This is a genomic window from Chromobacterium indicum, from assembly GCF_039708975.1.
Lineage (GTDB): Bacteria > Pseudomonadota > Gammaproteobacteria > Burkholderiales > Chromobacteriaceae > Chromobacterium > Chromobacterium piscinae.
Genome location: NZ_JAYFSJ010000004.1, coordinates 223,981 through 278,907 on the forward strand (window position 1 = coordinate 223,981; position 54,927 = coordinate 278,907).

A 54,927-nucleotide genomic window follows, 5' to 3' on the forward strand; every position below is an offset into this window, starting at 1 on the left:
ACGCCGTCGATCCGGCGCAGCTCCTCGACGATGTTGCGCGCCATGTAGTTGTTGAGCTCGGCCTCGTCAAAGCGGCCGTTGTCGGAGCGCAGGCCGATCAGCATCAGAAAGCCGGACGACGCCGACTCCACCATCACGCCGTTCTGGCGCACGGCGGCGGGCAGGCGCGGCTCCACCGTCTTCAGCTTGTTCTGCACGTCAACCTGGGCCATCGCCGGGTCCGTGCCCGGCTTGAAGGTGACGGTGATCTGCGCCGCGCCGGAGGTATCGGCTGATGATTCGAAATACAGCAGGTCCTTTACGCCGGAGAGCTCCCGCTCGATAAGGCTCAACACGCCGTCGCTCATGGTCTGCGGCGTGGCGCCGGGATAGACCGCGGTGATGGTGACCGTCGGCGGCGCGACCGACGGATAGCGGGAGATCGGCAGCTGGGGGATGGCGATCACCCCCAGCAGAATGATGAACAGGGCGATGACCCAGGCGAAGACCGGGCGGCGGATGAAGAATTGGGACATGATGGTTTCCCCTTGCTCAGCGCCGCGCCGGCGCGGCGGCGACCAGCGCGCCCTCGGACAGGCGCTCCATGCCCTCGACCACCACCTTTTGTCCGGCTTTGAGGCCGGCCTGGATGCGGTAGCGGCGCTCGGCCAGTTCGCCCAACTCCACGGCGGCGAGGCGCGCGTGGCACTTGGCGTCCACGGTCCATACCTGCGGCTTGCCGCCGATGCGCACCACGGCCTGCTGCGGCACGGTCAGCGCGTTGGCGTAGCTCGCGCGCGGCACGCGGGCGCGGAGGAACATGCCCGGCAGCAGTTGCCGTTTCGGATTGTCCACCAGCACGCGCAGCAGCACGTCGCCGGTGCCGGCGTCGACATTGACGCCGGAGAACAGGATGCGGCCGGTCTCGTCGTAAGGCTTGCCGTCGTTGCGCAGCAGCGCCACCGGCAGGCCGCGGCCAGCCGCCTCCGGCTGGGCCGCCAGCGTCTGCCGCACGGCCTCCAGCGCCGCCGCCGGCTGGCGCACGTCCACGTAAACCTGGTCTATCTGCTGGATGCGCGCCATCGGGGAGGCGTCGCTGGAAGCCGCCAGCGCGCCCTCGGTGACCAGCGCCTGGTCGATGCGGCCGCTGATCGGCGCCTCCACCGTGGCGAATTTCAGATCCAGCCGGCGGCGGGCTAGCGCGGCGCGGGCCTGGGCCACGTCGGCGGCGGCCTGGTCGCGCAGCGACACCGCGTCGTCGAACACCTGGCGGCTGACGGCGTCGGTTTCGACCAGCGGCTGCAGTCGGGCGGTTTGCGCGCGGGCGCGGGCCAGCGCGGCTTCGGCTCGCTGCAAGGCCGCCGCCGCGGTATCGGCGTCCGCCTTGAGCGGGGCCGGGTTGATCTGGAACAGCGGCTGGCCGGCCTTGACCTCGCTGCCTTGCTCGAACAGCCGGCGCAGCACGATGCCGCCGACCTGCGGGCGGATTTCCGCGACGCGCACCGCGGCCACGCGGCCGGGCAGATCGTCGCTCAATTGCAGCGGGGCGGGGGCCAGCGTGGCGGCAGCCACCGGAATCGCCGCCGGGGCGTCTTGCGGCGCGGGCTGGGTGCAGCCGGCCAGTATCGAAACGGCCAGCGCGCAGGCGCCGCCGTAGCGGCAGGCTTGCAGGTAATTCATGGGGACTCCATAGCGTTCAAACTCGGGATGGCGGCAGTGTGCCTGGGCAGAATGGGGATTGCCGTGTGGTAGCATGGAGATTCGATGGAGATGCGCAATGAACGCGAAACCGGCAGCATGAGCGACACAATCCGACCCGCGGCCCAGGCGGCGCAAGCCCTGGTGCTGATAGCTGAAGACGAACCCGAAATCGCCGAGATCCTGGCGGCCTATCTGGCGCGCGGCGGCCTGCGCAGCGCGCACGCCGCCGACGGCAGGAAGGCGCTGGAGATGCATCTGGCGCTGAAGCCGGACCTAGTGCTGCTGGACGTGCAGATGCCGCATATCGACGGCTGGCAGGCGCTGGCCGAGATCCGCCATCGCGGCGACACCCCGGTGATCATGCTGACGGCGCTGGACCAGGACATCGACAAGCTGATGGGCTTGCGCATCGGCGCCGATGACTACGTGGTCAAGCCGTTCAACCCGGCGGAAGTGGTGGCGCGCGCGCAGGCGGTGCTGCGCCGCTCCATGGCCGCCCCGCGCCAGGCGGCGCAACGCGTGCTGCGCGCCGACCCGTTCGAAATCGACCTGGAGCAGCACGAAGCCGCCGTGCTGGTGGGCCAGCAGCACCACGCGCTGAGCCTGACGCTGACCGAGTTCAAGCTGCTGGCGCAGCTGGCGCGCGCGCCCAGGCGGGTGTTCTCCCGCGCCGAGCTGCTGGCAGCCTGCCTGCCGGAAGGCGACACGCTGGAGCGCACGGTGGACAGCCATATCAGCAAGCTGCGCAAGAAGCTGGAAGAGCGGGGCGTGGAGGGGATGCCGGCCGGCGTCCGCGGCGTGGGCTACAGATTGTGGAGCGGCGAATGAGGCTGGAGGGGCTGAGCCGCCAGATCGCGCTGTCGATGGCGACGATGGCTTTCTGCGTGACCGTGTTGGTGGTGGTGACCGGCTTCACTTTCTACTACGTGGCGATGACCTATTGGCCGGTGCAGTTCGACGCGCCGGGCTGGAAGATGACCGCGCCGGAGTGGGTGTGGCTGATTTCCAGCACCGTGGCGGGCCTGGCGCTGTCGGTGGTGATGGGCCTGCGCCTGGCGCGCCGCATCCTGGTGCCGCTCAACTCCGTGGCGGCGGGCATACGCCGCGTCGCCCAGGGCGATCTGGACGCGCGCGCGGCGGCCGGCGACCGCTCCTTGCGCGAGGCCGCCGCGCTGGCCGACGATTTCAACGCGCTGGCGGACCAGCTGCAGCGCATGACGAAGGAGCAGGCGTTCTGGAACGCCGCCATCGCCCACGAGCTGCGCACGCCGGTCACTGTGCTGCGCGGCCGGCTGCAGGGCTTGGCGGAAGGGGTGTTCACCCCGGACGAAAGCCAATTCCGCCGGCTGCTGGCCCAGGTGGAGGGCCTGGCCCACCTGATCGAAGATTTGCGCGTGATCAGCCTGGCGGAAAGCGGGCACTTGGACATCGAGATGCGGAATACCGATCTAGCCGCCGAAGTGCGCGCGGTGGTGGAGGTGTTCGACGACGCGCTGCAGGCGGCCGGGCTGCAGGCGGCGCTGGATCTGGACGAACGGCCGGCGCAGTGCGATCCGGTGCGCATCCGCCAGGCGCTGTTGGCTTTGCTGGACAATGCCCGCCGCTACGCGCAGCCCGGCCTAGTGCGGGTGCAGCTGCGGGTGGAGGGCGGCCAGTGCCGCCTGTGGGTGGAAGACGAGGGGCCGGGCATTCCCGGCGACTTCGCGACGCATGTGTTCGAGGCCTTCCGCCGTTCCGACGCGGCGCGCCAAAGCGGCAAGGGAGGCAGCGGCCTGGGGCTGGCGGTGGTGGCCGCCATCGCCCGCGCCCATGGCGGCGAGGCCAGCTGCACCCCGGCGGGCGGCGGCAGCCGGTTCGAACTGAGCTGGCCGCAGCCGGCGCGCTAGCCGGTCCGGCGTTCGGCCAGCTTCATGAACACGAGCTCAGGGTCGCCGTCGTCCAGGTTTTCGATGCGGCCGCTTTCCCTATAGCCCAGTTTGCGCAGCAAGCGGCGCATCGGCGCGTTCGATTCATTGGCGGAGGTAAACAGCTTGCCGCCCGCGCATTGCGCTTCCAACGCAAGCATCAGCGAGCTGGCGACACCGCGGCCCCGGGTGGTTTCCGCGACCATCAGCAGCGGAATGAAATGCTGCTGAAAGAAGGAGCGGTTCAGAATGCCGTAGCCCAATGCCTCCGCGCTGCCGCTGGCTTCGGCAAGCCAGCAGCTTTGCGCGGCGATCGCGTCGCCCAGCGTTTGGCATCGGCCGGGTTCTCGCCTGGCGATGGGATCTAAATCGATGAGGGCCGGTAGGTCCGCGGTTTGGGCGGACTGTATCGTGAAAGGCGTATGCATCGTCCTGGCTTGCGAAATGGTCCGTTGCTCAATCTAGCGGTTGGCTGCAGGGCGGGCAAGGTTGCCGCTGAAGCATGGGATGTAAAAAGCCGCGCCATTTTTTGGGTGCGGCTTTTGCATTTTTGATTCTAACTGCTTTGGGATCGAAGACCCGACAGGGATTGAATTGTTATTTCAACTTATTGATTTTTTATGTGTTTGTTTCATATGAAATGTAACACTGCCCCCAGTGATGCCCCCAGTGCTGAATCCTTACCATCATTGAATGGCAACTTTCGACCCCAAGCAGTCACTAGTAGCTTGTGAAAGCGGACGTTAACGTTTGAATTCAGCGGACCGTTTTAGTGGGACAACTGGATTGAGTTGTTAGTCTTCATCGTTACTGACGGCTTGGTCAACACCACGTCGCTTGGCTTTTGTCTTCAACTCCAGCAGCTCTTTCATTATGGGAGTAATGGCTGCACTCATAACGAGTGCAATCACCGCTACAAAGAGAGGTAAGAAGACACTGGTGCGTTCAAATGTATCCGATAGTCGAGAGAAGATGGTGCTCTCTTTGGTGAACGTAAGAATTGTAAATACGGTAGACATGAGGGCAGTGAAAACACCCATTACTACACCCATTCGCTCAACAGTGCGCTCGCGCCTTCCCTGCGTAACGATGCGAAGTTCGATGGGGTTGAGCTGATCAGGCGTGAGGGGATCGGTAGTTCGCTTAGGAACTACAGTTAGAAGTCTTTCACAGTACTCCTGCTTGATTTGAGATGATATGAAGCTACTGTCCATTACCTCCTTTGTGAGTTCTTGAGCAATCTCCGAAGGGCCGAACACGTCGTTGCGGCTAACAGTGTATTTTCGAGCAGTTGCTACGATTAGCGCTTCAACAGTTTCCGGCTTCGGAATGACTCCCTCGGAAATGCCAGGGCGTATCGAGTAAATGACCTCTCGATTTGCCGAAAAAACCTTTTGCAAGTATTCTCGATTCTCACGCTTGGATAAGAAAATACGTGACAAATAGTTGACGATAAATCCACTAAAGACACCGCCAAGTATTCCCACCACCCATGTGTTATTAAACCAGTCTGGAAGTGTTTGCATAGGAGACCTAACGAAAAATATGCACCAATTCATGTGCGCATTCTAGTTGTTCATGTGTATATTCAAGGTTAAAACTGAATATTTCTGTTTATTTATATCTGCATGCGCAGCCGTGGTGTATGACTTTGGAAGTCAGAGGGAATATCTGCTTCTGGTTGTTAGCGGCCTTTTTAATAATGGTACTTTTAGTTGTAGTGGCAATATAATTTTTTATGGTCGAGTTGCCAGCTTTTCATATCCAATAAGGGCGCTTGGACTCCACCCTCGATAGCTCAGCCTAGGTAATTGTCGAGAGCCATCCTTATAGCTATTTAGTAGTGGCTCTAAATCTTCTACTGATTCAATATTTAATAATATTTTTGATTTTTCAAAGTAGGATTTTGATGTAGATCGGGAGAAGATTTCAAATGGGTTGTTGAATGGGCCTAAGTAAGCAAGAGTTTCTGGCAGCCAGTAATAATAATCATCATTTGGTTCGATTTCAAATCGCATAAACGCAACAAAGTCAGCTTGCATTAAATGGATAAAGTCTATGCCGGTGCTTGCGCTGCGTTCTTTTAAAAGGTCGGCTCTTAATGATATTCTGTTTAATTGTAATCGGGAGTTTCGATAGTCAAGAGATCGTACGTCTTTCCAAAATATAGAGAAGTTGGCCATAGAGGCTTTTCCGCCATCATTTGTAGGAATATAGTATTGATTCTGTAATAAGTAATTTGCTTGTGTTATTCTGTCATTTTTCAAAAAAATAGCTATTGAATATAGAAATAGCTCATGTATGATAAATCTAAAATTGTCATAATCCCATTCCATGTATTGGTTGACATTTTTAGGCCTGTCCATGTAAGGAATTAGGCTTTCAAAAAATCTATGGAGGTGATGAGTTAGGTTCTCATTTTGAGCATATTTCGATATGGTAGTGAAAAGCTGAATCGCTTGATTTCTATATGGTAGAAATGCATCAATACTTCCCATGACGTCGTCATCGAATGCTTCTGCAGTCTTTTCTATGCGAAATTGTTCTAAGCCCTCTGTGAACTTGGAGAAATATTCATCCACAGTGCCAATTGCATGTGGTTTGTCATTTTTTATTGCATCAATGCATCTGTTAAATAGTGCAGTTGTGCCTAATGATTTTTGTGGATTTTCAGAAAGAAAGGAAGGCGTGTTTCCAATTTTTGGCTTGATATAAAGTGGTTTGTCGTAAATCCAACGCAGTAATTGATCGAAGTTGTCTGAGTATTTGTCTTCCACGCTTAGATCAATATAAATTCTAGATTTATAATATGTTGGTAAGTATGCTTTCCCATGTTCATCTTTTTCAAACACTACAGCAACAAATTTATCTTGCCCCTGATTGTCATAGACTTCTTTAGATATTATTTGAGTTTCTGTCCCTACGCCCCCTGCTCTTCCATCCGCCTTGCTTGCATATTTTTCATCGCAAATAATTGCAACTTTCTTAAGTTCAGGGTCGGTGACCATTTTTTCCATGAAGGTGATTGCATCATTTCCTTCTTTTAGATCCCACTTGTCCAAAATTACATCAACACCTGACTCACGCAGTTCTGTAGCAATATCAACGACCTTCTTCTCATGATCAGGATTGGACCAACTATATGAAATGAAAAGTTTAGGTGGATTCATTTTCCTATTCTCGCAAATTTATATTCTGTTGATTAACGTGTAAATGCTAATATGAGATAGTGTGCTAGTTAGAATTTAGTGAGTATATCGAATTCATATACGCTTTGGCCTATAACTTGTGTTGTATTGCTATGGATTTTGGTAATAACTTGAGCCTGTACGAATATACAATTTATTTGGGGGTGGGTACTGGTCAAGCATTGCCCGCGCAACATCGTCCCCGAAGTGGGCGTAGGCCAGTTCTGGCGCAGAATGCAGATAGTGGACGGTGTATTCGGCCAGTCCGGGATGACACAGGAAGCCCAGCGGTTGTTTGTGGTCGAGTCCATCCCACACCGAACGGGCGTAGTGCATGGCAATGACGCGCTGTGCGGCTTGAGTTCGCTCGGCCAGCGGCAAGCTGGCGTCTTGTAGTTGCGCCCTGGCGGCGGTCTTCTCGGCTTCGCGTTCGGGGTAGGTGGGCAGGCTGATGCCTGGGTGCAGCGCTTCGAACAGCATTCGTTGCAGCGATAGGCCCTTGACCAAGGTTTGGTCGGCCTGGCGCTTGGGGTCGTAGTCGATGCCGGTCATCGGGTCCGGCGTCTCGCCGCTTAAGGTCAGATTCTTGGCCTTGCACTTGACGGTGTTTGCCAGCAGCTCTTGTAGCTTCTCGTCGCTCAAGTTGTTGGGCCATTCTTCACCAATCAGCGCTTTGGCGTGGTCCAGTTGTTCGCGGGTGTAACGTAGCTTTGCCATGCGATGTCCTTTGTCTAGGCTGACGCAATGCGCCTTAAATGATATGCCGTTTGATTTTAAACCGCGCTTCTTTTTTCTTACGTATGTAGCAAAAACCACTGCCAACGCTGCCAACACTGCCAACTCGTCTGTAAGTTACTGATTGGTATGGGTTTAGTTGTTGGCAGTGGCGGCTAAAGCACTGCCAACAGGCAGGGGCAAACTGCCAACTGGGCGGGATGGGGCGGATGAACTGCCAATTGACTGCCAACACTGCCAACTCACTGCCAACAGATAAAGCTATATAAATCAGTCTATTGGATAGGTGTTGGCAGAGTTGGCAGTGTTGGCAGTGGGTTTGGCCTCACGTGAGAAATTTTTCGCTTACTCTTCCGCTTCGCCGTCGTGCGGATGCAACTGCATGCGGTAGACCTGGCCCACCCCTTTGCCGCCATGCACGGTCCAACCGGAGCGGCCCTTTGGCCGTTGCAGCATCCCCGCCCGGTACAGCACTTCGCAGGCATGCCGCACTTCGTAGCCGGCGATGACTTCGCCCTTGAACGCGCCCGGCGTCACCAGAAACACCGCTTCGCCGTCCAGCGTATAGCGCTTATAGCCCATCAGATTGGGGACCAGCGGGTCGCTGTCGTTCATCGGCAGCAGCACGAAGCGGGCGTACTGGCTGGCCTGCAATACAGCGGCGGCCTGGTCGATCAAGCGCGCGTCGTCGCGGTCTTCGATGCCGAAGGCTTGCATCCAGCGCTGCCAGGTGGTTTCCACGCCTTGAATCGCCTGTTCCACCGCCCAGCCGGTCAAGCCGGCATGGCTGGCCATCTCGGCCGCCGCCGACAGGATGGCGAATTTGCGGGTGGCGCGGCGGACGGTGGGGGCGGCGCCCTCCGGCACGGCCGCCAGCATGCGCTGTTGCGAGCGCTCCACCCATTGCACCGCCGCCGCCCGGTTGTCCTGCAGCCAGGCGACGAAGGCGCGGCCGACGGTGCCGTAATGGCTGCGGGCATGGCGGGTCAGCTCGTCGGCGAACACTTCGCCATTGCTGCGGCCGTGGATGTGATCGAAAGCGCGATAAGGGCCGGTGTCGGCCGGGATGTCGAGCAAGCGGATTTCCTGGCCGCCGCGCGGAGTCTGGCCGCCTTCGGTCAGATACTGACTCATCGCCACTTCGCCGGTCGAGATCATGGTCAGCTTCCACGAACGCGCGGCGCGGTTGCCGCCTTCCTTCGCGCCTTGCAGCTTGGAGACGCCATTGAGCATGCTGTAAATGGCCGGGCCGATCTTGCGCGCGTCGCCGGAACCGACTTCATCCAGATAGATCATCATGTCGTTGCTGGCTTCGGCCTCGTTGGTCAGGCCCAAGGCGGTGCCGGACCAAGTATGCAAGGTGCGCTGCGGGTCGCCCCAGATGCTGGCGGCGGTGTCGGCGCAGGTGCTCTTGCCGGAGGAGGAATTGGTGTACAGATGCAGGCCGATGCCATCGCGCGCCCCGCACAGGGCCAGCAGCGGGCCGGCCAGGGCGCACGCGATGGTCGTCATCGCCAAGGGGTTGCCCAGCGCCAGCGCGCCGACCGTGCCTTGCCAGTCTGTCAGGCTGCCGGCCGGATGGTAGGCGCTGGCATCCTTGGGGCGGCCGTTGAAATGCATCTTGCGGTTGGGGCGGCCGATGATGTCGCCGTTGGGCAGCACAAACGCCCCATGCTGCCAGCCGGACATATTGACGATGTCGTGCCACTCGGTGGAGCCTTCGCGCTGCAGCCAGTGCGCCAGCCGCGCCTGGCCGCCACGGTCGGTGGTCAGCGTCAGGCCGCCTTTGCGCAATAGCGCCCAGCCGGCGCGCTCGCCGATGTCGGCGCTGGGCAAGGCGGTGGTCATCACTTCGCCATTGCCCTGGCGCTGCCATTTGACGATGCGGTGATGGTTGCCGTCCGCATCCGTTCCGCAGCCCAACAGTTCCATCTTATCGCTGAGCCATTCCGGCGGTTGTTCCAACAGCTCGCCGGTATCGCGGTCGCGTTTGACGGCGATGTAATGCACGCCGTCGCGGTTCACGTCATAACGCGGGCCGATGGCCAGCGCCGGGGCCTTCGCGGCCATCTCCAAAGCCTTCTTGTCAGCGCTGCCCATTCGGTTCTCCTTGTTCGTTCAATACATCCAGCCAATCGCTATCCGGTCGCTCGGGAATCAGCAGATGAACGGGCCGGCCGTCCTCCTGCATCCGCCGCGCCAGCCGCCGGGCGGCATTCTGGCCGGCCTGGTTGGCGTCGTTGTCGGCCATCACAAACAGCGCGCTGACCTCATCCGGCAACACCGCATGCGACAGCCCCCACGCCGACAGCGCCGCCCAGCACGGCAGCCCGCTACCCTCGCGCACCGCCAGCGCGGTTTCGATGCCCTCGGCCAGCGCCAGCCGGCCGTCTGCGGGCGGATATAGCCGGACCGCCGCGCCGGACAGATCGCCGGAACGGCCCAAGGCCAGTTTCTTGGCCGGCAGCGCTTCGCCGCTGACAGGGTGGATCAAGGCGGCCTTGTGGCCGTCAAAGGTCAGCCAGGTGCGATGCAAGCCCACATTGATGCCGTGCGGCGACGTCACCAGCGCCAGCATCGCCGGGAAGTGGCCCAGCAGCTGCGGCCGGCCGTGCAGGGTGATCCAGTAGGCCAAGGCCGGGTGATAGCGCAGCGCGCGGGGATAGTCGATCAGCGCCAGGCCACGGCGAGCCAGATAGCAGCCCACCGGATCATCAGCCTTCACCGGCCGCGCCGCGCGCCACAGCTGCGCCAGGCGCTGGCGTTGGTCGCGTTGCGGGTGGGGTGTCGGTGCGGCCGCCACGCGCGCCGGCTCCCCCTTCGCCCCGTTCAAGACCTGAGCCACCGCCTGCGCCGCGTGGAAGAAGTCACCACCTAGCCAATGCTGCGCCAGCACGAAGCCGTCGCCGCCCTGGTTGTCCAGGGCGCGGCAGACAAAGCGGCCGCGGCCCTTGTCGATCCACTCGAAACGGTCGCTGCCGCCGCAAGCCGGGCACGGCTGATTGCGGCGCGTGGTAAAGACTTCGGCGGGGATGCCCAAGGCCATCAGGATGTCCGGCCAGCGGTCGCGGGCCTGCTGCCGGAGTTGCGCGAGATCCAGCCTCATCGTTGGACCTCCTGATGCTGGACGCCAGACAAGCCGGGGGCGTCTCGCCCGGTGCGCGGGAGAGGGGTTTTAGCATTCATGGCGGTGCCTTAGAGGATTTGGCCGATTTCGGAGCAGGCGTGGACCACCTGCTGTTGCAGCGGGGCCAGCAAGCCGGCGACGCGATTGGCCGGCAACGGCCGGTCCTCGGCATGGCGCAGCAGATCGAGCAGCCCTTGCAGCGTCTCGCTGGTGCCGGATAGGCGGCAGATGCCGCCGGACACCACGTCTTCCACCGATTCGCACAGGCCGGTCAGTTGGGCCACCGGCTCGCGCAAGGCGGCATGTTCCGGCTGGGTGGTCAGCTGCTGCAGGAGGATCAGTTCGCGTTGGATGGCGGCCAGGGCCAGCGGGGCGATCAGCGGTAGGGCGCTCATGCGATCACCTCCACGGCGAAACCGGCGGCGGTGCGATGAATCAAGGCGCGTTGACCCTGGGCGACCAGCAAAGCGGCGAGCGCGCGAGCTTGGGCCTCGTTGGGCAATGTGGAAACGGGAATTGCAGTAGCGGGGAATAGGGCGCGGAAAGCGTGCAGGATGATGCCAGGCATGGGAGCCTCCTTCGTAAGCGTTACGCTTGCCATCCCGACGCCAATCGGGGGTGGCAGGCACATGGCAGGATTGGCGTACCGGTACGAAGGAACCGGCGCGTGCATGCACGCTCCCACCAAGGCCCGCCATAGAAGAAGACGCACCTGCGGTGTGTAACGGACGTAAAAAATGCCGTAAAAGACGGCTATCCGCCTTCGTAATCAGGACGCCAATCCCGGTCGCGCTATTGAACACGACGGGGTAATGGTGCGGGAATCGTACGGGGCTGTCAAGCATGTGATTCACATATTGCGTTTGAGCGGTGAATTTCATCGGGATATAATGGCGCTGGATAGTTGGATTTGGTTTTGTCGTACCCAAGGCCCTGGCAGGGGCCTTTTTATTTGTATTTTGGCAATGAGCTACATATTGCTTTGTCTATTTCCCTGGGGGAATGGTTTGAAAAAAGATGAATATGCCCGATATCTCTCTGATAAATTAATGAAAACGGCAAAAACTAAGAAGCGCTTTTTGACGGGAGAAATTCGGCCATTATTTTTCTGCACTAACTGCAATGAGAAGTTAAATATAAGAACAAGTCGCATGGTGGGCGAGAATCACAAAGAGTACTTCGTGTATTGTATTGATTGTGGGTTTAAAGGTGTTGAATTGGTTAGGTTGTTTGATCATCGCCACCTTTTTTTGGAAACCAGCTCGCTGGAAGATGTTGAGAAATACATCTCTGAGAGCGATATTATTGATAATATTCATGACTTAATGGATCGATATAATAACGCGCTAAATTACCTTGAGTGGCAAGCTCAAGAAGGCGCGCGAATAATACAAAAAGCTGAAGAGGACGAGGCTCTTTTGAGTAAGAAATTAAGGTGGATTCTCGAAACCTTGGAAAAAGGAGCTGGAAATTAAAAAGTGGCCCGCCCTCCAGCGGGCCATTTTCATTACTTCAAGACTCTGTGCTGAATCCGGCCGGGTGTAACGGTCAGCGCCGGCGGCGGCGAGGGTTTGGCCAAGCTAGACAGTGTGCGCAGCCGCTCCGGCGGAATCTGCGCGCCGCCCTTGATCGGCTGGGCTACGGTGCGCGGCTCGCATTCCATCGTCTTGTACTGGTGGCAGCAGTCGTCGTTGCTGCAGTTGTAGTAAATCTCCTTGGCGGTGGCGGTCAGCATGCGGCTGGTCCGCACTCTGGACACCGCGCCGCACAGCGGGCAGGGAAAGGCCATCTTCGGTCTCCTTCAGTCCACGATTTCGACGTCTTCAATCAGCGCGCAAGCGGCCAGGTTCTCGACTACATAGGCGTCTTCGCTGGAGTGGTAGAACAGCACGCTGTTGATGGCGGGGTCTTCCTGATAGCGGTAGCGCACGGCGTTTTGGTTGAAGTACAGCGACAGGTTGTCGAGTCGGGTAATCAGGATGCTGTCACCGGGAAAGAAGGCGGCCGTCGCGGCTTGCAGGCCGCCCAGGCGCTGCTTGTGGAACACCAGATCGTCTCCCGGCTCGTTTGACTCGCACACCGCATCCGGCAGCAGGTCCGCTCCCACCAGCGCCACCAACTGCGGATCATCGCGCCAGGCCGGCGCAAGCAGGTGGTTGACCGCATGCCGCACCAGGCGGTGCAGGCTGGGGAAACGCTGGCCTTCGCCGACGCGCACGCGCTCCAGGCAGGCTTGCGGCGCTTGCTCGCGGATCTGCTGCAGCCAGCCGATATTGACGTCTTGCAGCTGCGGATATTGGGCCCGGTCGGAGTCTGCGGCGCGCATCAGGCCGCGGAAACCGATCATCACCCGATCCAGCAAGATGCGGCGCTCCAGCGTCAGCCGCGCGCGGGTCTCGAACAAGGTTTGGTCTTGCGTCTCGCTCATCCAGGCGTCCAGCGTCTCGTAATCAAAGGCGGCGTCGAAGTTGGTTTGCCGGCAGAAGTATTGCGCCGGCTGCCAGGTCTTTTGCGCCGGTTGGCGGGGATGGCGGTTGGTGTCCACCGTGGCGGCCAGCGTGCCGGCGATATCGAAGTTTTGGGAGCGGCCGGTGATCTCGGCGACGCCCAGCACATTGATGGCGGATAGCAGCCGGCTCTTCGTTTTCAGCGTGTTGATGTGGGCCTGCGCGGCTTTGGGGTCCGGTGCCGCATGGCAGGTATCTGAGGTTTGATGCGCGTCCATATTGCTGAAGTAGCGGCCGATGAAGTGGTCCAGGGCTTGGCGGGTCGTGTTTTGCATGATGGCGGTCTCGCTTAACGGTTGATCAGGGCTTGGTACTGCTCGTCGCGTTCGGCCTGATACCGTATGCGGGCAAGGGGGTTGTACTGCAGCGAGGCCGGCTCGGCCAGCGCCGGCAGCGGCCGGCTGAGCAGGGCCAGCAATTCATCCGGTTCTGCTTGTTGGGCAGATTGCAGCGCCTGTTGCAGCTCGCCGGGCAGCTGCGCGGCATAGAATTCCTCGTGCTGTCTGCGCAGCTCTGCGCGGCCGAACAGCCGCTCGATGCAGGCCTTTGGCGCTTGCTCCAGCAGCAGCGCCAGTACCGGCAGCTGTTGCCCCCATTGCGCGATCTGGTCGTCCAGCACTGCGTCCCAATACTGGCGGCTCAGCGCATCGCGCTCTTTGACCAGGGTTTGGCGCTGCTCGAACAGCGTTTCCTGCTGCTTTTCGGCCTGAATCTTTTCTTCCTCGGCGATCTTCAGCGTTTCCTCGGCCAATTCCAGGTTGGCCATTTCCTTGCTCTTCAGCTCGCGCACTGCCTTGGTGGGAATGCCCAAGCTCGCGCGCATCGCTTGGCGGCAGTCCTTGCGCGCCTGCTCGGCTTCGCTGCGTAGCGCCTCGGTGGTTTGCACGCGGCGCGCGGCGTTGTCAGCCAGGGTCTGCCAGGCGTTGAGGTCTTGTTCGAAGGCGGCCAGGCGCTCGGTCAGGCCGGCTACGGCGAAAGCGACGGTTTCTTGGGTATGGGGGTTCTGGATATGCATGTTCTGAGTCCGGGTGCAGGGTTATGGGTTTTAGGCTTGGCGGGCGGCGATGCGTCCAGCCATCCAGACATCGATTTCAGACGACAGCCAGGCCACGCTCTTGCCGCCCAGCGGCACCGGCGCCGGAAAGCTGCCGCGCTTGATGGCGTCGTACACCGACGAGCGAGACAGGCCGCAAGTGGAGATGACTTCCGGCAAGCGAATAAAGCGCAGCGGCTGGGCGGTGAGCGAAGGGGCAATAGCGGTCATGGAGTTGTCCTTATCGTTTTGGCTGAATAACTGTGGATGCAATCGGACACGCCGATCAGCGAACGCAGTATTTCAGAAATTTCAAATCGAGTTTGGGGGTGGTGTTGTGTGGCTTCACCACACAACAACGAAACTTGAAAAGCCGAAAAAACGCGGATTTGGCTATTGACGGCGGGGCAGAAAAACGAAACTGACAACGGGAAATGTGAATCACTGAACCGTATCGGACGAATACGGACGCTATCGGACATACTCGGTGGCAGATTTAAGCGGGAGAGGAGAGGGAAGGGCGGAAACGTTAGTCAGCCAAAACGGCGACTGCATGCATAGCGTGCATGAAAACGCATGAATCAGGGCAGGAGGAATTCTACGCGCCAGGCCATACGGCAAGGGCCTGGCGCGGGTTCATGCAGGTGCATGATTAGCGGCACATGAAGCGCGGGGGCGAGGCGGGGCTTCGATGGCGCGCGCTGGGGTATAGGTTCGAATGTAGAAGTATCCTCCTGTCCTATATCAGGACTTTCGTAGAGTGTGATTGTTATCTACGATTGAGAATGGAGGAATGAGTACAGTGTTCCATTTGCACCAAGATAGGCGAGAGTTAACAAAAGAAACAGAAGTAATATTGTGCTAGCTTTGCTAAAACGTGCAGTTGAAATGGCTAGCCATCCCCAGGGTGATTCTTCGGCGCCTGTAGCATTGGTAAGAGCAATGTAATGAGTGGTTTGCATAAATGCGATTAAAGAAGAGCATGCAACTAATATAATGGCCATTAAATCGAACATGATATATTGCACATAATCTGCTCGAATATTTTGCATGAATTTTATAGCCCCGGAAATAACTAAACCAATATTGAGGCTTTGCTCGCCGAGCAAATCTTGTGCGTATTTTATAACGTCTGGGCTTATGGCACTCTCAGCGCAAATGGTAATATAGAAACAAGCTATAGAGGCAAGTGCTGGAATGATGGTGTGTAACCACCAGGCTTTGGTGTTAAAACGACCGCCAAAATAAGAAAGGATTGACGCCGTGAAAGAGAATGATGCGGCGGCGGTGCTGAAGGTGTATAAGGCATGGGAGATTTGATGGAGGTATGCAACTCCAAGGAACATTAGACATGCGCCAGCTATGGCTATTGGTATTATGGCTCCGCTATCATCGCTTGCTGCATTTTTTTCCTTTATAATAATTTTGGTAGACTGCTGAATAATAATTCTTCGTTCTTCTTTGAGTTTCTCTAGTAATTTTGGGGGTGAATCTATTTTGTCAGAGTTGCTAGGTGGTTTTTTTAATTTCTCATAAATTGCCGCAAAAATAACTCCCATTAAAGGCCCACCCCAATACGCTTCGAAGTGGGAGTTGCCAAGCACATTTTCAATTTGTTCTATCATGAATATCTTTCTGTTGATACGCGTAGAGATGATAGGTTGATTTGTTATGATGATGGCATTTGCGTGTAAATGCAAGAAAATGGCGGGGGCATTGGTTTAGGCGGGACGTTGCATTTTTATGTAGTCAGCCCACCACTGCATCATTTTTCTACGTTCCTCCATGTACTCGGCACGATTGTAAGCAGACCGTACCTTGTTTGTTTCGATATGGGATAGCTGGCGCTCGATAGCGTCCGGGTTGAAGCCTTCTTCATTCAAGATCGTGGATGCAGTGGAGCGGAAACCGTGGACATCGGCTTTGCCCCTGAAACCCATGCTGTGAAGGGCACGGCGTAGGGTTTCCGGCGACATGGGGCGGCGCGGGCTGTTGCGGTTGGGGAAGATGTGTTCCCGGCCGCCGCTGATGGCGTGGAGCTGGCGCAGCACTTCCAGAGATTGCTTGGATAGCGGGACGAGATGGGGAGGCGCGGTTTTCTTGGATTTCTCCGGCAACTTGCGATGCTCTGGCGGAATGGTCCACAGCGCCTTGTCGAAGTCGATCTCTTCCCACCTGGCCATGGCCATTTCTCCGACGCGGGTGAAGGTCAGCAGCATCAGCTTCATCATCAGCTTGGTTTGCAAGTTGCCATCGTACTTCTCTAGCGCGTCGAGGAAGGCGGGGATGTCCTCGCGCATCAGCGCCTTGCGTGGGGTGGATTGCTGGCTCTTGAGAGCGTCAGTCAGCGGAGCGGCCGGGTCGCTGTCGCAGCGGCCGGTCAGGATAGCCAGGCGGAACACGGCTGAGCAGCGTTGCCGCAGGCGCTTGGTGGTGTCGATGTTTCCGGCGCTCTCCACCTTGCGCAGCACTTCCAGCAGCTCCAGCGGGCGAATCTCGTGGATTGGCCTGTCCCCGATGTAGGGGAATATGTGGGTCTGCATGGCCGATAGGACGCGCTCGCTGTGGGCGGCGGACCATTCGTGGCTTTCCCTTGCATGCCACTCTAGCGCGATGGCTTCAAACTTGTTGGCCGTCGCGACCTGCTTCAGCATTTTTTCCAGCTTGCGCTGTTCGCCTGGGTCTTCGCCATTGGCCAGCCGTCGGCGGGCGTCGTCTCGCTTCTGACGGGCTTCCTTCAGCGTGGTCTCGGGGTAGACGCCCAGGGCTAGGCGTTTTTCCTTGGCATTGAAGCGGTACTTCAGTCGCCAGTATTTGGAGCCATTGGGCATGACTTCTAGGTACATGCCTTTTTCGTCGGACAGGCGAAGCGGCTTGCCGTCCTCTCTTGGTTTGGCCGTTTTGCAGGCGGTATCGGTCAGGGGCATGGGTGGGGTCTCGGGTGCATTTGGGGGCATCGAAATGTGCCACCTTTAGTGATTCCCCTAAGTATGCCCCCATGTGCCCCTGGCTTTCAATGGACCTATTTGGACGACTTTGGACGTAAAAAAACCCGCAAATCCTTATTTGGCGCGGGTTTGTGGACTTTCTCGGACTGCTCTGGAAGTGCTGGTGGTGCCCCCGACAGGAATCGAACCTGTAACTGCCCCTTAGGAGGGGGCCGTTATATCCATTTAACTACGGAGACGCTACTGAAAACTGGGGCGCGGTCAGGCGCTGCGGTCCACCGATAGGCGGGCCAGTTCGATCAGGGCCTGGCGGACTTCCGAATCGGGAATGTTCTGCAAGGAGGCAATGGCTTGTTCGGCCATTTTTACGGCTTCATTCTTGGCGTATTCCAGCGCGCCGCAGGATTGTACCGCATTCAATACATCGTGGAAACGGTCGCGGTTGGCGTTTTCCAGCGCGTCGCGCACCAGCGCGGAGGCTTCCGGGCTGCCGTTGCGCATGGTGTAGATCAGCGGCAGGGTGGGTTTGCCTTCAGCCAGGTCGTCGCCCAGGCTCTTGCCTATGGCGTCGGCGTCGCCGCTGTAGTCCAGCACGTCGTCGATGATCTGGAAGGCGGTGCCCAGGTACATGCCGTAGTTAGCCATCGCCTGCACCTGCTCGGCGGAGGCGTCGGCGATCAGCGCGCCGACACGGGCGGCGGCTTCGAACAGCTTGGCGGTTTTGTACTGGATGACCTTCAGGTATTCGTCTTCGCTGACGTCGGTGTTGCCGATGTTCAGCAGCTGCAGTACCTCGCCCTCGGCGATGATGTTGGTCGCCTCGGCCATCACTTCCAGGATGGTCATGTTGCGGGTGGTGACCATCATCTGGAAGGCGCGGGTGTAGAGGAAGTCGCCCACCAGCACGCTGGCGGCGTTGCCGAACAGCGCGTTGGCGGTCTTGCGGCCGCGGCGCAGGTCGGACTCGTCCACCACGTCGTCGTGCAGCAGGGTGGCGGTGTGGATGAACTCTATCATCGCGGCGAGTTCGAACAGGTGCTCGCCCCGGTAGCCCAGCGCGCGCCCCGACAGCAGGGTCAGGATCGGACGCAGGCGTTTGCCCCCGGCGGAGATGATGTATTCCGCCACCTGGCGGATCAGGACGACGTCGGAGTGCAGGCGGGCGCGTATCACGCTGTCTACCGTCTGCATGTCGTCGGCTATCAGGGTTCGGAAAAGCGGGGTGGACACGTTTTCAACCAGTTATCGTTCGAGGGCTACGCCAAAGCTCTGGATGTTACCAGAAAAGCCCATTCCCCCGCCATGCCGCCGTGCTCGCCGCTTAAGTCGATGAAATCATTGACAAGTTGACAGGCTGCCCGTATAGTCTCGCGTTCCCTGCGCATCAGGCGTGGGGGGATTCATTTATCAGGAGCTCATGCGAATGTATGCGGTCATAAAAACCGGCGGCAAGCAGTACAAAGTTGCCATCGGTGAAAAACTCAAAGTAGAACAGATACCTGCAGACGTCGACAGCCAGATCGTACTTGAAGAAGTGCTGATGATTGCTGACGGTGAACAGGTTGTGGTTGGCGCGCCGATGATTGCTGGCGCCACTGTTAAGGCTACCGTTGTTTCCCACGGTCGTGGCGACAAGATCCGCATCTTCAAGATGCGTCGTCGTAAGCACTACCAGAAACACCAGGGTCATCGTCAGAACTACACCGAAATCCGCATCGACGCGATTTCGAAGTAAGGATAAACAGTCATGGCACACAAAAAAGCAGGCGGTAGCTCCCGCAACGGTCGTGACTCCGAAGCCAAACGCCTGGGCGTTAAGGTTTACGGTAGCGAACTGATTCCGGCTGGTTCCATCATCGTGCGTCAGCGCGGCACCCGCTTCCACGCTGGTGAAAACGTTGGTCAGGGCAAGGATCACACCCTGTTCGCCAAGGTTGATGGCTACGTTGAATTCACCGTTAAGGGCGCGCAACAGCGCAAGACCGTTAACGTGATTCCGTACACCGGTGTTGACGGCGAATAATTCGCTTTCCAGCATCCGAGAAAGCCCTATCCTTCGATAGGGCTTTTTTCATACCGAGGGGCAAGGCGTGAGGGCTGGAGCCAGTCCTGACCCCTGACTCCTCGCAGAACAGAGGTTGTAGACATGAAGTTTATCGATGAAGCCCGCATTGAAGTGATGGCCGGACGCGGCGGCAATGGCGTGGCCAGTTTCCGCCGTGAAAAATATATCCCGTTCGGCGGCCCGGATGGCGGCGACGGCGGCAAGGGCGGCAGCGTGTTCGCGGTGGCCGACGAAAACGTCAACACTCTGGTTGAGTTCCGCTTCGTCAAGAAATACCTGGCTGAACACGGCGAACGCGGCCGCGGCGCCGATTGCTACGGCAAGGGCGGTGACGACATCGAACTGAAAATGCCGGTGGGCACGGTGATTACCGACCACGACACCGGCGAGCTGGTGGCCGACCTGACCCATCACGGCCAGCGCATCATGATCGCCAAGGGCGGCAAGGGCGGCCTCGGCAACATCCATTTCAAATCGTCCACCAATCGTTCGCCGCGCCAATGCACGCCGGGCGAGCAGGGCGAGCAGCGCACTTTCAAGCTGGAGCTGAAGGTATTGGCCGACGTCGGCCTGCTGGGCATGCCCAACGCCGGCAAATCCACCTTCATCCGCTCGGTGTCCGCCGCGCGCCCCAAGGTGGCCGATTATCCGTTCACCACGCTGCATCCGAACCTGGGCGTGGTGCGGATGGACGACACCCGCAGCTTCGTGATCGCCGACATTCCGGGCCTGATTGAAGGCGCGGCGGAAGGCGCGGGCCTGGGCCATCGTTTCCTGAAGCACCTGCAGCGCACCGGCCTGCTGCTGCACGTGGTGGACATCGCCCCGTTCGATCCGGACGTCGATCCGGTGCGCGAGGCGCGGGCCATCGTGGAAGAGCTGAAGAAGTACGATGAAGAGCTGCACGGCAAGCCGCGCTGGCTGGTGCTGAACAAGGTGGACATGCTGCCGCCGGACGAGCGCGAGCTGACGGTGTCCGCCTTCCTCAACGCTTACGGCTGGCCTACGGAGAAGCCGGACGACAGCCTGGGCTTCGACATCAAGGCGCCGCGCGTGTTCTCCATCTCCGCGTTGAATCATGAAGGCACCCGCGAGCTGACTTTCGCCATCATGGCTTACCTGGACGTGGTGCGCGCCGCCGCCCGCCAGGAGGCTGAAGAGCAGAAGCAGCAGGCCGCCGCGGCCAAGCAGAAGGTGATTGCGCCGGAAGCGCCGGCGGTAAGCGAAGGTGACGACGCGTAACGAAATCGCAGTATTTAACTGCTATGAGAAGCGGGCTGGATGCATATCCAGCCCGCTTTTTTATTCCACTTGGGCAAAGTGCGGGGTTTTGGCCGATTTTCGGCAATTAACGTCGCTTTGCTGTACACCGATCCTTTCACGCGTCGTTACTTCCCAAGTCGATTGGATGTTGTATTTTGTCCTCAGGCGATTGCGAGTGAGGCAAGCGCCTCCGGATGGCCGTGGCATGAATTCTGCTTGTCGAAGCCGAAGCCGGGAAGAGCCGCCGACAAAGCCGCCGGCGCCGTGCCGCGCCTTCCTGTCCAGCCGTTTCAACGGCTCGGGCGGGAGGAGCCGGTCCGGGACCAGGCGCCAGGTTTTGTCATCCGCCAGCCGGGGGCCCGGCCGGCGGAGCGGCGAAATCCGGCTTGCTAGACGAAATACTCTAACTATATAACTGGTGCAGCCGCCGTTTGGGCCGGGGCCGCACCGGGCGGCGCGGGCCAGGCGGGATCGGCCCGGAGAGAAAGTCCGGCATCGTCCGGATACCAACAAGGCAGTACGATTGATGAGGAGAAGGAAATGAAGAAAGCACTTGCTGCGCTGGCCGTGGGTCTGATGGCCGCATCCCTGGGGGCTTACGCCAAAGACTGGAAGGAAATCCGCTTCGGCGTCGACGCCAGCTACGCGCCGTTCGAGTACAAGGCGCCGAATGGCCAGGTGGTGGGTTTCGACGTCGATCTGGGCAACGAGATCTGCAAACGCATGAAAGCCAAGTGCGTGTGGGTGGAAAACGATTTCGACGGCATGATCCCGGCGCTGAAGGCCAAGAAGTTCGACGGCGTGCTGTCGTCGATGTCGATGACCGAAGCCCGGATGAAGGAAATCGCCTTCTCCGCCAAGCTGTTCAACACCCCGACCCGCATGGTCGCCAAGTCCGGCTCCGGCCTGATGCCGACCCCGGCCTCGCTGAAGGGCAAGCGCGTGGGCGTGGAGCAGGGCACCATCCAGGAAGCCTACGCCAAGAAGCACTGGGCGCCGGCCGGCGTGGAAGTGGTTCCCTACCAGAACCAGACCCTGGTGCTGGCCGACCTGGCCGCGGGCCGCCTGGACGCCTCGCTGCAGGACGCGGTGCAGGCCGACATCGGCTTCCTGAAGAAGCCTGAAGGCAAGGGCTTCGCCTTCGCCGGCAAGGACCTGGTCGATCCGCAGACCCTGGGCGAAGGCGCCGGCATCGGCCTGCGCAAGGAAGACAAGGATCTGAAAGCCGGCATCGACAAGGCGATCGCCGACATGCTGAAGGACGGCACCTACAAGAAGATCGAGAAGAAGTACTTCTCCTTCGACGTATACGGCGGCTGATGCCGTTCCGGGCGCGCGGCCCGTCCGCCCGCCCGCGCTGTGATGCGCCCCGCCTTGCGGGGCGTATTGATCTGGAGCGTCCGTCGCCATTCAGCGCCATAAGCTGAAAGCGGCGGCCACTCGACAAGGGGAACATATGTTTCTGGATGGATTCGGTCCCATTATCTGGCAGGGGACCCTGGTGACGCTGGAGCTGTCGGTGCTGTCGCTGCTTCTGGCTTTCGTCATCGGTCTCGTCGGCGCCGGCGCCAAGCTGTCGCACAATCCGCTGCTGGGCAGCGTGTCCACGCTGTACACCACCCTGGTGCGCGGCGTGCCCGACCTGGTGCTGATGCTGCTGATCTTCTACAGCCTGCAGATCGGCATGAACAAAATCACCGAGGCGATGCACATCGACCAGATCGACCTCGATCCCTTCGTGTCCGGCATCGTCACGCTGGGCTTCATCTACGGCGCCTATTTCACCGAGACGCTGCGCGGCGCCTTCCTGTCGGTGCCCAAGGGACAGATCGAGGCCGGCATCGCTTACGGCATGAGCGGCTGGCAGGTGTTCCACCGCGTGCAGTTCCCGCAGATGATGCGCTTCGCGCTGCCCGGCATCTCCAATAACTGGCAGGTGATGCTGAAGGCCACCGCGCTGGTATCCATCATCGGCCTGGCCGATGTGGTCAAGGCGTCCATCGACGCCGGCAAGAGCACTTACCGCGTGTTCTTCTTCACGCTGGTGGCGGGCGCCATCTACCTGGCGCTGACCGCGCTGTCCAATTTCGTGCTGGCGAAGCTGGAGCGCCGCTATTCCACCGGCGTGCGGGAGGCCGACCTATGATAGACATCATCCAGCAATACTGGCGGGCCTTCCTGTGGAGCGACGGCTACCACCTGTCCGGCCTGGCCGTCACCATGTGGCTGTTGGTGCTGTCCATCGCCTTCGGCTTCGTCGTCTCCATTCCGCTGGCGGTGGCGCGCGTGTCCAAGATCAAATGGCTGGCGCGCCTGGTGGGCTTGTACACCTACGTGTTCCGCGGCACGCCGCTCTACGTGCAGCTGATCTTCTTCTACAGCGGCATGTACAGCCTGGACGTGGTGCGCGAGGTGGGCTTCCTCAATCACTTTTTCCGCGAAGGCTACAACTGCACCATCCTGGCGTTCGCGCTCAATACCTGCGCCTACACCACCGAAATCTTCGCCGGCGCGATCAAGGCCACCTCCTACGGCGAGATCGAGGCCGGGCGCGCTTACGGCATGAGCCCGTTCACGCTGTACCGCCGGGTGATCATCCCGTCGGCGCTGCGGCGGGCGCTGCCGGCGTACAGCAACGAAGTGATCCTGATGCTGCACGCCACCACCGTGGCCTTCACCGCCACCGTGCCGGACATTCTGAAGGTCGCGCGCGACGCCAACGCCGCCACGTACGATTCCTTCAACGCCTTCGGCCTGGCGGCCTTGCTGTATCTGAGCATCACCTTTATTCTGGTCGGCCTGTTCCGCAAGGCTGAAGCCCGCTGGCTCGCTTACCTGCATCCGACCAAGAGCTGAGAAATACTGGGGATTTATTAGATGGACAAGCTGAACATCAGCAACATTCACAAGAGCTACGGCGACCACGAAGTTCTGAAAGGCATCTCGCTGAAGGCCAAGGCCGGCGACGTGATCAGCATCATCGGCTCGTCGGGCTCGGGCAAGAGCACCTTCCTGCGCTGCATCAACTTCCTGGAAAAGCCGAACGACGGCTCCATCGCGCTGAACGGCGAGGAAATCCGCCTGTCGCGCAACAAGCAGGGCGAGCTGGTGCCGGCCGACCAGAAACAGCTGCAGACCATGCGCACCAAGCTGGCGATGGTGTTCCAGCACTTCAATCTGTGGGGCCACATGACGGTGCTGGAAAACGTCATCGAGGCGCCGGTGCATGTGCTGGGCCTGCCGCGCGACGAGGCCATCGCCCGCGCCAAGAAATACCTGGCCAAGGTTGGGCTGGACGAGCGCGCCCAGGCCAAATACCCGGCTCACCTGTCCGGCGGCCAGCAGCAGCGCGTGGCCATCGCCCGCGCGCTGACGATGGAGCCGGAAGTGATGCTGTTCGACGAGCCGACCTCGGCGCTGGACCCGGAGCTGGTGGGCGAGGTGCTGAAGGTGATGCAGGCGCTGGCCGAAGAGGGCCGCACCATGATCGTGGTCACTCACGAGATGGGCTTCGCCCGCAACGTGTCCAACCACGTGATGTTCCTGCACCAGGGCCGCGTGGAGGAAGAGGGCCATCCGGACGAAGTCTTCGGCAACACCAAGAGCGAAAGGCTGAAGGCTTTCCTGTCCGGTAGTCTAAAGTAAGACTATCCCTGCCAAAGGGGGTAGGAAGCCCGCCGGAGCTGTCAGCCGGCGGGTTTGTTTTTTGGCGCGCCATTCAGATCTGTGGATAAATCCGGATTCGATCGATGGCTGTGGGTAAGTCGGTTTACGGCGCCGGCGCGGCTGGCTGCTGCGATCGGAACAGCGTCCATTCCTCCACCGCCCGGCCATCGGGCAACTGACACAGCGCGTATTCGTTGCCGGAGGCGTCCTTTTGCGGCAGCAGCTTGCCGCCTTGTTTCACGCAATGGACCGAGGCCGGATTGGCCATGCCGACAGCTTGCGGCTGCGGCGGCGGGTTTTGCGCGCAGGCGGCCAGGAGCAGCGCCGGCAGCGCGGCGAGAGCGGGTTTCAGCGTTTTCATTTCCAGTTCGGGTCCTGTTTCAGTTGTTGCATCAGATAGGCGCGTTGCTCCTTGTCCGGCTTGCCCAGCCAGCGGTAGCTGGCGTGCTTGGCCGGATGGTCCACCGCCTCGGGCACGTCGGCCACCGTCACCAAGAGGCCCATCGCGCGGCGTTTGTCGGCGCTGAACAGGCCGAAGAAGCGGTTGCCGGCGCAATCGTGCGGCTTGCACATCTCGCCGGCCAGGTAGCGTTTGCCGGCGATGGTGGCCGGATGGTAGGGCGCGCTGGTGGCGCGCGCTTCGCGCAGCCATTCTGGCGCGTGCTTGGCGCCGGCCATCATGCTCATCCAGGCCGCCTGGTAGGCAGGCTGGTGCGCCAGTTCGGCGAACACCGCCTCGGCGGCCGGAGCGGAAGATGCCGGCACGGCGACGGCCGGCGCGGCCGGCAGCAGGATGGACAGGGATAATAGCAGGGGAGCGAGCGTTTTCATGAGCGGAATCCGGCGGCGAAACAAAAGAGTTTGGATCGCCGCCGCCGGCGAAAATTCCGTCAGGCGGTCAACAGCTTGCCGCTCTTGAACGCGGTGTCGCCGGCCACGCGGGCGATGCCGAGGCCGGCGGTGGCGTAGGGCCGGTCGCTGGTGGCGTACAGCACGCCGCCGTGCTGGGTGCACACCTGGCTGACGGTGTCGGTCAGCGGATCGATGATGTCGGCCACCAGGTCGCCGGGGCTGAGCAGGCTGCCGGCCGCCGCGCGGTACACCACCACGCCGGCGTGGGGCGCCAGCAGGTCCTCGGACGCGGCCAGCGGAGTCGCCGGATGGCGCAGCGGCGGCAGCGGCGGCGCGTCGCCGGCGATCACGCCGCGGCGCTGCAGGAAATCGATGATGGCCTCGGCGTCCTTGGCCGCGTATTCAAGGTTGACGTCGCACTCGCCGCGCAGTTCTATCGTCACCGCCAGACAGGCCATTTCGATCGGCGCGGACAGCCCGGCCCGGGCGGCCAGGTCGCGCAGCTGCCACCACGGCTGGCTGCAGGACTCGTCAAAGGGATAATCGCCGGAGTCCTCGGCCAGCAGGCTGGCGCAGACGCCCAGGTAACGCGCCAGCGGCTCGCACTGGTCCCATAGCGGCGTGCCGGTGTACAGATGGATGTCGGCGCGGCTGTCGCAGTGCAGGTCCAGCATGATGTCGGCATCGAAGGCCATCGATTGCAGCGCGTGGCGCAGCGATTGCAGCTCGGTCTGCGGCTGCTGGCGCGCCAGCTCGGCCCGCATCGCGGCGCGGATCAGCCGGGTGTTGGCTTTGGCGTCCGCCCCCAGCTGCTGGCGCACGGCGGCGAACACCGGCTCGGCCAGCGGCAGATAGTGGCGGTTGAAGTTCTGGCCGCTCATCAGCTCGAAGCGGCCCAGCAGGCGGCTGCTCTGGTTCTGGTTCAGTCCGATGGGGTTGGCCACCGGCAGCACCGTGATCTCGCCCAGGATGGCGCCTTCGTCCTCCAGCTGGCGCAGCCGCTGCTTCAGGTGCCAGGCCACCAGCATGCCGGGCAGTTCGTCGGCGTGCAGGCTGGCCTGGATGTGGACCTTCTCGCCGCGGCCTTCCTGGCCGAAGTGGAAGCTGGTCAGCGCGCGCTGGCTGCCCAGGCTGGGCGACAGCAGCGGATGGTGGCGGGTGAGCATGATATCTCCTCTGATGATTTGTTATGGCTCGCGGCCAGGATAAAACGCATCGCCGCGTTGACGAAGCGGCGGGCCGCCGGGACAATCTCCGCTTTGATTCACCCCAGCTTGTGGAGCGCGCTTGGATTCATTGTCCGATTTCTTCCAGCCCGGCATCGAGCCCGGCTCGCTGCAGGCCGTGTCGCGGCTGCAGGGCGCATGGGGCTATCTGTCCGTTTTCGTCACGCTGTTCCGCGGCGGCGACGAGGAAGTGCTGATGCGCCTCCTAGTGCTGCGAGAGCTGGGCGGCCGCGCCGAGGCGCCGCTGTGGACGCCGCAGGAAATCGCCCAACGCTTCTCCTACCTTAACGATACCAAACTGGCCACCATTCTGGGGCGTCTGCGCGAAGGCGATCTGCTGGTCTACGACAGCGACGGCGGCGTGTACCAGCTGTCCGAGGGCGCGCGCGTCGCGTTGGCGGCCCTGGCGACGCTGGTCGATTTCTCCGGCGACGACGTCGAGCTGGGCTATCTGGCCAGCCAGGTGGCGGCCGGCCAGGCGGTCGGCCAGGTGTCGGACGAAGCGCTGAAGCATCTGCTGGCGCGGCTGAACGAGCTGTACGCCGAATTCGAGGAAGCGCTGGAGTCGCAGTCGGAGTTCCGCATCCGCGCCGCCCAGCACCGGCTGGAGGCGGTATGGCGCTGGGTGGCCAAGTCCACCGAGGTGGTGAAGAGCCTGACGCAGGACGACACGCTGAGCCTGACCGTGTTGAACCAGGCCCAGGCCATCGCGTTGGCGCAGAGCCGCATGCTGGCGCTGGCCGGCACCTTCGAGCGCCGGCTGGCGCAGCTGGCCGCGCAGCGCGTGCACCTAGGCAATTCCGGCCTCACCTCCACCGACATCGCCGACTGGCTGCGCCGCCAGGGCGCGGCCATGCTGGCCGGCAAGCTGGCGGGCGGCTGGTCCATCAGTCCGGAGCCGGCTTTCCTGTCCACGCCGGAGCTGGCCGACGTGGCCGAGTTCGAGCTGTTGGCGCGCGAGCGCGCCAAGGCCGGCGCTCACGTTCTGCCCGGGGGCGAAGCCGCCCCGCTGGCCGACGCGCCTGAGATGGAGCGGCTGCTGGAGGCCGAGGAAATGTACGACTTGCTGCTGGAGCTGGGCATGAGCGGCAAGGCCGACGCCCACATCAGCCAGGCGGTGCTGGCCGGCAGCTACAACGAAACCGCCTATCGGCTGTCCCTGCTGTCGCTGATCGGCGACCCGGAAACCAGCAACGACCAAAGCATCGTCGCCGCGTTGGCCAAGCTGCCGTTCAGCCTGCAAGGCGGAGATGGGGTGATAGAGCCGGACCACCCGGAGGTGGCTACGCTGTCCGATGCTAGGCTGGTGGCGAAAAATTAATTAGAGGCGGTATAAATGTATTCGAACGAAGATATTGCTGATTGGTTGTCTGGTTCAGTTTTTGAAACGACTCATATTCAGCCTGGTGATAAGGTTCCTTGGAGGCACTTTCGTATAATAAGAAACCAAAGTTTGTGCAAAGAAGCAGGGGTTTATATTTTCGGAGTTGGTAGTGAGATTCTGTATGTTGGCGAGACGGAAAATAGTCTTCGTGAAAGAATTACAGGAAGGTATATTGGGGTGAGGGGTGTTACGAAAACACAATGCTCTCTTGCCGAGCAAATCAGAGATGAGAATGTTCGCTATAAGCGTGAGAGCATTTCACATGTTAGATGGCGTGGTGCGAATTATTTTTTAAAACGAGGAATTGATCAAGTTTGGCTGATGTTAATTCCATCCAGTGATCCAAAGGGTCTGGAGTCGCGGTTGATTAGCAAGTACAAGCCGTTTTTAAATATCCAGGGCAAGTGATTTGGAACACGAAATCAAAACCCTCACCGCCCGCCTGCTGGCGCACCGGGTGGTGCCGCGCGCCGACGCGCTGGCGCGCAAGGCTTTGCTGGACGACAGCTTTCGCCAGGAGCTGGACAAGAGCCTGGCCGCCGTCGGCCTGCGTCTGGTGGAGAACCCGTACGCCGAGCACATCGCCGTCGCGCTGCTGCCGGAAATGACCGAGCCGGTGTTCGGCTCGGGCGACGCCTGGCTCAACAACAATCTGGGCCTGCCGCGCGACGGCGTGGCGCTGCTGGTCATCCTGTGGGCGCTGATCATCCTGCCCAAGCGCGAGCGGCAAATCGCCCGCGTCGAGGCTGGCAAGGAGAACCAGAGCGATATGTTCGGCGCGCAGAAGCCATTGGAAACCGGCGAGACGGTGTCCACCGGCATTTCCGAGGACGCGCTGTACGCCGATTTCGGCAAGGCCTTGGGCGGCCGCACCCGCTTCGCCGCCAATCTGGGCCGCTTGGTCAACCTGGGCTTCATCGTCCGCCGCAACCGCTGGCTGGACGAGGGGCCGATGCTGGACCTGATGATCGATTACGCCCAACTGGCGCCGCGCATCATCGAGGGCGCGCTGGCTGACGTGCTGCTGCGGCGCGAGGGCCGCGACGCGCTGGTGGACAAGCGAGTCGACGACGAGATCGAAGAAGAAGGCGCGGACGACGGCATAGCATCTGCCGGCCCGCTGTTTGACCTGCCGCCGGACGACGCGGCCGACGGGGAGGCTCGCTGATGTTCCAGATGAAATCGGTGGAAATGGTGCACTGGGACTTCTGGCAGCGGCTGAGCGTGCCGCTGGACGCCCAGATCGTTACCATCATCGGGCCTAATGGCTCCGGCAAGACCACCTTGCTCGACGCGATGCGCACGCTGCTGGCGATCAAGTGTTCCGGCAAGCGCGACTACAAGCGCTATGTGCGCAACAACAAGGAAGCCTTCGCCTATCTGCGCGGCGTGGTGGACAATCCGCGCCGCCCGTCCGGCGGCCTGTACCCGACGCCGTTCTTCCCCATCGTGTCGGAGTCGGTGACGCTGCTGTGCCGGATCAAGAAGCAGGGCGGCGACTGGGTGCGCCACTACGCGATCCTCGATGGCGATATCGCACTGGAGCACGCCGAGGGCCAGGCGCAATGGCTGGGCGTGCAGGAATACCGCCGCCGGCTGGAAGCCGCCGGCCTGACTCCGGCGGTGGCCGAGGTGCTGGCGCTGGAGCAGGGCGACACCGACAAACTGACCGAATACAGCCCGCGCCAGCTGCTGGACCTGGTGTTCCAGGTGTTCGGCGACAAGGACGTGCTGGACAACTACCAGCGCGCCCGCGACGAGCAGCGCGCCACCGAGTTGGAGCTGGAGGCCCTGGGCCGCCAGGAAGAGGCGCTGCAGGTGCGGGTGGAGGCGATGAAGGGCCGCGCCAACCGCTACCTGGAGTGGAAGCAGCTGCAGACTGGCATCGCCCGCCTGCGCGACGAGGCGCTGCCGGTGCTGGCCTATTTGGACGCCAAAACCGCCTTCGGCAAGCAATGGGGCGATTACCGCGCCGGCTACCATGTGCTGAACCAGGCGCGCGCCGAGCATGCCGACACGCTGGACCTGGTGGCCAAGCTGAAGGCGGCCGAAGTGAGCGCCGCCGACGCGAGGGGTGCGGCGGAAACGGTGCGCCAGGCCGCGCAGGACGCCTTCATGAAGGCCAAGGGCGAACACGCCGGCGTGGCCGGCCAACTGAAGGAGCGCGACCGGCTGCAGGCGCTGGCCGGCAAGGAGTACGGCGCCGACGCCGCGCAGTTGGCCGACAAGCTGTCCGCCTTGCGCGCCGAGGCGGATCAATTGAAGGACGGCCTGCGCGATCTGAAAAAACAGCGCCAGGACAGCTCGGAGCATCTGCAAGCGCTGGAGATCGGCCGCGGCCGCTCGCCGGAGGACGTGCGCCAGTTCAAGGCGGCGCTGGATGAGGCAGGCATCCCGCACGCGATGCTGTCCGACATCGTCGAGGTGATGGATTCCAATTGGCAGGGCGCGGTGGAGGCCCTGCTGCGCGGCTACCGCCACGTGGTATTGCTGGACAAGGAATCGGACCGCCGCGAGGCCTGGAAAATAGGCGAAAAGCTGCGCTACCGTCATTTCGTGGTGCCGGAGCGCGCTGCGCCGCCGCGGGCCAACAAGGGCAGCCTGCTGGAAGTGGTGCGCTTCTCCGCCGACGCGCCGGAATGGCTGTACCGGCAGATGAACAGCGTGACGCGGGTGGAGAACGCGGAGGCGGGCGCCAACGCCGACGGCGATTGGATCACCCGCGACGGTTATTTCCGCGAGCGCCGCGGCGCGCGCCACATCGGCGTGCCCATGCATGAGTACGCCTTCGGCGAGGCGGCGCGGCAGTCGCGGCTGCTGGCGGTGCGCGACGAATTGAAGGCGTTGAACGTGCGCATCCTGGCCGGCGAGGAGCGGCTGGTGGCGGCCACCCGCGAAGCGGCGGGCTTGGCCGAGTACCTGGGCGGCATGGACGCCATCCGCCAACTGGACAGCCGCGCCGACGAGTTTTCAGCGCTGGAGTCGCGCAAGGCCGAGCTGGAGGCCGAGATCGCCCGCCAGGGGGCGGCGCTGGCCGACGCCGGCGCGGAGAAGGACGCGGCCGACCAGCGCCACGGCGATGCGCGGCTGGCGCACGACCGCGTCTGTCAGCGCGAGATGGAGAGCCTGTCCAAATACAATCAGAAGCTGCAGGAAGTGGAGCTGGCGCGCCGCCAGCTGCGCCGGCTCAGCGGAGAGCTGCGCGAATGGGCGGAGAGATTGTCGGCCGACGCGCTGGCGCCGGAACATGTGGCGGCGCTGGAGGACGAATTCGACACCGCCGCCGACGCCAAGCACCAGCTGAACTACCTGGAAGAGAAGCTGCAAAGCGGCGACTGGGAGCAGGACGACTCGGTGCTGGCGCTGAAGGACAAGCTGGTGGAGGATTTGACCCAGCTCGACCGCGAGCGCCAGCGCCGCCAGGGCGAGGTGGACCGCTCGCGCGAGCTGACCGACGAGGCGCGCGCCGCCTACATCGGCAAGCTGCGCGCCACGGTGCGGGTCTACGGCCAGAACGTCAAGCGCCTGGGCGAACTGGCCGGCATCCAGGTGGAAGTGGAGCTGCCGCAGCTGTCCAACGACGACGCGGTGCTGGCCCAGGCCGGCCTGGTGCTGAAGTTCAACTTCGACCAGAAGGGCATGATGGGCATGAACGACGGCGAGGCGTCGGGCGGCCAGCAGGTGATGAAGTCGCTGATCCTGCTGATCGGCCTGATGATGGACGAGTCCAATCCGTCCGGCTTCGTCTTCATCGACGAGCCGTTCGCCCACCTCGACATCTTCAACATCGACCGCGTGGCCGGCTTCCTGAAAGCCACCGAGGCGCAGTACCTGATCACCACGCCCAACACCCACAACATCAACATCTTCGCCCCGTCGGAACTGACGCTGGCTACCCGCAAGAAGCGGCCGGGCGAAACCTGGGCGCCGCCGATTCTGCAGACGCGGCGCCGGGTGGATGGCGGCGAACAGGCGTAATGAGCAACGGGGTAGCGAAAGCGGCCCCGTTTTTCTTTGTGGACTTGGCTCGGATATGGCGGGAGTGTGCTGCGTGTCTTCCTGACTAAACTGCGATTACCACAGGAAGAGGGAGGCAGTGTCCATTTGTTCGCTATATGTAGTGTTTGATGGTTTTTAGGCTGGAGAGGCGGATGACTAGCGCATTGATCGTGGCAAGAAAATCTTGTCTAAGTGGGCGTATAGTAAAAAATAAATGCTTAATTTATCGAGTGATTTTCCGAAGTTAGATGGATGATAGAGCTATGTGTTGGTCTAACTAAAGTGAGGTTGGCTACGCGGCAACATCATCTCATTACGAGGCAGGTATGCCAAATGTGTTGAAGTGGAATGGTTATCGGGTTGTGATACGGACAAATGATCACAATCCAGCCCATGTTCACGTAATCGATGGGAAGAGGGAAGCTGCTTTTATTTTGAATTGTCCGGATGGGCCCCCTTGGTTGCGTGAGCAGAAGGGATTCGGTGCCCATGAGATCAACAAGCTCATCAAAGAGCTACATGCCCACTTGTATGAGCTATGCACAGCATGGGGAGATATCCATGGAAGTGTCTGCTGAGGAGCTGGAAGCAGCGTCTTCTCGGATGGAGATGCTGCAACGGGAATATTCTACCTTGCGATCGGTCCAGTATCGGTCAGAGGAGGGGGTTATCGTCTTCATTCTGGCTAATGACAGAGAACTCAAGTTTCGGCCTAACGACTTGCAGGCGACTTATGGTGCAACGCCCGAGCAGTTGCGTGCGATAGAAATCAGTCCTTCGGGACTGGGAGTATATTTTGAGACTTTGGAGGAGGATGTATCTCTGATTGGTTTGTTGGAGGGGCGTCGAGGTTCCGCCAAGTGGATGGCGGAGCATCCTCTGGTTTCTTGAGCTGAACCGAAGAGGCGCAGCATCATCAGGAGGGCAAGCGTAAACGCTTGTCCTCCTTGCGTTTCAGCACCCAAATGTCCCGGCCAACTCTACCAAATCCTCCGCCACCCAATCCCAATCCTGTTCGGCAACCAGATCCGTCTGCTGTTCTGGCCCGAATTCCCGCGGCCGGGCGACGAAGGCGGTTTTCAGCCCGCACTGGCGGGCCGCGGCGAGGTCGCCGTTGTGCGCCGCCACCAGGCAGATCCGTTCTGGCGGCAGGTCCAGCAGCTCCGCCGTGCGCAGATAGGCCTGCGGCATCGGCTTGTAGGCCTGGGCAGCCTCTGCGCCGAGTATCGCGTCCCACGGCAGGCCGGCGTATTTGGCCATATTGAGCAGCAGGCTGGTGTTGCCGTTGCTGAGCGTGGCGACGATGCAGCGCGCCTTCAGCCGGGCCAGGCCGGCCACGCTGTCCGGCCACGGGTCCAGCCGATGCCAGGCGCGGTTCAGCCATTGCAGCTCGTTCTCCGGCACCGAGGCCGGATCGATGCCGAAGGCCGGCAGCGTCGCCTCCAGATTCTCCCGGTGCAGCTGGTCCAGCTTGGCGAACGGGCGGCGGCCGGCGCGAACCACTTCCATTGATGGAGAATAGCGGCCGCGCCAGGCGTCGGCGAAGGCGTAAGGGTCTTGCCTGGCGCCGGGATGGCGCTGCAGGAAGGCGGAGGCGTCGCGGGCCACGCCCTCGCGCCAGTCCACCACGGTGCCGAACACGTCGAACAGCAGGGCCTGAACAGACTGATTCATGACATGTCTCCATGTCTTTGGCATGAAGGCAGTCTGGCGATGGGGCCGGACGGCGTCAATCGTTCAAATGCTTACCGCCGCCGGCTCGCCGCTTGGCATCGCCGACAAAACTCAGCGGAGCGCCGTGCCCGAGGCGGGCCGGCGCCGCTAGTGTCGCCGGATCAGGCGCGCTGTCCGCCCACCGGGTCTGCGCCCTGCCACCAGTCCGGCGCTGCGCTGCCGTCGCCGATATGGCCGTCGCGGCGCAGATAGTGGCGCACATCCCGGCCCGGCTCGCGCAGCGCGGGATCGCCGGACAGCGCCCGTTCCAGCCACTCCGCGCCGTAGCGGAAGACTTCCGCCGCCACGCCGCCCAGCGGGTGGAATTCGTTTTCGTAGACGCGCATCTCCTTTGGCGCGCGGATGCGCTGGTAGCAGGCCAGCGCCTGCTCCAGCGGGGTCAGCTCGTCGAATTCTCCTATGCCTAGCAGCACCGGAATACGGATGTCGGCCGCCATCGCGTCCAAGGGCATGCGGTCGCGCATTTCGCGGTCGAAAAGCGCCTCGTCGCGGTAGCCGCTCATATACATGTAGTTTTTCTTGAAGCTGGGCTGGGCGCGCTCGAAGATGGTGAGGAAGTCGCCGCACACCGCTTCGTAGGCGGCGAGGGCGGCCAGCCGGGTGGCGCCGGCGGCGGCGCGCAGTCCCCAGTAGCCGCTCATGCTGATGCCGAACATGCCGATGCGGCCGGCGTCCACTTCGGGCAGGCCGGCCAGGTAGCCGGCATAGGCTTCCAGCGCCCGCTCATAGTTGTCCAGGGTGACGGCCAGGCCGCCGGCGCGGCTTTCGCCCTGGCCGGGGCCCTCTATCGACAGCGCCACCATGCCGCGCGAGGTGTAGTAGCGCTCGGCGGCGTACAGGTAGTCTTCCTTGATCATGTCCATGCCGGGGCCGAGGATCACCGCCGGCGCCTGGCGGACTTCGCCGTCCGGCAGGTGCAGCAGAGCGTGGATGACGCCGCCCTCGAACGGAATCTCCACTCGCCGCACCCGGCCGCCGCGCAGTTCGCCGATGCGGGTCACGCAGTGGTTGCAGCGAGCGCGCAGCGCGGCTTTGCGGGGATCGGCGGTGTCGAAGATCGAGTACTGCGCGCGGCCCCACATCACCGCGGCGCGCAGATAGAGGTCGGCGGCGGTGCGGCGGTAGCCGTCGCGCTCGTAGTGGGCGGCGCGCCGTTCGGCGCGGGCGGCCACTTCCGCCCAGGCTTTCGGCAGCATCGCGCCGCTTTTCACCTGCTCGAACACGGCGTCGAAATCGGCCGGGTCATGCCCCAGCTGCAGCAGGGTGTTTTTGCCTTCCGGGTGCAGGGCGTCGAAACCGCCCTGGGCCAGCGCGATGTCCAGCGACCAGCTTTGCGCTTCTGAACGTGACATAATTTTCACCTCGTAGATTGATCGTGCCTGAAAATTAACTAAGTACTTAGTTATATTATTGTGGAGTCTGAACGCATGTCAACCAAGCCCCAGGGGGATGCCTTGCCCAGCGAGGCGGGAGAAGCGCGCCAGCAGGCGCTGGCGAGACTGAGCCGCGCCGCCTACAGCCTGAGCGCCGCGGACGCGCGGCTGCGCGGCCGCGCCACGCGCCAGGCCGGCGCGCTGTCGCTGTCGCACGCCAGGGTGTTGCGGATATTGGCCGAGGAGGGCGCCTTGCCGGTGGCGCGGCTGGCGGAGCTGACCGAGACCACCGGCGCCGGCGTCACCCAATTGGTGAATGGCCTCAGCGAGCAGGGCTATGTGGAGAAAGCGAAGTCGCTGGCGGATAAGCGCTCGGTGCTGGTGGGGCTGACCGAATTGGGCCTTGCGCGCCACCGAGAGCGCGAACGCCTGCTGGCCGAGGTGCTGGAGCGCGAGCTGCGAGGCATGGACGACCAAGCGCTCGACGCCGCCTCCGAGGTGCTGCGCGCCTTGGGCGGCGTCTACAACCAGCTTTGAGCCGGACGGATCTCAGGCTTTTAGGTTGCGCTGCGCGAATTCCCAGTCGATCAGCTTGTCCAGCACCGCGTTGACGTAGTCGGCGCGGCGGTTCTGGTAGTCGAGGTAATAGGCGTGCTCCCACACGTCCACGTTCAGCAAGGGCGTCAGGCCGGAGGTGATAGGATTGTCGGCGTTGCCGGTCTTCACCACCCTGAGCTTGTCGCCGTCCTGAACCAGCCAGGCCCAGCCGCTGCCGAATTGGGAAATGGCGGCGCCGGTCAGCTGCTGCCTACAGGCGTCCACGCTGCCGAACGAGCTTTCTATTCTCTCCCGCAATCCTTGCGGCGGCACGCCGCCGCCCTTGGCTCGCATGCTGCGCCAATAGAAGGTATGGTTCCACAGCTGGGCGGCGTTGTTGAACACGGCGGTGTCGCCGGCGGGGCCGAAGGAACGGGTGATGATGTCTTCCAGCGGCAGGTCGGCGTAGTCGCGGCCGGCGATCAGCTTGTTCAGATTGTCGAGATAAGCCTTGTGGTGCTTGCCGTAATGGAAGCCGATGGTGCGAGCCGAGATCACCGGCTCCAGCGCGTTGTCGGCATAGGGCAGCGGCGGCAGCGTTCGCGCCGACGATGCGCCGGCGAGTCTGGGCAGGGCGAGCGCTGTGGCGCCGGCGGCTGCGGCGAGCAGGAAGCCGCGGCGGTTCAGTTCGGCGGGCAAGTCGGTCATGGCGGATCTCCTGGAGAGAGGACGCAAGCGGGGCGCATGCGCTGTCGAACCGGCATCCAAGCACGGCAGGCGCCGTTTGCGCGATCGCCATGGCCGTATGGACAGGCTGAAGACGAACAAACCGCCGGGCCTAGGGCGCCGGCGGTTCGCGCGGACATGGATGCTTAGCGCAGGTTCAGCGCTTTGACGGTCTGCCGCACTTCATCGGACAGCTGGATCTCTTGACCGTATTCCTCGATCCAGTGGCCGGCCTGGAGGAAGGCGTAGCGGGCGCGGGAGCCGTTTTCAGCCTGCCAGCCGCCCTTCAGGTGGCCGTCGAAGTGGAAGTCGCCGACGCGCGGAGAACCCGGGTCGATAGGCAGGCGGAAGCCGTTCAGGAACAGTTCGATGTCGCCGCTCTTTTCCTCGTAGTGGCCTTGCACCGGGTTTTCGAAAACCAATGGGTGCTGCAGCGCCTGGGTGATGATGGCGCGGCCGCTGACCTGGCGGGCCGGCGGATAGACCGACAGCTGCAGGTGCAGGTTGTAGCCGCCGGCTATGCCGGGCTTGAAGACGTTGTAGCTGACGATGAACAGTCCGGACTTCTGATCGCGATCTTGGCTAGCCATGAGAGACTCCTTTAAATCCGATGACAGTTGACGACGCCGGTAAGCGCGCGTCCCGAATTGCTTATTCGCGGCGCCACGGTAGCGGCGCCACCTGCACTTTATATAACGGATGAAAATAAAAATCTCCGTCATTTAGAACAGTTTGGAATTTGGTGCGCATCGGGAAGGTAGGCTGGCGGCCGGTAGCGATGACAACCATGCGCCGCGCGGGGTTGCATTCCACCCGCTTTGCTCCACACTATCGCCATCTCCAACCCTGACGAGGATTCAAGACATGGCAACCGTAACCCTGCGCGGCAATCCGGTGGAAGTGGCGGGCAAGCTGCCGTCCAAAGGCGAGCAAGCTCCGGCGCTGCAACTGACCGGCGGCGATCTGGCCGAGGTGTCGCTGGCCAGCTACGCCGGCAAGCGCAAGATCCTCAACATCTTCCCTAGCGTGGATACCCCGACCTGCGCGATGTCGGTGCGCAAGTTCAACGAGAAGGCCGCCGCGCTGAGCGACACCGTGGTGCTGTGCGTGTCCGCCGACCTGCCGTTCGCGCAGAAGCGCTTCTGCGGCGCCGAAGGCATCGAAAACGTGGCCACGCTGTCCACCTTCCGCAATCCGGCTTTCGCCGAAGCCTACGGCGTCAAGCTGGCCTCCGGCCCGCTGGCCGGTCTGACCGCGCGCGCCGTGGTGGTGCTGGATGCCGACGATAAGGTGCTGCATAGCCAGCTGGTGGGCGAGATCGCCGACGAGCCGGATTACGACGCCGCCCTGGCCGCGCTGTAAGCCCGTTCCTTTTGTTTCGATACAGGCCGGCTGCGATTGATCGCAGCCGGCTTTGTTTTTGGCCGCGCGTAAAGTTCAGCTATCTTGTTGTTATTGATAATCGTTATCAATTAATATGCCGGCTTGGCAAAGAAAGCAAGGCGGGAAAGACATGAAGCGATGGATGGCGGCGGTTTTATTGCTGGCGAGCCTGGCTGGCTGCGCGGCGCAGCCAGCGGCGGAACCGGAAGGGCCGCCGGCGGGCCGGATCGTGGAGACGGCCAGCGGCAAGGCGCTGAGCCCGGACGAGTTGCTGGCCAGGCTGGCGCCGGCGGAGATGCTGCTGGTAGGGGAGAAGCACGATAACCGCCACCACCACCGGATAGAAACCTGGCTGGCGCAGCGCCTGGCCGCAAGCCGGCCGCAGGGCAGCGCGCTGCTTGAAATGCTGACGCCCAGCCAGCAACCCAAGGTGGACGAGGTGAAAGCCTGGCTGCAGGGCGATCCCAGCGTGCGCCCGTCGCGGGTGCGGGAGCTGGTGGCCTGGCAGGGCGGCTGGCCGTGGGAGCTATACGGCGAGCTGGCGATGACCTTGCTGCGCGCGCCGTATCCGCTGCTGGCGGCCAATCTGGACCGGGATCAGATGCGCGCCTACTACGCCAGCAAGGAGAGGCCGCAGGGGCGGGCGTCGCGCGGTCCGCAGGCGGCGAGCCGGCTGGAGGAGGTGATCCGCGGCGAGCACGGCGGCAAGATGGACGAGGGCATGATGGCCTCCATGCTGGCGGTGCAGCAGCAGCGCGACCGCCGCATGGCCGAGCGGCTGCTGGCCGCGCCCAAGCCGGCGATGCTGATCGCCGGCGCCTATCACGCGCTGCGCGATGTCGGCGCGCCGCTGCATCTGGCCGATTTGGCGCCGGAACGGCCGGCGACGGTGCTGGTGCTGGCCGAGGAGGGCGTGGAGCTGGGCCGCGAGCAGGCGGACTACGTCTGGCACACCGCCAAAGCCGGTGAATGAACGAAGTGGAATTGTTTCTATTTTGTTAATTGATAATGATAATCATTAATGATAGAGTGAGGCACCTCCACCCAACCCTTTAGTCACTGATGAAGACCAGCATCCCTATCAGGCCGTTGCCCGGCATCGCAGGCAGCGGCCTTTCGCTTTATTCCGTCCAGGCATTGGCGGCCCAGCCGGCAGCCGACGCCGGCTTGTCGCCGCTGGCGATGTTCGTCGCCGCCGATCCGGTGGTGAAGGGCGTGATGCTGGCCTTGCTGGCCGCCGCCTTCGTCTGCTGGCTGGTGCTGCTGGTCAAGGGGGCGGCCTTGTGGCTGGCCGCGCGCGAAGGCCGCCGCGGCCATGCGGCGCTGGCGCGGGCTGCTACGCTGGCCGAGGCCGGCGAGCGCGTGCTGCCGCTGCCGGCCCATGGTCTGGCGCGCAGCCTGCTGCGCGAGGTGGACGCCGAAATCGCGCAATCGGCCGCCGACGCGCCGCGCGACGCCTTGCAGGCGCGCGCCGTGTTCCGGCTGGAGCAGGCGCAGGGCGCGCGGGCGCGGGCGTTGGCGCGCGGCGTCGGCCTGCTGGCCACCATCGGCGCGGTGGCGCCCTTCGTCGGCCTGTTCGGCACCGTGTGGGGCATCATGCGCAGCTTCGCCGGCATCGCCGCCAGCGGCAACACCAGTCTCGCCAGCGTCGCGCCCGGCATCGCCGAGGCGCTGCTGGCTACCGCCTTCGGCCTGGTGGCCGCGATTCCGGCAGTGGTGATCTACAACTTTTTCAGCCGCTGGCTGCAAGGCCACAAGAGCCAGCAGCAGCAGGTGGCCGGCCAGTTGCTGCTGCTGCTCAGCCGCGAGCTGGACGCGCGCGCGGCGGGGAACTGAGCGATGGGCGGTTTTCCTTCCGGCAACGGCGACGAACTGGCCGAGCTGTCCGAAATCAATGTCACGCCCTTCATCGACGTGATGCTGGTGCTGCTGATCATCTTCATGGTGGCCGCACCCTTGTCCAGCGTCGACCAGCGCATAGCGCTGCCGGCTTCCAGCGCCAAGCCGGCGCCGCGGCAGGACAAGCCCTTGTTCGTCACCTTGCAGACGGACCGCAGCCTGCTGCTGGGCGACAAGCCGGTGCCGCTGGCGCGGCTGGGCGAGGGGTTGGACGCCGCCACCGGCGGCCGCCGCGACACGCCGCTGTTTTTCCAGGCCGACCGCGCCGCCGCTTACGAAGACGTGATGGCGGTGATGGACGCCCTGCGCGCCGCCGGCTACCTGCAAGTGGGCCTGGTGGGCCGGGAGGCGGGCTGATGGCCGCCGCCGAGCGTAAGCCGCGGCCCGTTGTCGGCTGGGGCAGCGGCGCCTTGCTGCTGACACTCGCGCCGCTGCTGTGGGCATGGATCTGCCTGCCTGCCGCGCGCGAGGCCGAGCCGCCGAGCGCCCAGGCCGCGGTGGTGCAGCTGGTGGCCCTGCAGGCGCGCGCGCCGACGCCGGAGGCGGACAAGCCGGTGGCGCGGCAACAGCGGATGGCCAGCGCCGAGTCCCGCGCCCGCGCCGGAGAGCGCGCGCCGGTGAAGCTGGCGCGCCGGGACGAGGCCCGCCAGAGCGTGGCTTTGCAGGCGCGGCGGGATGGCGCGCCGAGCGAGGCCGACGCCGACAGCGCCAGCCGGCCGGCCAGAAGCGCCGAATCGGCGTCATCGGCCAAGGCGCCGCAGCGCGCCGACGACACCGCCGCCGCGCAAAATAGCGACGGCAACGCGCGCAACGTCGATTGGGAGGGCAGGGTGCTGGGCCACCTCGCCGCCCACAAGCGCTACCCGGAAGACGCGATCAGCCGCCGCCGCGGCGGCGTCGCCAAAGTCGAAGTGACGCTGGACGCCGGCGGGCGGGTGCGCGCGGCCAGCCTGGCCGCCGGCAGCGGCACCCTGTCGCTGGACCGCGAGGCGCTGGCGGTGCTGCGGCGCGCGCAACCGCTGCCCGCGCCGCCGCTAGAGCGGCTCAGCGACGGCCAGATCCGCATCGTATTGCCCATCCATTTTGACCTGAACCAGGCCGGCTGACCGGCCGCCGCGAGCGACGATGAACCCTATTCTTTCCTTTGCCGCATTGGCGGGCTTCTGCCTGTGCGCCGCGCTGGCGCGCGCCGACGCGCCGCCCCGGGCCGAGACCCGGCCGCAAACTTTCAGCGCCCACGGCGACGCGCGCGTCGATCCCTACGCCTGGCTGCGCGACGACAGCCGCAGCCGGCCGGAAGTGCTGGCCCATCTGCAGGCGGAGAACCGCTACGCCGAGACGCTGCTGGCCGGCCAGAAGCCGCTGCAAGACACGCTGCTGGCCGAGATGCAGGCGCGCGGCGCCGGCGGCGAGGCGTCCTTGCCCTACCGCGACCAGGGCTGGGAATATCGCGAGCGCTATCCGGCAGGCGCGCAGCAGCCGGTGTACGAGCGCCGGCCGGTTGCCGGCGGCGAATGGCGGACGGTGCTGGACGCCGCCGAGCGGGCCAAGGGCAAGCGTTACTACCGTCTGGGCGGTTGGCAGCTGTCGCCGGATGGGCGCTACCTGGCGGTGGCCGAGGACGTCCGCGGCGACGGCACGCAGCGGCTGGTGTTGCGCGATCTGGCCAGCGGCGAGTGGCTGCCGGTTGCCGAAGGCGGGGCGGGAACCGATATGGTCTGGTCCGCCGACGGCCGCGCGCTGTGGTATGTCGGCGTAGCCCCGGACACCTACCGCCCCAGCCGCGTCTACCGCCATGCGCTGGACGGCAAGAAGGACGGGCTGGTGTTCGAGGAAAAGGACGAGGGCTATACCGTCAGCCTGTCCGCCAGCGCCTCGCGCCGCTACGCGCTGATCGCCGTCGCCGGCAGCGACAGCAGCGAGGCCTGGCTGCTGGACGCGCAAGATCCGGCCGCGCCGGCCAGGCTATTCGCCGCGCGTCGGCCGGGCCGCGAATACTATCTGGACCATTACCGCGGCGCGTTCTACCTGCGCGCCAATCCCGACCCGGCGGGTTTCGGCCTTTACCGCAGCGCCGCGCCCGGCGGCGAGTGGCGAACGCTGATCGCGCCTACGGCGAACCGCGAGGTGGAGAGTTTCCTGCTGCTGAAGCGGCATTTGGTCGTCAAGGAGCGCGGCGACGGCCTGAGCCGGGTGCGCGCCATCGCCTGGCGCGGCGGCGCGAGCCGGACGCTGGCGCTGCCGGACCCGAGCTACCGCGTCTGGTTCGACCGCAATCCGGACCCGGACAGCGGGCGGCTGCGCTACCGCTACTCGTCGCTGACCACGCCGACCTCGACCTGGGAATGGAATCTGTCCAACGGCAAGACCCGCGCGTTGTGGCAACCCAAGCTGGCCGGCTACCGCGCCGCCGACTACCGCAGCGAGCGGCTGTGGATACGCGCCCGCGACGGCGAGCGGGTGCCGGTGTCGCTGGTCTACCGCCGGGACCGTCTGGCCAAGGGCGGCAATCCGCTGCTGCTGTACGGCTACGGCGCTTACGGCATGAGCATGGACGCCGCCTTCAGCGCGCCGCGCGTCAGCCTGCTGGATCGCGGCTTCGTATTCGCCATCGCCCACGTGCGCGGCGGCGGCGAGCTGGGCCGGCGCTGGCACGAGGCAGGCCGCTTGGCCAACAAGCAGAACAGCTTCAATGATTTCGTCGACGCCGCCCGCGAACTGGCGCGGCTGGGCTACGCCCGATCCGACCAGCTGTACGCGATGGGCGGCAGCGCCGGCGGCCTGCTGATCGGCGCGGCGCTGAACCAGGCGCCGGGTCTGTTCCGCGGCGCGGTGGCCCAGGTGCCCTTCGTCGACGCGCTGTCCAGCATGCAGGACCCGTCCCTGCCGCTGACGGTGGGCGAGTACGGCGAGTGGGGCAATCCGGCTGACGCCGACGCCTACCGCCGGCTGCGCGGCTACAGCCCGGTCGACAATGTCGGCGCCGGTCCGTATCCGCACCTGCTGGTGACGGCGGGCCTGCATGACCGCCAGGTGCCGTACTGGGAGCCGGCCAAGTGGGTGGCGCGGCTGCGCGAGCGGCAATGGCCGGGCCAGCAGCTGGCGCTGATCACCGAGATGGACGCCGGCCACCGGGGCCAGTCCGGCCGGGTGTCCCGGCTGGCGGCCAACGCCCGCGAATACGCCTTTTTGCTGACCCTGTCCGGCTGGCGGGAACCGTGAGCTCTGCCTTACCCCGCCGCCGGCGGGGCGATCAGCCCCGCATGGCCCTGATTTTCACACCGCTCTCCTGTTTCCTGCTGTCCGAACGCATGCGCCCCTGGCAGGGCGGTTCGGACAGCGATCACTTTGGAGAGTCAGACAGTGAACAAAAAAATGATGGCGCATTGGGTGAGCGCCGCGATGGCGGTATGCGGGCAGTCGGCGCTGGCGGCCGACGCGGCGCAGGCCGACGGCAAGGTGGAGTTCCGGCCGCTGGTGGTCAGCGGCAGCGCGGCGGGCGGCGCGGAAGCTGACGGCGACCGCGCCGAGAAGCGCGCGCTGGAGAAGCCGGGCGCGTTCAGCAGCCGCGGCGAAAACACCCGTTCCGAATCGCTGGACGCCGTGCTGCGCGGCATGCCCGGCGTGTACACCCAGATCGACCCCAACCAGGGCGCGGTCAGCGTCAATATCCGCGGCATGAGCGGCCTGGGCCGGGTCAACACCATGATAGACGGCGTCAGCCAGAACTACTTCGGCAGCGCGCCGTCGGAGCTGGCCCATGGCGGTGTGCCGACCAGCTCCTTCGGCGCGCTGATCGATCCCAACTTCATCGTCGGCGTCGACGTGGAGCGCGGCGGCTCGGCCGGCGGCAACAGCATCAACGCCTTGGCCGGCAGCGCCAATTTCCGCACGCTGGGCGTGGACGACGTGCTGCGCGAAGGCAAACGCTACGGCGCGCGGGCCAAGTACATGAGCGGCAACAACGGCCTGGGCCGCAGCGGCATGGTGGCCGGCGCGACCCGCCAGCGGCTGGGCGACTGGGGCGAATTCGGCCTGGTCGGCGCGATCAGCAGCAGCTCCAGCAGCGGCACCTACCGCAATGGCTCCGGCGTCGACAGCACCGAGTTCGGCTTCGGCGGCGACCGGAGCTTCAGCCAGAATCCGCAATCGCAGCTGTTCAAGGCCGAATGGCGGTCCAACGCCCGCCACTTCGCCGAGTTGTCGGCGCGGCGCTATCGCAACCACTTCACCAAGCGCGACATCCAGAGCGACGACTACGCGCTGAAGTACCGCTACACGCCGCTGTCGGAATGGGTGGACCTGACCGCGCTGGCCAGCCACGGCAAGGGCCGGCAGAGCTATATGCCGGGCGCGCTGATCAACTTCACCAATACCAGCACCGAGAACGTCAACGACAGCCTGAGCGTGGACAACGCCAGCCGCTTCGACCTGTGGGGCGGCGACGCCACGCTGCGGACCGGCGCCAAATGGCAGCGCAACCGCTTCGTGCGCAATGTGTTCAGCAATATTGACGACCCGGAGACCGCGCAACAGGCGATAGAGAACAACCCGTTCGCGCCGGCCGGCAAGCAGGAGATGCGCTCGCTGTTCGCCAGCCTGGACTACCGCTACGGCATCTTCAACGTGGTCGGCGGCTTCAACTACACCCGCTTCGAGCTGGGCGGCCACAAGCCCGCCTGCCGCGACGATCTGCGCTGCTTCCCGCAAGGCGCGGCCGACATCAGCCTGAAGGAGCGCTATTTCGATCCGTCGCTGTTGATCTCGGCCGAGGTGGCGCCATGGTTCCAGCCCTTCGCCAGCGCGGCGCGCACCTCGCGCGGGCCGAATCCGCAGGAAGTGTTCTTCGCCAACTCCGGCGCCGATTCGATGAACCCCTTCCTCAAGGGCGAGCGCGCCGACACCGTGCAGCTAGGCTTCAATTCGATGTTTCACGGCCTGCTGAGCCGCGACGACACGCTGCGGCTGAAGCTGCTGGGCTACCGCTCCAAGATCGACAACTACATCAGCAGCACGATGTTCCGCATCTGCCAGGACGGCGCGCGCTGCAGCTACGCTGACGTCAACACCGGCAAGGCGGAGGAGGCGGACGTCAGCGACACCATGTACGTCTACACCAACACGGTATCGCCGGTGCGCACCCGCGGCTGGGAGCTGGAGGCCAACTACGATGCCGGCTTCGTTTACGCGCGCTTGTCGTACAGCCGCGAGCGCACCAGCCAGCCGCCGTCCATCGCCGCCGCCAATTTCAACTTCGGCGACATCACCGAGCTGCCGTCCAGCTATTACTCGCTGGACGTCGGCGCGCGGTTGCTGGAGCGCAAGCTGGAGCTGGGCGCGATCTTCCGCAAGGACGGCGAGAGCTACCGCATCAATGTCGACCGCACGCAGGACGACATCACCGGCGACGTGGAGAAGGAGCAGCAGAACGCGACGCCGACGCTGATCGACCTGTACGCCAACTACAAGCTGAACAAGCAGCTGACCTTGCGCGCCGGCGTCAGCAATCTGACCAACCGCAGCTACTCGGCGCCGCTGAACGTGATGAATGCGATGCCGCTGCAATCCACCGATTGGACGCCCAACGCCACCGGCCGCGGCCGCGCGTATTCGGCCACCGTGGAATGGCGCTACTGAGCGTTTTCAGATAGCCCGGACGTAAAAAAGCCGACTGCCTGGGCAGTCGGCTTTATTTTGAGCCGGGCTGGATGATCAGCTGCGCTGAACGGCGGGCTTGCCGGACGGCGCGTTGTCGCGCTGCATCTCTTCCACCAGCTTCGGATCGTGCTCGTCGCGCAGGTAGCGGGTGTACCAGCCGCTGTTGACGCCCCAGAAGTAGAAGCCCAGCGCGGCGGCGGCCACTACGGCCATGTCCACGCCGTACGGCAGGATGCCGAGGCCGCCGAAGTCTGTGCTGCCGATCCAGGACAGCAGCGCCATCGTCGGCAGGTAGAGCACCATCCACATCGCGCCCTTCAGCTCGCGGGAGAATTCCGGCCAGCCAGCCTTGGCCTGGTACCAGATGTAGACCGGCAGCGCGGCCACGATCAGGAACAGGATCTGGCCGGTCAGCGGCCAGCGCGCCCAGTACAGCACCAGCGAGGCGCAGACGAAGGCGAACGGCGCGACGATGTTCAGGCCGGCCAGGCGCAGCGGGCGCGGCAGGTCCGGCGCGCAGCGGCGCAGCGCGGCGGCGCTGATCGGGCCTGTCAGGTAGGAGATCACGGTCGCCACCGAGATCACTGCCGCCAGCGTGCCCCAGCCGCGGAAGAAGAACAGGAATACGAAGGACACCGCCAGGTTGAACCACATCGCCGGACGCGGAATGCGGTACAGCGGGTGGATGCGGCCGAAGATCTCCGGCATGGTGCCGTTGCGCTGCATGCCGTAAATCATTCGCGAGGTGGACGCCATATAGGTGGCGCCGGTGCCGCTGGGGCTGACGAAGGCGTCGAAATACAGGGTCATCATCAGCCAGTTCAGGCCCAGGGCCATCGCCAGCTGGGCGAACGGCGAGCTGAAGTCCAGGCCCTTCCAGCCGTGGGCCAGCTCGGACGGCGACAGCGCGCCGAGGAAGGCCACCTGCAGCGCGACGTAGATCACCGCGGCCAGGAGGATGGAGCCGACCACGCCGAAGGGCACGCTCTTGCCCGGATTGCGGGCCTCGCCGGCCAGGTTGATCGGGCTCTGGAAGCCGTTGAAGCTGAACACGATGCCGCTGGTGGCCACCGCCGTCATCACGCTGGCCCAGCCGAAAGGCGCGAAGCCGCCCAGCGCCGGGTTGTTCAGGTTTTCCGAGTGGAAGCCGCTGTAGACCAGCGCGCCCACCGTCACCGCCGGCACGATCACCTTGAAGATGGTGATGGCGCTGTTGGCCTTGGCGAACAGCTTCACGCCCCAGTAGTTGAGCAGGAAGTAGGCGACCACCAGTACGGCGGCGAAGGACAGGCCGACGGTGCTCAATTCGCCTTCGCGGTACAGGTTGTGCGCCCATTCATAGGGCCAGGTGCTCATGTACTGCACCGAGGCCTCGGCCTCGATCGGAATCACCGACACGATGGCGATCCAGTTGGCCCAGGCGGCGATGAAGCCCAGCAGCGAGCCGTGCGAGTAGCGGGCGTAGCGCACCATGCCGCCGGACTCCGGGAACATGGCGCCCAATTCGGCGTAGCTCAGCGCGATGGAAAGAATGATCACCATGCCGACGATCCAGGCGACGATGGCGGCCGGGCCGGCGATCTGCGCGGCGTGGGCGGCGCCGAACAGCCAGCCGGAACCGATGATGGAGCCAAGACCGGTCAGCATCAGCGCGATAGGGCCGATGTGGCGGGAGTGTTGTTGTTGCAAGGGCGAATCTCCTGTCATTTGAACGATGACGGGCAACATCGCTCCCGGGGAGGCGCGCACGCGCCGGACGGGTCCGGGGGAGGTTGCCCACATAGCCGGGTGGGCCCGGTCTTATGTAAATCGCGCCTGCCGGGCAGGCGGACCGCACAGGCGGGAACGCCCAAGCGGTCTAGGGGATGTCGAAGCAGCCGGTTTCGGCTTGGCGTGGAGGAAATCATGATGTTGCATCCGTGCTTGGCCGCAACGCCGAATCTTGTCCGACACGCCGACCCGAATTTCGGGTGCGCGGATTGTAACGTAATGTGAACAATTTTTGTTGCTTGTGTTATATGTCTTGAAATCTTTACGTCATAAATACTGGTTAGGATGAGGGCCCCGAAGTTCTGCGCAGCGCCCGCCATGTCCCTGATCAAACGCCTGTGGCTGACCATCGCCTTCACCCTCGCCAGCCTGGCGCTGGCGATGGCGCTGACCGGCCAGCAGCTGTACTCCTTTACCCGCCATGTCGACAACTACAACCGCCTGCAGCAGTTGGCGGCCAATCTGCAGCAGCTGAAGGCCGTGTCGCTGTCGTTTTCCCGCGCCGATCCCTTGCTGCCGGAAACCGCCGAACGCCTGAAACAGGCCGAGCGGCAGGTGGCCGGCCTCCGGCGCGATATCCATGACGCCTTGCCGGCGGCCGACGCCGGCGTGTTCGACGGCGCATTGCGCGGCCATTGGCAGGCTTACGCCGCCAACCTGGGCAGCGCCATCCGCATCGCCGAGACCGCGCCGCAGGACGCGCTGTCGATTCCGGAGCAGGCCTACCAGAACGATCTGGCGCCGCTGATCGCTCAGACCGACGCCCAATTGAAGAAGCGCGACGGCGAGCTGGCGGAGGAGAAGGCCGGCCTGGCCGAGGCGCTGTCGCGGCTGGCGCCGCTGATCCTGGGGCCGCTGGCCTTGGCCAGCGCGCTGGTGGTGCTGATCCAGCTGACGTTGGCGCGCCGGCTGCGCCGCCAACTGGCGGCGATGGCCCAGGCCGCCGACGCGCTGGGCGAAGGCAATCTGGCCGTGCGCCTGCCCGACCGCGGCGGCGACGAGCTGGCGCACGCGGCGTCGCGGATCAACCGCTTTCTGGACCATCTGGCCGGCTTGCTGGACGAAGTGCGCCGCCATGCCGGGGCCAACCAGGACGACAGCCGCCGGCTGCAGCTGTTGACCCGGCAGAGCGCCGACGCCAGCCGGCAGCAGACGCAGAAAAGCCAGCTCAGCAACGAGGCGGCGGCCGAGATCGCCGGCCATGCCGACCAGGTGGGGCTGCATATCGAGGCGGCGCTGGATTGCGCGCGCGGCGCGGCGGCGGCCACCGCCCAGGCGCGCCGCCAGGGCGAGCACAACGCCGCGACGATGGGCCTGCTGGCCGAGCGCATCGCCACTGCCAACCTGGAAATGCAGACGCTGGGCCAGGCGCTGTCGGCGATAGGGCAGATCAGCGCGCTGATCCGCGATGTGGCCGAGCAGACCAATCTGCTGGCCTTGAACGCGGCGATCGAGGCAGCGCGGGCCGGCGAGGCCGGCCGCGGCTTCTCGGTGGTGGCCGACGAGGTGAGGAAGTTGTCCGAGCGCACCGCTTCGGCCACCAGCGGCATTTTCGACAGCCTGCGGCAGATGGAGCAGGCCAAGGGCGCGCTGGGCGAGGCCGTCGCGGCCGCCGGCAGGGCCGGACGGGACGGCCAGGATGCCCAACTGGCGCTGGATGGGGCGCTGGCCGCGGTGGACGGGGCCTTGGCCGGGCTGGGCGGCTTGATGGCCGACATCGGCGCGGCGGGCGAGGGGCAGACCCAGGCCGGCGGCAATATCCGCCAGCACGGCCATGAGCTGGCCAGCCTGGCCCTGCACATCGAGCAGCAGATGCGAGAGGCCGAGCCGCTGATGGAGCAGCTGGCGGAATCCGCCGGCGGACTCAACCAGGCGCTGGCCTGGTTCCGGCTGGACGCGCCGGCCAGCGCTGAGTCGGGCCGGACGGAGATGCCGCGCGGACGGCTGGCGCCGGCTTAGCGGCGGCCGGGGAAGGCGGCCGGCTGCGGCTTGCGCCGCACCACCACGGTGCGTGCCAGCTTGTCGTGCCAGCCTTGCTTGCGGGCGTCTATGCCCACCCACACGAGGCCCAGGCAGAACGGAATGATGGAGACGAAGTAACCGAGGTAGCGCAGCGCCGCCTGACCGGGCGTCAGCGGCGCGCCGGTGTCGGCGTCCACCACCCGCGCGCCCAGCATCATCTTGCCCGGCGTCGCGCTCTTGTAGATCCAGAACAGGATGACGGCGACGGCCGGCAGCAGGTAGTTGACCAGGAGTTCCGCCAGCGAGCCGGCGCCGCTCAGTTCGGCCAGGTCCGGTATCCCGCCGACGGACGCCGCCTCGCGTCCGGCCAGCAGCCACAGCAGCGGAGCCGACACGATCAACAGCAGCACGGTGTCGACCAGGCTGGCCAGCACCCTGGCCCAGAACCCGACGTATTCCAGCTCTTCTTCATGGACTTGCGGCGAATCCGCCATCGCTCAATCCTCCAGATTGACCTTGTGCTTGTCGGCCACGCGCAGATAGTGCTCGGCCGAGTATTTGAAGTAGGCCAGCTCCTTGTCGGTCAGCGGCCGCGCCTGCTTCACCGGGTTGCCCAGGTACAGATAGCCGGACTCCAGCCGCTTGCCCGGCGGCACCAGGCTGCCGGCGCCGACCAGCACCCGGTCCTCTATCACCACGCGGTCCAGCACGATGCTGCCGATGCCGATCAGCACCTCGTCGCCTATGGTGCAGCCGTGCAGCGTGACGTGGTGGCCGATGGTGACGTGGCGGCCGATGATCAGCGGTGCGCCTTCCGGATCGGCGGCGCTTCGGTGGCTGACGTGCAGCATCGCGAAATCCTGCACATTGCTGTTCTCGCCGACGTGGATGCGGTTGACGTCGCCGCGGATCACCGCGCACGGCCAGACCGAGGCGCCGGCCTCCAGCTTCACCTCGCCGATGACCACGGCCGCCGGATCGATGTAACAGCCGTCCGCGATCTCCGGATGGTGGCCGTCGTATTGGCGGATATTGCTTTTCATCGTTTCGTCCTTATCTCTGTGAGCATGTATTGTGCCGGCCGCGCGCGCCGGCGCGCAAATTCCCTTATCATAATCAGCCCGCCCCGACAGGATGTTGAAGCCATGAGCCAGAACCCCTTACTTGATTTCTCCGACCTGCCGCGCTTCGACGCCATCAAGCCGGAGCACATCACCCCGGCCCTCGACGTATTGCTGGCCGACGCCCGCGCCGCGATAGACGCGGTGGTCGCCGCCGGCGGCGACAACTGGGACGCGGTGGTGGAGCCGCTGACCGACGCCACCGAGAAACTGGGCCGCGCCTGGGGCGTGGTCGGCCATCTGAACGGCGTGGTGGGCAACACCGAGGGCCTGCGCGAGGCGTACAACGCCGAGATCCCGCGCATCTCCGCCTTCTTCACCGAGCTGGGGCAGAACCTCGATCTGTTCGCCCGCTTCAAGGCGGTGGCGGCCAATCCCGCCTTCGCCGCCGCCAGCGCCGCGCAGAAGAAAGTGATCGAAAACGACCTGCGCGACTTCCGCCTGGCCGGCGCCGAACTGCCGGATGCCCAGAAGGCGCGCTTCGCCGAGCTGTCCAGCCGCCTGGCCGAGCTGTCCAACCAGTTTTCGCAGCACGTGATGGACGCCACCGACGGCTTCAGCCTGTACATCGAAGACGCGGCCGAGCTGGCCGGCATTCCCGAGGACTCGCTGGCCATGTACGCCGCGATGGCCGAGGCTGACGGCCAGCCGGGCAAATACAAGCTGGGCCTGCAGTTCCCGCTGCTGTTCCCGGTGCTGCAATACGCCGACAACCGCGCCCTGCGCGAAAAGCTGTACGAGGCCAACGCCAAGCGCGCGTCGGAATTCGGCCCGGCCGAGCAGGACAACGGCCCGCTGATCCGCGAAAAGCTGAAGCTGGCCGCCGAAGAGGCGCAGCTGCTGGGCTTCGCCGACTACGCCGAGCTGTCGCTGTACACCAAAATGGCGGAAAGCCCGAAGCAGGTGATCGACTTCCTGCGCGATCTGGCCCGCCGCGCCAAGCCCTACGCCGAGCAGGACCGCGCCGAGCTGGAAGCCTTCGCCCGCGACGAGCTGGGCCTGGACGCGCTGCAGGCCTGGGACATCAGCTACGCCAGCGAGAAGCTGCGCGTCGCCCGCTACGCCTTCTCCGAGCACGAAGTGAAGCAGTACTTCCCCGAGCCCAAGGTGCTGCAAGGCCTGTTCGGCGTGGTCGGCACCTTGTACGGCGTGCGCTTCGCCGAGCGCCAGGTCGCCGCCTGGCATCCGGACGTGCGCTACTTCGAAATCTTCCAGGGAGACGCGCTGCTGGGCGGTTTCTATCTCGACCTTTACGCCCGCGACGGCAAGCGTCCTGGCGCGTGGATGGACGACGTGCGCGGCCGCCGCCGCAAGGGAGGCCAGGTGCAGACCCCGGTGGCCTATCTGGTGTGCAACTTCAGCCGCCCGGTCGGCGACAAGCCGGCCTACTTCACCCACGACGAGGTGATCACCCTGTTCCACGAATGCGGCCATGGCCTGCATCATCTGCTGACCCGCATCGAGGTGGCCGGCGTGGCCGGCATCAGCGGCGTGGAATGGGACGCCGTCGAGCTGCCCAGCCAGTTCATGGAAAACTTCTGCTGGGAATGGGACGTGCTGCAGGGCATGACCGCGCACAGCGAAAGCGGCCAGCCGCTGCCGCGCGATCTGTACGACAAGATGATCGCCGCCAAGAACTTCCAGTCCGGCATGCAGATGGTGCGCCAACTGGAGTTCTCCTTGTTCGACATGCAGCTGTACACCGCCGGCAATCCCGACAGCGTGGACTGGCTGGCGCTGCTGGAGCAGGTGCGCGACGAGGTGGCGGTCAACCGTCCGCCGGCGTACAACCGCTTCCCCAACAGCTTCAGCCACATTTTCGGCGGCGGCTACGCGGCCGGCTACTACAGCTACAAGTGGGCGGAAGTGCTGTCGGCCGACGCCTACGCCGCGTTCGAGGAGGCCGGCGGCGCCAATCCGCAGGTGGGCCGCCAGTTCTGGGATGAAATCCTGGCCGTGGGCGGCAGCCGCCCGGCGCTGGAATCGTTCCGCGCCTTCCGCGGCCGCGACCCCGAAATCGACGCGCTGCTGCGCCATTCCGGCATGGCGCCGGAGGCGGCGTAAAAAAAATTGAAACTTTAGGAACTCGCCTGGAATAGTCCGGCTCTAATCTTTTGCTCAGGGTTGTCTTCCGGAGCAGCAAGCGAGCCAGACGCGTATCAGGGGTAGTGATATAGTGTCTATTGACGCCTCCGCCGACTGCGGAGGCGCTTTTTTTTGCCTTGCCGGCGGCGAGGCGCGAAAATCCCTCAACAGCCGGGCCGGCTGCTGCTATGGTGTCGGCCTTCATCTTTATCCCATTCTGGAGTTCTCGCCGATGCGTTTTGCCACCTGGAACGTCAATTCCCTGAAAGTCCGCCTGCCGCAGGTGCTGCAGTGGCTGGCCGACACCGGCGTCGAAGTGCTGTGCCTGCAGGAACTGAAGATGGACCAGGACGTCTTCCCGCTGGCGGAGATCAAGGCGGCCGGCTACCGCGCGGCCTGGTTCGGCCAGAAGACCTACAATGGCGTCGCCATCCTGGTGCGCGCGCCGCTGGAGATGACGGACGTGGTCGCCGGCATTCCCGGCTACGGCGACGAGCAGCGTCGCGTGATCGCCGCCACCGTGGACGGCGTGCGGGTGATCTGCGGCTACTTCGTCAACGGCGAGGCGGTGGATTCGCCCAAGTACCCGTACAAGCTGGAATGGCTGTCCAAGCTGGAGGGCTACGTCGCCGCCGAGCTGGCCAAGCATCCGAACCTGCTCTTGCTGGGCGATTACAACATCGCGCCGGAAGACCGCGACGTCTACGATCCGGAAGGCTGGCATGAGCAGGTGCTGTGCAGCACGCCGGAGCGCGACGCCTTCCGCCGCCTGATCGCGCTGGGCCTGTCCGACAGCTTCCGCCTGTTCAATCAGGAGGAAAAGCAGTACAGCTGGTGGGACTACCGCCAGATGATGTTCCGCCGCAACAAGGGCGTGCGCATCGACCACATTCTTGTCAGCGACGCGCTCAAACCCCGCGCGCAGGCCTGCGAGATCGACAAGGCGCCGCGCAAGTGGGAGCGCCCGTCCGACCACACCCCGGTGGTGCTGACGCTGGCCGATTGACCGGGCCGTTTCGCCAGCCAGACGGCCCGGCCTTGCGCCGGGCCGTTCGCTTTGGCGCGCCGATGAGGTTGCCGCCGCATGGATGCGGCGCTTATAACGACGTTGGAATATGCCTTCCGCGTGGCCGGGCCAAGGTTTGGCCTGGCTCAAGCCGAGGGGAAAAGACGCTTGTTAAGCTGGTTCCATCACTGATAACCGGTAACCCACCATGACCACACTGAACACGCGCGCAAGCGCTGGCGACCCCTACTACCAGGACGTTCCGGACTACATGACCGAGGTCTACGACTGGGCCTACGTCAACCCGCGCAAGGCCAGGATGCTGGACCACAAGCTGGTGGTGCGCACGCTGCTGTTCGGCAACGACCAGCGGCTGATGCGCGCCTATCTCGATGAAATCCGGCCAGGCGAGCGGGTGTGGCAGGTCGCCCACGTCTACGGCGACCTGGTGCAGCGCGCGGCGGCTCGGGTCGGCGAGCGCGGCCGCTTCACGCTGACCGACGTCACCCCCATCCAGGTGGAGCTGGCCGAGGGCAAGCTGGCCGGCGTGCCGCAGGCCGGAGTGGTGCGAGCCGACGCGGCCCGCTACCAGGCAGATCAGCGGCCGGACCTGGTGTGCAGCTTCTTCCTGCTGCACGAGGTGCCGGAAGGGATGAAATCGGCCATCGTCGACAATATGCTGGCCCAGGTGGCGCCGGGCGGGCGGGCGATGTTCGTCGATTACCACCGTCCCCGCCCGTGGCAGCCGATAGGCTGGCTGCTCAAGTGGGTGAACCGCGCGCTGGAGCCGTTCGCCGAGGCGCTGTGGAACAAGGAGATCGCCGCCTACGCGCGCGAGGCGGAGCGGTTTGACTGGCGCAAGCGCACGGTGTTCGGCGGCGTGTACCAGATCGTGGTCGCGCAACGGCGCGATTGAGCCCGGCGGGCAAGTGGGCGCCGCGGGGGCAGCGGTTTTGTCCCTTGTACGTCGCGTTACATGGCCTTACAAGGCGCTAACAGACGGGTGGAGGGGGCGGGACTAGGATACGTCTCAAGGAAACACCAAACACGGTGCCTTGCGGAGGTGGAAGCCTCCGTTACCGACCTGGAGATGAAATCATGAAAAAGCTGACCCTTCTTGCCCTGTCCGCCGTATTCGGCCTGAGCTCCGCCGCAGGTTTCGCCGCACAGGTCGTTCCGGCTTCCGCTCCCGCCGCCAAGGCAGCCCCGGCCGCCAAGAAGGCCGAGAAAAAGACCCCGGCCAAGATCCACCACGCCAAGAAAGGCGAAAAGGTAGGCGCTTCCGCGCCGCAGAAGGCTCAAGCCGCCAAGGCCGAAGCTTCCGCTCCGGCGAAGAAGGCCGCCCACAAGCACGCCAAGAAGCACGCCGCCAAGAAGGAAGCTTCCGCGCAGAAGGCCCAAGCCGCCAAGTCGGACGCTTCGGCTCCGGCCAAGAAGGCCCATAAGTCCCACGCGAAGAAGCACGCTGTGAAGAAGGAAGCTTCCGCGCAGAAGGCCCAGGCCGCCAAGTCCGATGCTTCGGCTCCGGCGAAGAAGGCTCACAAGACCCACGCCAAGAAGCACGCTGTGAAGAAGGAAGCTTCCGCGCAGAAGGCCCAGGCTGCCAAGTCCGACGCTTCGGCTCCGGCCAAGAAGGCTCACAAGACTCACGCCAAGAAGGCTCATAAGGCTGCCGCTTCGGCCGCCAAGTGAAAAAACCAGACAGCAGTCTGGCTCGCATAAAAACTGGGGAGGCTTTCGCCTCCCCTTGTTTTTGTCGATGTCCGTTCTGTTCACCGTTCCGGAGGAAGGGCGGGGACGGGCAAAAAAACGCCCCGCAAGCTTTGGTTTGCGGGGCGTTTTCGCGTCTGCGCGGGGCGGACGGATGGATCACTTCTCGACGAAGGCGCGCTCGATCGCGTAATCGGCCGGCTCGCCCATGCGCGGGGATTCCTTGAAGCCCATGCCGTTCAGGATTTCGCACAGGTCGTGCAGCATGCTCGGGCTGCCGCAGATCAGCACGCGGTCGTGTTCCGGATTCAGTTGCGGCAGGCCGATGTCGGCGCACAGCTTGCCGTTGGTGATCAGATCGGTCAGACGGCCTTCATTGCGGAACG

At 63.6% G+C, this 54,927-nt stretch carries 57 protein-coding genes and 1 tRNA gene (2 of these 58 cut by a window edge); 29 read left to right on the top strand and 29 right to left on the bottom strand.

Annotation, left to right across the window (positions count from 1 at the left end; genetic code table 11):
- Both VA599_RS07480 and VA599_RS07485 read right to left on the bottom strand, forming a co-directional pair.
- On the bottom strand, nt 1–515 hold the 5' end (the start) of the coding sequence (locus tag VA599_RS07480) for a multidrug efflux RND transporter permease subunit (protein WP_346788120.1). It extends 2,629 nt beyond the left edge of the window; 515 of the gene's 3,144 nt are visible here — the first part of the coding sequence; the start codon lies at nt 513–515; its stop codon lies off the left edge, out of view.
- A gap of 16 nt (nt 516–531) precedes the next feature.
- A complete protein-coding gene (locus VA599_RS07485; RefSeq protein ID WP_346788121.1) occupies nt 532–1,659 on the bottom strand; it encodes an efflux RND transporter periplasmic adaptor subunit in 1,128 nt (375 codons plus the stop codon).
- Nucleotides 1,660–1,743: 84 nt separating this feature from the next.
- On the opposite strand from VA599_RS07485, the gene VA599_RS07490 reads away from it, so the two are divergent.
- Together VA599_RS07490 and VA599_RS07495 are read left to right on the top strand one after the other, a co-directional pair.
- Nucleotides 1,744–2,508 (top strand): response regulator, encoded by a 765-nt coding sequence (locus VA599_RS07490; RefSeq protein ID WP_346788122.1) that lies wholly within the window; start codon nt 1,744–1,746, stop codon nt 2,506–2,508.
- Nucleotides 2,505–3,566: an ATP-binding protein gene (locus tag VA599_RS07495; protein ID WP_346788123.1), complete on the top strand. Its 1,062-nt coding sequence runs from the start codon at nt 2,505–2,507 to the stop codon at nt 3,564–3,566. The genes VA599_RS07490 and VA599_RS07495 overlap by 4 nt, the downstream gene beginning before the upstream one ends.
- Here VA599_RS07495 and VA599_RS07500 read toward each other — a convergent pair.
- From VA599_RS07500 to VA599_RS07535, 8 genes are all read right to left on the bottom strand, one after another.
- Nucleotides 3,563–4,012 (bottom strand): GNAT family N-acetyltransferase, encoded by a 450-nt coding sequence (locus VA599_RS07500; protein ID WP_346788124.1) that lies wholly within the window; start codon nt 4,010–4,012, stop codon nt 3,563–3,565. The genes VA599_RS07495 and VA599_RS07500 overlap by 4 nt on opposite strands.
- Nucleotides 4,013–4,378: 366 nt before the next feature.
- On the bottom strand, nt 4,379–5,143 hold the full coding sequence (locus VA599_RS07505; RefSeq protein ID WP_346788125.1) for a hypothetical protein: 765 nt from the start codon (nt 5,141–5,143) through the stop codon (nt 4,379–4,381).
- Nucleotides 5,144–5,320: 177 nt separating this feature from the next.
- Nucleotides 5,321–6,754 carry an SEFIR domain-containing protein gene (locus tag VA599_RS07510; protein WP_346788126.1) on the bottom strand — a complete coding sequence of 478 codons (1,434 nt, stop codon included), beginning with the start codon at nt 6,752–6,754 and terminating at the stop codon, nt 5,321–5,323.
- 129 nt (nt 6,755–6,883) lie between these two features.
- Nucleotides 6,884–7,489, bottom strand: a complete 606-nt coding sequence (locus VA599_RS07515) for a hypothetical protein (RefSeq protein ID WP_346788127.1) — start codon at nt 7,487–7,489, stop codon at nt 6,884–6,886.
- A 363-nt stretch (nt 7,490–7,852) separates the two neighbouring features.
- A complete protein-coding gene (locus tag VA599_RS07520) occupies nt 7,853–9,607 on the bottom strand; it encodes a DUF927 domain-containing protein (protein WP_346788128.1) in 1,755 nt (584 codons plus the stop codon).
- On the bottom strand, nt 9,594–10,613 hold the full coding sequence (locus VA599_RS07525) for a DUF7146 domain-containing protein (protein ID WP_346788129.1): 1,020 nt from the start codon (nt 10,611–10,613) through the stop codon (nt 9,594–9,596). Before VA599_RS07525 ends, VA599_RS07520 begins: the two co-directional genes overlap by 14 nt.
- Nucleotides 10,614–10,702: 89 nt before the next feature.
- The gene (locus VA599_RS07530; protein WP_346788130.1) at nt 10,703–11,029 is read right to left on the bottom strand and encodes a DUF1484 family protein; all 327 of its coding nucleotides are present in this window, start codon (nt 11,027–11,029) and stop codon (nt 10,703–10,705) included.
- Nucleotides 11,026–11,202, bottom strand: coding sequence for a hypothetical protein (locus tag VA599_RS07535; protein ID WP_200896054.1), 177 nt, complete (start codon nt 11,200–11,202; stop codon nt 11,026–11,028). Before VA599_RS07535 ends, VA599_RS07530 begins: the two co-directional genes overlap by 4 nt.
- 397 nt (nt 11,203–11,599) lie before the next feature.
- Here VA599_RS07535 and VA599_RS07540 point away from each other — a divergent pair, with 397 nt between their 5' ends.
- A complete protein-coding gene (locus tag VA599_RS07540) occupies nt 11,600–12,109 on the top strand; it encodes a hypothetical protein (RefSeq protein WP_346788131.1) in 510 nt (169 codons plus the stop codon).
- A gap of 32 nt (nt 12,110–12,141) precedes the next feature.
- On the opposite strand, the gene VA599_RS07545 is transcribed toward VA599_RS07540, so the two are convergent.
- From VA599_RS07545 to ispB, 8 genes are all read right to left on the bottom strand, one after another.
- Nucleotides 12,142–12,423, bottom strand: a complete 282-nt coding sequence (locus tag VA599_RS07545; RefSeq protein ID WP_346788132.1) for an Ogr/Delta-like zinc finger protein — start codon at nt 12,421–12,423, stop codon at nt 12,142–12,144.
- Nucleotides 12,424–12,435: 12 nt separating this feature from the next.
- The gene (locus VA599_RS07550) at nt 12,436–13,416 is read right to left on the bottom strand and encodes a P2 family phage major capsid protein (RefSeq protein WP_346788133.1); all 981 of its coding nucleotides are present in this window, start codon (nt 13,414–13,416) and stop codon (nt 12,436–12,438) included.
- A gap of 14 nt (nt 13,417–13,430) precedes the next feature.
- Complete coding sequence (locus tag VA599_RS07555) at nt 13,431–14,156, bottom strand: hypothetical protein (RefSeq protein ID WP_346788134.1); 726 nt, start codon at nt 14,154–14,156, stop codon at nt 13,431–13,433.
- 30 nt (nt 14,157–14,186) lie between these two features.
- Complete coding sequence (locus VA599_RS07560; protein WP_346788135.1) at nt 14,187–14,405, bottom strand: helix-turn-helix transcriptional regulator; 219 nt, start codon at nt 14,403–14,405, stop codon at nt 14,187–14,189.
- Nucleotides 14,406–14,947: 542 nt separating this feature from the next.
- Nucleotides 14,948–15,799, bottom strand: a complete 852-nt coding sequence (locus tag VA599_RS07565; RefSeq protein ID WP_346788136.1) for a hypothetical protein — start codon at nt 15,797–15,799, stop codon at nt 14,948–14,950.
- Between the two features lie 96 nt (nt 15,800–15,895).
- Entirely contained in the window at nt 15,896–17,101 is a 1,206-nt protein-coding gene (locus VA599_RS07570) for a tyrosine-type recombinase/integrase (protein ID WP_346788138.1), read from the bottom strand.
- A 185-nt stretch (nt 17,102–17,286) separates the two neighbouring features.
- Nucleotides 17,287–17,361 (bottom strand) — tRNA-Arg (locus VA599_RS07575).
- Between the two features lie 22 nt (nt 17,362–17,383).
- On the bottom strand, nt 17,384–18,364 hold the full coding sequence (ispB, locus tag VA599_RS07580) for an octaprenyl diphosphate synthase (RefSeq protein ID WP_346788194.1): 981 nt from the start codon (nt 18,362–18,364) through the stop codon (nt 17,384–17,386).
- A gap of 181 nt (nt 18,365–18,545) precedes the next feature.
- On the opposite strand from ispB, the gene rplU reads away from it, so the two are divergent.
- The 7 genes from rplU to VA599_RS07615 all read left to right on the top strand — a co-directional run bounded on the left by rplU (nt 18,546) and on the right by VA599_RS07615 (nt 24,095).
- A complete protein-coding gene (rplU, locus tag VA599_RS07585) occupies nt 18,546–18,857 on the top strand; it encodes a 50S ribosomal protein L21 (protein WP_021476842.1) in 312 nt (103 codons plus the stop codon).
- Between the two features lie 12 nt (nt 18,858–18,869).
- Nucleotides 18,870–19,145, top strand: coding sequence for a 50S ribosomal protein L27 (gene rpmA, locus VA599_RS07590; protein WP_021476841.1), 276 nt, complete (start codon nt 18,870–18,872; stop codon nt 19,143–19,145).
- A gap of 123 nt (nt 19,146–19,268) precedes the next feature.
- On the top strand, nt 19,269–20,429 hold the full coding sequence (obgE, locus tag VA599_RS07595; RefSeq protein WP_021476840.1) for a GTPase ObgE: 1,161 nt from the start codon (nt 19,269–19,271) through the stop codon (nt 20,427–20,429).
- A 561-nt stretch (nt 20,430–20,990) separates the two neighbouring features.
- A complete protein-coding gene (locus tag VA599_RS07600; RefSeq protein ID WP_021476839.1) occupies nt 20,991–21,770 on the top strand; it encodes an ABC transporter substrate-binding protein in 780 nt (259 codons plus the stop codon).
- Nucleotides 21,771–21,906: 136 nt separating this feature from the next.
- Nucleotides 21,907–22,596, top strand: a complete 690-nt coding sequence (locus tag VA599_RS07605) for an ABC transporter permease (RefSeq protein WP_346788139.1) — start codon at nt 21,907–21,909, stop codon at nt 22,594–22,596.
- Nucleotides 22,593–23,306, top strand: a complete 714-nt coding sequence (locus tag VA599_RS07610; protein ID WP_021476837.1) for an ABC transporter permease — start codon at nt 22,593–22,595, stop codon at nt 23,304–23,306. The genes VA599_RS07605 and VA599_RS07610 overlap by 4 nt, the downstream gene beginning before the upstream one ends.
- 21 nt (nt 23,307–23,327) lie before the next feature.
- Nucleotides 23,328–24,095, top strand: a complete 768-nt coding sequence (locus VA599_RS07615; RefSeq protein WP_346788140.1) for an ABC transporter ATP-binding protein — start codon at nt 23,328–23,330, stop codon at nt 24,093–24,095.
- 124 nt (nt 24,096–24,219) lie between these two features.
- Here the strand turns inward: VA599_RS07615 and VA599_RS07620 are convergent, their stop codons facing one another.
- From VA599_RS07620 to VA599_RS07630, 3 genes are read right to left on the bottom strand one after another with little or no spacing between them, the layout of a single operon-like run.
- Complete coding sequence (locus VA599_RS07620) at nt 24,220–24,477, bottom strand: putative hemolysin (RefSeq protein WP_021476835.1); 258 nt, start codon at nt 24,475–24,477, stop codon at nt 24,220–24,222.
- Nucleotides 24,474–24,947 carry an inhibitor of vertebrate lysozyme family protein gene (locus VA599_RS07625; RefSeq protein WP_346788141.1) on the bottom strand — a complete coding sequence of 158 codons (474 nt, stop codon included), beginning with the start codon at nt 24,945–24,947 and terminating at the stop codon, nt 24,474–24,476. The genes VA599_RS07620 and VA599_RS07625 overlap by 4 nt, the downstream gene beginning before the upstream one ends.
- A gap of 59 nt (nt 24,948–25,006) precedes the next feature.
- A complete protein-coding gene (locus tag VA599_RS07630) occupies nt 25,007–26,134 on the bottom strand; it encodes a succinylglutamate desuccinylase/aspartoacylase family protein (protein ID WP_346788142.1) in 1,128 nt (375 codons plus the stop codon).
- Nucleotides 26,135–26,255: 121 nt separating this feature from the next.
- Here VA599_RS07630 and VA599_RS07635 point away from each other — a divergent pair, with 121 nt between their 5' ends.
- From VA599_RS07635 to VA599_RS07655, 6 genes are all read left to right on the top strand, one after another.
- Nucleotides 26,256–27,515: a hypothetical protein gene (locus tag VA599_RS07635; protein ID WP_346788143.1), complete on the top strand. Its 1,260-nt coding sequence runs from the start codon at nt 26,256–26,258 to the stop codon at nt 27,513–27,515.
- 15 nt (nt 27,516–27,530) lie between these two features.
- Complete coding sequence (locus VA599_RS07640; protein WP_346788144.1) at nt 27,531–27,986, top strand: GIY-YIG nuclease family protein; 456 nt, start codon at nt 27,531–27,533, stop codon at nt 27,984–27,986.
- 1 nt (nt 27,987) lies between these two features.
- On the top strand, nt 27,988–28,746 hold the full coding sequence (locus tag VA599_RS07645; protein ID WP_346788145.1) for a hypothetical protein: 759 nt from the start codon (nt 27,988–27,990) through the stop codon (nt 28,744–28,746).
- A complete protein-coding gene (locus VA599_RS07650; RefSeq protein ID WP_346788146.1) occupies nt 28,746–31,556 on the top strand; it encodes an ATP-binding protein in 2,811 nt (936 codons plus the stop codon). The genes VA599_RS07645 and VA599_RS07650 overlap by 1 nt, the downstream gene beginning before the upstream one ends.
- A 347-nt stretch (nt 31,557–31,903) precedes the next feature.
- Nucleotides 31,904–32,155: a DUF4160 domain-containing protein gene (locus VA599_RS24145; RefSeq protein WP_429838567.1), complete on the top strand. Its 252-nt coding sequence runs from the start codon at nt 31,904–31,906 to the stop codon at nt 32,153–32,155.
- The gene (locus tag VA599_RS07655) at nt 32,139–32,468 is read left to right on the top strand and encodes a DUF2442 domain-containing protein (protein WP_346788147.1); all 330 of its coding nucleotides are present in this window, start codon (nt 32,139–32,141) and stop codon (nt 32,466–32,468) included. The genes VA599_RS24145 and VA599_RS07655 overlap by 17 nt, the downstream gene beginning before the upstream one ends.
- A 63-nt stretch (nt 32,469–32,531) precedes the next feature.
- Here VA599_RS07655 and VA599_RS07660 read toward each other — a convergent pair whose 3' ends face one another.
- Nucleotides 32,532–33,251 carry a haloacid dehalogenase type II gene (locus VA599_RS07660; RefSeq protein WP_346788148.1) on the bottom strand — a complete coding sequence of 240 codons (720 nt, stop codon included), beginning with the start codon at nt 33,249–33,251 and terminating at the stop codon, nt 32,532–32,534.
- Between the two features lie 161 nt (nt 33,252–33,412).
- Nucleotides 33,413–34,663 carry an alpha/beta hydrolase gene (locus tag VA599_RS07665; protein ID WP_346788149.1) on the bottom strand — a complete coding sequence of 417 codons (1,251 nt, stop codon included), beginning with the start codon at nt 34,661–34,663 and terminating at the stop codon, nt 33,413–33,415.
- Between the two features lie 75 nt (nt 34,664–34,738).
- Between VA599_RS07665 and VA599_RS07670 the strand changes: the two genes are divergently transcribed.
- The gene (locus VA599_RS07670) at nt 34,739–35,221 is read left to right on the top strand and encodes a MarR family winged helix-turn-helix transcriptional regulator (protein WP_231152588.1); all 483 of its coding nucleotides are present in this window, start codon (nt 34,739–34,741) and stop codon (nt 35,219–35,221) included.
- A gap of 12 nt (nt 35,222–35,233) precedes the next feature.
- Here the strand turns inward: VA599_RS07670 and VA599_RS07675 are convergent, their stop codons facing one another.
- The gene (locus VA599_RS07675; protein WP_346788150.1) at nt 35,234–35,929 is read right to left on the bottom strand and encodes a superoxide dismutase; all 696 of its coding nucleotides are present in this window, start codon (nt 35,927–35,929) and stop codon (nt 35,234–35,236) included.
- A 164-nt stretch (nt 35,930–36,093) separates the two neighbouring features.
- Nucleotides 36,094–36,537 carry a DUF1842 domain-containing protein gene (locus tag VA599_RS07680; RefSeq protein WP_021475143.1) on the bottom strand — a complete coding sequence of 148 codons (444 nt, stop codon included), beginning with the start codon at nt 36,535–36,537 and terminating at the stop codon, nt 36,094–36,096.
- Nucleotides 36,538–36,811: 274 nt separating this feature from the next.
- On the opposite strand from VA599_RS07680, the gene tpx reads away from it, so the two are divergent.
- The 7 genes from tpx to VA599_RS07715 all read left to right on the top strand — a co-directional run bounded on the left by tpx (nt 36,812) and on the right by VA599_RS07715 (nt 44,866).
- Entirely contained in the window at nt 36,812–37,309 is a 498-nt protein-coding gene (gene tpx / locus VA599_RS07685) for a thiol peroxidase (protein WP_021475144.1), read from the top strand.
- Nucleotides 37,310–37,460: 151 nt separating this feature from the next.
- Nucleotides 37,461–38,303, top strand: a complete 843-nt coding sequence (locus VA599_RS07690) for a ChaN family lipoprotein (RefSeq protein ID WP_346788151.1) — start codon at nt 37,461–37,463, stop codon at nt 38,301–38,303.
- A gap of 89 nt (nt 38,304–38,392) precedes the next feature.
- On the top strand, nt 38,393–39,166 hold the full coding sequence (gene exbB, locus VA599_RS07695) for a tonB-system energizer ExbB (protein WP_346788152.1): 774 nt from the start codon (nt 38,393–38,395) through the stop codon (nt 39,164–39,166).
- A 3-nt stretch (nt 39,167–39,169) separates the two neighbouring features.
- Nucleotides 39,170–39,586 (top strand): TonB system transport protein ExbD, encoded by a 417-nt coding sequence (exbD, locus tag VA599_RS07700; RefSeq protein ID WP_346788153.1) that lies wholly within the window; start codon nt 39,170–39,172, stop codon nt 39,584–39,586.
- A complete protein-coding gene (locus VA599_RS07705) occupies nt 39,586–40,335 on the top strand; it encodes an energy transducer TonB family protein (RefSeq protein WP_346788154.1) in 750 nt (249 codons plus the stop codon). Before exbD ends, VA599_RS07705 begins: the two co-directional genes overlap by 1 nt.
- Before the next feature lie 19 nt (nt 40,336–40,354).
- On the top strand, nt 40,355–42,451 hold the full coding sequence (locus VA599_RS07710; RefSeq protein ID WP_346788155.1) for a S9 family peptidase: 2,097 nt from the start codon (nt 40,355–40,357) through the stop codon (nt 42,449–42,451).
- 141 nt (nt 42,452–42,592) lie between these two features.
- Nucleotides 42,593–44,866, top strand: a complete 2,274-nt coding sequence (locus tag VA599_RS07715) for a TonB-dependent receptor domain-containing protein (protein WP_346788156.1) — start codon at nt 42,593–42,595, stop codon at nt 44,864–44,866.
- 75 nt (nt 44,867–44,941) lie between these two features.
- On the opposite strand, the gene VA599_RS07720 is transcribed toward VA599_RS07715, so the two are convergent.
- A complete protein-coding gene (locus VA599_RS07720) occupies nt 44,942–46,576 on the bottom strand; it encodes an APC family permease (RefSeq protein ID WP_346788157.1) in 1,635 nt (544 codons plus the stop codon).
- A gap of 399 nt (nt 46,577–46,975) precedes the next feature.
- On the opposite strand from VA599_RS07720, the gene VA599_RS07725 reads away from it, so the two are divergent.
- Nucleotides 46,976–48,616, top strand: coding sequence for a methyl-accepting chemotaxis protein (locus tag VA599_RS07725; RefSeq protein WP_346788158.1), 1,641 nt, complete (start codon nt 46,976–46,978; stop codon nt 48,614–48,616).
- On the opposite strand, the gene VA599_RS07730 is transcribed toward VA599_RS07725, so the two are convergent.
- Both VA599_RS07730 and VA599_RS07735 read right to left on the bottom strand, forming a co-directional pair.
- On the bottom strand, nt 48,613–49,113 hold the full coding sequence (locus tag VA599_RS07730) for an RDD family protein (protein ID WP_346788159.1): 501 nt from the start codon (nt 49,111–49,113) through the stop codon (nt 48,613–48,615). The two genes, VA599_RS07725 and VA599_RS07730, sit on opposite strands and share 4 nt — an antisense overlap.
- Nucleotides 49,114–49,116: 3 nt before the next feature.
- On the bottom strand, nt 49,117–49,662 hold the full coding sequence (locus tag VA599_RS07735; RefSeq protein WP_104945398.1) for a gamma carbonic anhydrase family protein: 546 nt from the start codon (nt 49,660–49,662) through the stop codon (nt 49,117–49,119).
- 102 nt (nt 49,663–49,764) lie between these two features.
- On the opposite strand from VA599_RS07735, the gene VA599_RS07740 reads away from it, so the two are divergent.
- From VA599_RS07740 to VA599_RS07755, 4 genes are all read left to right on the top strand, one after another.
- Nucleotides 49,765–51,804 carry a M3 family metallopeptidase gene (locus VA599_RS07740; protein WP_346788160.1) on the top strand — a complete coding sequence of 680 codons (2,040 nt, stop codon included), beginning with the start codon at nt 49,765–49,767 and terminating at the stop codon, nt 51,802–51,804.
- A 253-nt stretch (nt 51,805–52,057) separates the two neighbouring features.
- Complete coding sequence (xth, locus tag VA599_RS07745; RefSeq protein ID WP_346788161.1) at nt 52,058–52,831, top strand: exodeoxyribonuclease III; 774 nt, start codon at nt 52,058–52,060, stop codon at nt 52,829–52,831.
- 208 nt (nt 52,832–53,039) lie between these two features.
- Nucleotides 53,040–53,747 (top strand): rhodoquinone biosynthesis methyltransferase RquA, encoded by a 708-nt coding sequence (gene rquA / locus VA599_RS07750; protein ID WP_104945395.1) that lies wholly within the window; start codon nt 53,040–53,042, stop codon nt 53,745–53,747.
- A 182-nt stretch (nt 53,748–53,929) separates the two neighbouring features.
- Nucleotides 53,930–54,523, top strand: a complete 594-nt coding sequence (locus VA599_RS07755) for a hypothetical protein (RefSeq protein ID WP_346788162.1) — start codon at nt 53,930–53,932, stop codon at nt 54,521–54,523.
- A gap of 177 nt (nt 54,524–54,700) precedes the next feature.
- Here the strand turns inward: VA599_RS07755 and VA599_RS07760 are convergent, their stop codons facing one another.
- Nucleotides 54,701–54,927 carry the final stretch of a ferredoxin--NADP reductase gene (locus tag VA599_RS07760; protein WP_346788163.1) on the bottom strand. It continues 556 nt past the right edge of the window, so the window shows 227 of its 783 coding nt (coding positions 557–783); the start codon falls outside the window, past its right edge; its stop codon occupies nt 54,701–54,703.

Coding starts and splice junctions, on each gene's coding strand:
- VA599_RS07485 (WP_346788121.1), bottom strand. CDS start 1,659: ATGAATTACCTGCAAGCCTGCCGCTACGGCGGCGCCTGCGCGCTGGCC.
- VA599_RS07490 (WP_346788122.1), top strand. CDS start 1,744: ATGGAGATGCGCAATGAACGCGAAACCGGCAGCATGAGCGACACAATC.
- VA599_RS07495 (WP_346788123.1), top strand. CDS start 2,505: ATGAGGCTGGAGGGGCTGAGCCGCCAGATCGCGCTGTCGATGGCGACG.
- VA599_RS07500 (WP_346788124.1), bottom strand. CDS start 4,012: ATGCATACGCCTTTCACGATACAGTCCGCCCAAACCGCGGACCTACCG.
- VA599_RS07505 (WP_346788125.1), bottom strand. CDS start 5,143: ATGAATTGGTGCATATTTTTCGTTAGGTCTCCTATGCAAACACTTCCA.
- VA599_RS07510 (WP_346788126.1), bottom strand. CDS start 6,754: ATGAATCCACCTAAACTTTTCATTTCATATAGTTGGTCCAATCCTGAT.
- VA599_RS07515 (WP_346788127.1), bottom strand. CDS start 7,489: ATGGCAAAGCTACGTTACACCCGCGAACAACTGGACCACGCCAAAGCG.
- VA599_RS07520 (WP_346788128.1), bottom strand. CDS start 9,607: ATGGGCAGCGCTGACAAGAAGGCTTTGGAGATGGCCGCGAAGGCCCCG.
- VA599_RS07525 (WP_346788129.1), bottom strand. CDS start 10,613: ATGAGGCTGGATCTCGCGCAACTCCGGCAGCAGGCCCGCGACCGCTGG.
- VA599_RS07530 (WP_346788130.1), bottom strand. CDS start 11,029: ATGAGCGCCCTACCGCTGATCGCCCCGCTGGCCCTGGCCGCCATCCAA.
- VA599_RS07535 (WP_200896054.1), bottom strand. CDS start 11,202: ATGCCTGGCATCATCCTGCACGCTTTCCGCGCCCTATTCCCCGCTACT.
- VA599_RS07540 (WP_346788131.1), top strand. CDS start 11,600: ATGAGCTACATATTGCTTTGTCTATTTCCCTGGGGGAATGGTTTGAAA.
- VA599_RS07545 (WP_346788132.1), bottom strand. CDS start 12,423: ATGGCCTTTCCCTGCCCGCTGTGCGGCGCGGTGTCCAGAGTGCGGACC.
- VA599_RS07550 (WP_346788133.1), bottom strand. CDS start 13,416: ATGCAAAACACGACCCGCCAAGCCCTGGACCACTTCATCGGCCGCTAC.
- VA599_RS07555 (WP_346788134.1), bottom strand. CDS start 14,156: ATGCATATCCAGAACCCCCATACCCAAGAAACCGTCGCTTTCGCCGTA.
- VA599_RS07560 (WP_346788135.1), bottom strand. CDS start 14,405: ATGACCGCTATTGCCCCTTCGCTCACCGCCCAGCCGCTGCGCTTTATT.
- VA599_RS07565 (WP_346788136.1), bottom strand. CDS start 15,799: ATGATAGAACAAATTGAAAATGTGCTTGGCAACTCCCACTTCGAAGCG.
- VA599_RS07570 (WP_346788138.1), bottom strand. CDS start 17,101: ATGCCCCTGACCGATACCGCCTGCAAAACGGCCAAACCAAGAGAGGAC.
- rplU (WP_021476842.1), top strand. CDS start 18,546: ATGTATGCGGTCATAAAAACCGGCGGCAAGCAGTACAAAGTTGCCATC.
- rpmA (WP_021476841.1), top strand. CDS start 18,870: ATGGCACACAAAAAAGCAGGCGGTAGCTCCCGCAACGGTCGTGACTCC.
- obgE (WP_021476840.1), top strand. CDS start 19,269: ATGAAGTTTATCGATGAAGCCCGCATTGAAGTGATGGCCGGACGCGGC.
- VA599_RS07600 (WP_021476839.1), top strand. CDS start 20,991: ATGAAGAAAGCACTTGCTGCGCTGGCCGTGGGTCTGATGGCCGCATCC.
- VA599_RS07605 (WP_346788139.1), top strand. CDS start 21,907: ATGTTTCTGGATGGATTCGGTCCCATTATCTGGCAGGGGACCCTGGTG.
- VA599_RS07610 (WP_021476837.1), top strand. CDS start 22,593: ATGATAGACATCATCCAGCAATACTGGCGGGCCTTCCTGTGGAGCGAC.
- VA599_RS07615 (WP_346788140.1), top strand. CDS start 23,328: ATGGACAAGCTGAACATCAGCAACATTCACAAGAGCTACGGCGACCAC.
- VA599_RS07620 (WP_021476835.1), bottom strand. CDS start 24,477: ATGAAAACGCTGAAACCCGCTCTCGCCGCGCTGCCGGCGCTGCTCCTG.
- VA599_RS07625 (WP_346788141.1), bottom strand. CDS start 24,947: ATGAAAACGCTCGCTCCCCTGCTATTATCCCTGTCCATCCTGCTGCCG.
- VA599_RS07630 (WP_346788142.1), bottom strand. CDS start 26,134: ATGCTCACCCGCCACCATCCGCTGCTGTCGCCCAGCCTGGGCAGCCAG.
- VA599_RS07640 (WP_346788144.1), top strand. CDS start 27,531: ATGTATTCGAACGAAGATATTGCTGATTGGTTGTCTGGTTCAGTTTTT.
- VA599_RS07650 (WP_346788146.1), top strand. CDS start 28,746: ATGTTCCAGATGAAATCGGTGGAAATGGTGCACTGGGACTTCTGGCAG.
- VA599_RS24145 (WP_429838567.1), top strand. CDS start 31,904: ATGCCAAATGTGTTGAAGTGGAATGGTTATCGGGTTGTGATACGGACA.
- VA599_RS07655 (WP_346788147.1), top strand. CDS start 32,139: ATGGAAGTGTCTGCTGAGGAGCTGGAAGCAGCGTCTTCTCGGATGGAG.
- VA599_RS07660 (WP_346788148.1), bottom strand. CDS start 33,251: ATGAATCAGTCTGTTCAGGCCCTGCTGTTCGACGTGTTCGGCACCGTG.
- VA599_RS07665 (WP_346788149.1), bottom strand. CDS start 34,663: ATGTCACGTTCAGAAGCGCAAAGCTGGTCGCTGGACATCGCGCTGGCC.
- VA599_RS07670 (WP_231152588.1), top strand. CDS start 34,739: ATGTCAACCAAGCCCCAGGGGGATGCCTTGCCCAGCGAGGCGGGAGAA.
- VA599_RS07675 (WP_346788150.1), bottom strand. CDS start 35,929: ATGACCGACTTGCCCGCCGAACTGAACCGCCGCGGCTTCCTGCTCGCC.
- VA599_RS07680 (WP_021475143.1), bottom strand. CDS start 36,537: ATGGCTAGCCAAGATCGCGATCAGAAGTCCGGACTGTTCATCGTCAGC.
- tpx (WP_021475144.1), top strand. CDS start 36,812: ATGGCAACCGTAACCCTGCGCGGCAATCCGGTGGAAGTGGCGGGCAAG.
- VA599_RS07690 (WP_346788151.1), top strand. CDS start 37,461: ATGAAGCGATGGATGGCGGCGGTTTTATTGCTGGCGAGCCTGGCTGGC.
- exbB (WP_346788152.1), top strand. CDS start 38,393: ATGAAGACCAGCATCCCTATCAGGCCGTTGCCCGGCATCGCAGGCAGC.
- exbD (WP_346788153.1), top strand. CDS start 39,170: ATGGGCGGTTTTCCTTCCGGCAACGGCGACGAACTGGCCGAGCTGTCC.
- VA599_RS07705 (WP_346788154.1), top strand. CDS start 39,586: ATGGCCGCCGCCGAGCGTAAGCCGCGGCCCGTTGTCGGCTGGGGCAGC.
- VA599_RS07710 (WP_346788155.1), top strand. CDS start 40,355: ATGAACCCTATTCTTTCCTTTGCCGCATTGGCGGGCTTCTGCCTGTGC.
- VA599_RS07725 (WP_346788158.1), top strand. CDS start 46,976: ATGTCCCTGATCAAACGCCTGTGGCTGACCATCGCCTTCACCCTCGCC.
- VA599_RS07730 (WP_346788159.1), bottom strand. CDS start 49,113: ATGGCGGATTCGCCGCAAGTCCATGAAGAAGAGCTGGAATACGTCGGG.
- VA599_RS07735 (WP_104945398.1), bottom strand. CDS start 49,662: ATGAAAAGCAATATCCGCCAATACGACGGCCACCATCCGGAGATCGCG.
- VA599_RS07740 (WP_346788160.1), top strand. CDS start 49,765: ATGAGCCAGAACCCCTTACTTGATTTCTCCGACCTGCCGCGCTTCGAC.
- xth (WP_346788161.1), top strand. CDS start 52,058: ATGCGTTTTGCCACCTGGAACGTCAATTCCCTGAAAGTCCGCCTGCCG.
- rquA (WP_104945395.1), top strand. CDS start 53,040: ATGACCACACTGAACACGCGCGCAAGCGCTGGCGACCCCTACTACCAG.
- VA599_RS07755 (WP_346788162.1), top strand. CDS start 53,930: ATGAAAAAGCTGACCCTTCTTGCCCTGTCCGCCGTATTCGGCCTGAGC.